At 39.1% G+C, this 43,194-nt stretch carries 42 protein-coding genes and 7 pseudogenes; 10 read left to right on the top strand and 39 right to left on the bottom strand.

Going from position 1 to position 43,194, the window contains the following annotated elements:
* Positions 1-87 precede the first annotated feature (87 nt).
* From GVV58_RS13410 to GVV58_RS13295, 23 genes and pseudogenes are all read right to left on the bottom strand, one after another.
* Positions 88-312 (bottom strand): annotated as a pseudogene (locus tag GVV58_RS13410) (IS6 family transposase); the annotation flags it as partial.
* 284 nt (positions 313-596) lie between these two features.
* Positions 597-1,472: an NAD(P)-dependent oxidoreductase gene (locus tag GVV58_RS13405; protein WP_100355910.1), complete on the bottom strand. Its 876-nt coding sequence runs from the start codon at positions 1,470-1,472 to the stop codon at positions 597-599.
* Between the two features lie 44 nt (positions 1,473-1,516).
* A complete protein-coding gene (locus tag GVV58_RS13400) occupies positions 1,517-2,176 on the bottom strand; it encodes a methionine ABC transporter permease (RefSeq protein WP_100355911.1) in 660 nt (219 codons plus the stop codon).
* Positions 2,157-3,227 (bottom strand): ATP-binding cassette domain-containing protein, encoded by a 1,071-nt coding sequence (locus tag GVV58_RS13395; RefSeq protein WP_159516747.1) that lies wholly within the window; start codon positions 3,225-3,227, stop codon positions 2,157-2,159. The genes GVV58_RS13400 and GVV58_RS13395 overlap by 20 nt, the downstream gene beginning before the upstream one ends.
* A gap of 10 nt (positions 3,228-3,237) precedes the next feature.
* Positions 3,238-4,068 carry a MetQ/NlpA family ABC transporter substrate-binding protein gene (locus GVV58_RS13390; protein ID WP_100355913.1) on the bottom strand — a complete coding sequence of 277 codons (831 nt, stop codon included), beginning with the start codon at positions 4,066-4,068 and terminating at the stop codon, positions 3,238-3,240.
* Between the two features lie 49 nt (positions 4,069-4,117).
* Positions 4,118-5,524: an LLM class flavin-dependent oxidoreductase gene (locus tag GVV58_RS13385; protein ID WP_159516745.1), complete on the bottom strand. Its 1,407-nt coding sequence runs from the start codon at positions 5,522-5,524 to the stop codon at positions 4,118-4,120.
* Positions 5,524-6,741 carry an SfnB family sulfur acquisition oxidoreductase gene (locus GVV58_RS13380; protein WP_159516744.1) on the bottom strand — a complete coding sequence of 406 codons (1,218 nt, stop codon included), beginning with the start codon at positions 6,739-6,741 and terminating at the stop codon, positions 5,524-5,526. Before GVV58_RS13380 ends, GVV58_RS13385 begins: the two co-directional genes overlap by 1 nt.
* 10 nt (positions 6,742-6,751) lie before the next feature.
* The gene (locus tag GVV58_RS13375; RefSeq protein ID WP_159516743.1) at positions 6,752-7,954 is read right to left on the bottom strand and encodes an SfnB family sulfur acquisition oxidoreductase; all 1,203 of its coding nucleotides are present in this window, start codon (positions 7,952-7,954) and stop codon (positions 6,752-6,754) included.
* Between the two features lie 277 nt (positions 7,955-8,231).
* The gene (locus GVV58_RS13370) at positions 8,232-9,350 is read right to left on the bottom strand and encodes a Fic family protein (RefSeq protein WP_074382678.1); all 1,119 of its coding nucleotides are present in this window, start codon (positions 9,348-9,350) and stop codon (positions 8,232-8,234) included.
* A 205-nt stretch (positions 9,351-9,555) separates the two neighbouring features.
* A pseudogene (locus GVV58_RS13365) lies at positions 9,556-9,726 on the bottom strand (ISNCY family transposase); the annotation flags it as partial.
* Positions 9,727-9,885: 159 nt separating this feature from the next.
* Positions 9,886-11,211, bottom strand: a complete 1,326-nt coding sequence (locus GVV58_RS13360) for an ISNCY family transposase (RefSeq protein WP_159516746.1) — start codon at positions 11,209-11,211, stop codon at positions 9,886-9,888.
* A gap of 145 nt (positions 11,212-11,356) precedes the next feature.
* A complete protein-coding gene (locus tag GVV58_RS13355) occupies positions 11,357-11,884 on the bottom strand; it encodes a plasmid pRiA4b ORF-3 family protein (protein ID WP_000537572.1) in 528 nt (175 codons plus the stop codon).
* Positions 11,885-11,992: 108 nt separating this feature from the next.
* Positions 11,993-12,274, bottom strand: coding sequence for an addiction module antidote protein (locus tag GVV58_RS13350; RefSeq protein ID WP_000985610.1), 282 nt, complete (start codon positions 12,272-12,274; stop codon positions 11,993-11,995).
* Positions 12,275-12,577, bottom strand: a complete 303-nt coding sequence (locus tag GVV58_RS13345) for a type II toxin-antitoxin system RelE/ParE family toxin (protein ID WP_000286964.1) — start codon at positions 12,575-12,577, stop codon at positions 12,275-12,277.
* Between the two features lie 105 nt (positions 12,578-12,682).
* Positions 12,683-13,489, bottom strand: a complete 807-nt coding sequence (locus tag GVV58_RS13340; protein ID WP_247166041.1) for a hypothetical protein — start codon at positions 13,487-13,489, stop codon at positions 12,683-12,685.
* A 114-nt stretch (positions 13,490-13,603) separates the two neighbouring features.
* Entirely contained in the window at positions 13,604-13,897 is a 294-nt protein-coding gene (locus GVV58_RS13330) for a type II toxin-antitoxin system RelE/ParE family toxin (protein WP_000221358.1), read from the bottom strand.
* Complete coding sequence (locus GVV58_RS13325) at positions 13,887-14,132, bottom strand: type II toxin-antitoxin system RelB/DinJ family antitoxin (protein WP_000246756.1); 246 nt, start codon at positions 14,130-14,132, stop codon at positions 13,887-13,889. Before GVV58_RS13325 ends, GVV58_RS13330 begins: the two co-directional genes overlap by 11 nt.
* A gap of 108 nt (positions 14,133-14,240) precedes the next feature.
* Positions 14,241-14,603 (bottom strand): hypothetical protein, encoded by a 363-nt coding sequence (locus GVV58_RS13320; RefSeq protein WP_141667067.1) that lies wholly within the window; start codon positions 14,601-14,603, stop codon positions 14,241-14,243.
* 213 nt (positions 14,604-14,816) lie between these two features.
* Entirely contained in the window at positions 14,817-15,134 is a 318-nt protein-coding gene (locus GVV58_RS13315) for a hypothetical protein (protein WP_159516741.1), read from the bottom strand.
* Positions 15,135-15,320: 186 nt separating this feature from the next.
* On the bottom strand, positions 15,321-15,623 hold the full coding sequence (locus GVV58_RS13310) for a helix-turn-helix domain-containing protein (RefSeq protein ID WP_001140620.1): 303 nt from the start codon (positions 15,621-15,623) through the stop codon (positions 15,321-15,323).
* Positions 15,616-15,972 (bottom strand): type II toxin-antitoxin system RelE/ParE family toxin, encoded by a 357-nt coding sequence (locus GVV58_RS13305; RefSeq protein ID WP_159516740.1) that lies wholly within the window; start codon positions 15,970-15,972, stop codon positions 15,616-15,618. The genes GVV58_RS13310 and GVV58_RS13305 overlap by 8 nt, the downstream gene beginning before the upstream one ends.
* A 622-nt stretch (positions 15,973-16,594) precedes the next feature.
* Positions 16,595-17,584 (bottom strand): copper resistance protein B, encoded by a 990-nt coding sequence (locus GVV58_RS13300; RefSeq protein WP_005093385.1) that lies wholly within the window; start codon positions 17,582-17,584, stop codon positions 16,595-16,597.
* The gene (locus GVV58_RS13295) at positions 17,571-19,313 is read right to left on the bottom strand and encodes a multicopper oxidase domain-containing protein (RefSeq protein ID WP_076755023.1); all 1,743 of its coding nucleotides are present in this window, start codon (positions 19,311-19,313) and stop codon (positions 17,571-17,573) included. The genes GVV58_RS13300 and GVV58_RS13295 overlap by 14 nt, the downstream gene beginning before the upstream one ends.
* A gap of 693 nt (positions 19,314-20,006) precedes the next feature.
* Here GVV58_RS13295 and GVV58_RS13290 point away from each other — a divergent pair.
* Positions 20,007-21,329 (top strand): ISNCY family transposase, encoded by a 1,323-nt coding sequence (locus GVV58_RS13290; protein ID WP_159516739.1) that lies wholly within the window; start codon positions 20,007-20,009, stop codon positions 21,327-21,329.
* 442 nt (positions 21,330-21,771) lie between these two features.
* Here the strand turns inward: GVV58_RS13290 and GVV58_RS13285 are convergent, their stop codons facing one another.
* Both GVV58_RS13285 and GVV58_RS13280 read right to left on the bottom strand, forming a co-directional pair.
* A complete protein-coding gene (locus GVV58_RS13285) occupies positions 21,772-22,218 on the bottom strand; it encodes a ribbon-helix-helix protein, CopG family (protein WP_016658834.1) in 447 nt (148 codons plus the stop codon).
* A 163-nt stretch (positions 22,219-22,381) separates the two neighbouring features.
* A pseudogene (locus GVV58_RS13280) lies at positions 22,382-22,609 on the bottom strand (NAD(P)H-dependent oxidoreductase); the annotation flags it as partial.
* On the opposite strand from GVV58_RS13280, the pseudogene GVV58_RS13275 reads away from it, so the two are divergent.
* Positions 22,610-22,799: pseudogene (locus GVV58_RS13275) on the top strand (DDE-type integrase/transposase/recombinase); the annotation flags it as partial.
* 16 nt (positions 22,800-22,815) lie between these two features.
* On the opposite strand, the pseudogene GVV58_RS13270 reads toward GVV58_RS13275, so the two are convergent.
* The 4 genes and pseudogenes from GVV58_RS13270 to GVV58_RS13255 form a co-directional block, all read right to left on the bottom strand.
* A pseudogene (locus GVV58_RS13270) lies at positions 22,816-23,013 on the bottom strand (hypothetical protein); the annotation flags it as partial.
* A 23-nt stretch (positions 23,014-23,036) separates the two neighbouring features.
* The gene (locus GVV58_RS13265) at positions 23,037-23,966 is read right to left on the bottom strand and encodes a copper resistance protein B (protein WP_159516737.1); all 930 of its coding nucleotides are present in this window, start codon (positions 23,964-23,966) and stop codon (positions 23,037-23,039) included.
* The gene (locus GVV58_RS13260; protein ID WP_159516736.1) at positions 23,953-25,716 is read right to left on the bottom strand and encodes a copper resistance system multicopper oxidase; all 1,764 of its coding nucleotides are present in this window, start codon (positions 25,714-25,716) and stop codon (positions 23,953-23,955) included. The genes GVV58_RS13265 and GVV58_RS13260 overlap by 14 nt, the downstream gene beginning before the upstream one ends.
* A gap of 86 nt (positions 25,717-25,802) precedes the next feature.
* On the bottom strand, positions 25,803-26,120 hold the full coding sequence (locus GVV58_RS13255) for a hypothetical protein (protein WP_004755899.1): 318 nt from the start codon (positions 26,118-26,120) through the stop codon (positions 25,803-25,805).
* 148 nt (positions 26,121-26,268) lie between these two features.
* On the opposite strand from GVV58_RS13255, the gene GVV58_RS13250 reads away from it, so the two are divergent.
* Together GVV58_RS13250 and GVV58_RS13245 are read left to right on the top strand one after the other, a co-directional pair.
* Positions 26,269-26,949, top strand: coding sequence for a heavy metal response regulator transcription factor (locus GVV58_RS13250; RefSeq protein WP_004668313.1), 681 nt, complete (start codon positions 26,269-26,271; stop codon positions 26,947-26,949).
* Positions 26,942-28,342, top strand: coding sequence for a heavy metal sensor histidine kinase (locus GVV58_RS13245; protein ID WP_159516735.1), 1,401 nt, complete (start codon positions 26,942-26,944; stop codon positions 28,340-28,342). The genes GVV58_RS13250 and GVV58_RS13245 overlap by 8 nt, the downstream gene beginning before the upstream one ends.
* 38 nt (positions 28,343-28,380) lie before the next feature.
* On the opposite strand, the gene GVV58_RS13240 is transcribed toward GVV58_RS13245, so the two are convergent.
* The 6 genes from GVV58_RS13240 to GVV58_RS13215 all read right to left on the bottom strand — a co-directional run bounded on the left by GVV58_RS13240 (position 28,381) and on the right by GVV58_RS13215 (position 34,271).
* The gene (locus GVV58_RS13240) at positions 28,381-29,664 is read right to left on the bottom strand and encodes an MgtC/SapB family protein (protein ID WP_159516734.1); all 1,284 of its coding nucleotides are present in this window, start codon (positions 29,662-29,664) and stop codon (positions 28,381-28,383) included.
* Entirely contained in the window at positions 29,661-32,036 is a 2,376-nt protein-coding gene (locus tag GVV58_RS13235; RefSeq protein ID WP_159516733.1) for a heavy metal translocating P-type ATPase, read from the bottom strand. The genes GVV58_RS13240 and GVV58_RS13235 overlap by 4 nt, the downstream gene beginning before the upstream one ends.
* 11 nt (positions 32,037-32,047) lie before the next feature.
* Positions 32,048-32,698, bottom strand: coding sequence for an isoprenylcysteine carboxylmethyltransferase family protein (locus tag GVV58_RS13230; protein WP_004663997.1), 651 nt, complete (start codon positions 32,696-32,698; stop codon positions 32,048-32,050).
* Positions 32,699-32,718: 20 nt separating this feature from the next.
* Positions 32,719-32,967: a DUF2933 domain-containing protein gene (locus GVV58_RS13225; RefSeq protein WP_004695740.1), complete on the bottom strand. Its 249-nt coding sequence runs from the start codon at positions 32,965-32,967 to the stop codon at positions 32,719-32,721.
* A gap of 26 nt (positions 32,968-32,993) precedes the next feature.
* Positions 32,994-33,425, bottom strand: coding sequence for a hypothetical protein (locus GVV58_RS13220; protein WP_004695737.1), 432 nt, complete (start codon positions 33,423-33,425; stop codon positions 32,994-32,996).
* A gap of 603 nt (positions 33,426-34,028) precedes the next feature.
* Positions 34,029-34,271 (bottom strand): DUF2789 family protein, encoded by a 243-nt coding sequence (locus GVV58_RS13215; protein ID WP_004281876.1) that lies wholly within the window; start codon positions 34,269-34,271, stop codon positions 34,029-34,031.
* A 351-nt stretch (positions 34,272-34,622) separates the two neighbouring features.
* Here GVV58_RS13215 and GVV58_RS13210 point away from each other — a divergent pair, with 351 nt between their 5' ends.
* From GVV58_RS13210 to GVV58_RS15785, 5 genes are all read left to right on the top strand, one after another.
* A complete protein-coding gene (locus GVV58_RS13210; RefSeq protein ID WP_159516732.1) occupies positions 34,623-35,003 on the top strand; it encodes a copper resistance protein CopC in 381 nt (126 codons plus the stop codon).
* 64 nt (positions 35,004-35,067) lie between these two features.
* Entirely contained in the window at positions 35,068-35,949 is an 882-nt protein-coding gene (locus GVV58_RS13205) for a CopD family protein (protein WP_159516731.1), read from the top strand.
* 463 nt (positions 35,950-36,412) lie between these two features.
* Positions 36,413-36,607 carry a heavy-metal-associated domain-containing protein gene (locus GVV58_RS13200; protein WP_004679365.1) on the top strand — a complete coding sequence of 65 codons (195 nt, stop codon included), beginning with the start codon at positions 36,413-36,415 and terminating at the stop codon, positions 36,605-36,607.
* A 176-nt stretch (positions 36,608-36,783) separates the two neighbouring features.
* On the top strand, positions 36,784-39,261 hold the full coding sequence (locus GVV58_RS13195) for a heavy metal translocating P-type ATPase (RefSeq protein WP_159516730.1): 2,478 nt from the start codon (positions 36,784-36,786) through the stop codon (positions 39,259-39,261).
* Positions 39,262-39,385: 124 nt separating this feature from the next.
* Positions 39,386-39,511, top strand: coding sequence for a YHYH domain-containing protein (locus GVV58_RS15785; protein WP_094148905.1), 126 nt, complete (start codon positions 39,386-39,388; stop codon positions 39,509-39,511).
* Between the two features lie 45 nt (positions 39,512-39,556).
* Here GVV58_RS15785 and GVV58_RS13185 read toward each other — a convergent pair whose 3' ends face one another.
* Entirely contained in the window at positions 39,557-39,823 is a 267-nt protein-coding gene (locus tag GVV58_RS13185) for a metal/formaldehyde-sensitive transcriptional repressor (RefSeq protein WP_159516729.1), read from the bottom strand.
* A 56-nt stretch (positions 39,824-39,879) separates the two neighbouring features.
* Between GVV58_RS13185 and dmeF the strand changes: the two are divergent.
* A pseudogene (gene dmeF / locus GVV58_RS13180) lies at positions 39,880-40,802 on the top strand (CDF family Co(II)/Ni(II) efflux transporter DmeF).
* 306 nt (positions 40,803-41,108) lie between these two features.
* Here the strand turns inward: dmeF and GVV58_RS13175 are convergent.
* From GVV58_RS13175 to GVV58_RS13170, 3 genes and pseudogenes are all read right to left on the bottom strand, one after another.
* Entirely contained in the window at positions 41,109-41,723 is a 615-nt protein-coding gene (locus GVV58_RS13175) for a thiol:disulfide interchange protein DsbA/DsbL (RefSeq protein WP_004281236.1), read from the bottom strand.
* 186 nt (positions 41,724-41,909) lie between these two features.
* Positions 41,910-42,040, bottom strand: a pseudogene (locus tag GVV58_RS15780) (cation transporter); the annotation flags it as partial.
* A 902-nt stretch (positions 42,041-42,942) separates the two neighbouring features.
* Positions 42,943-43,194: DDE-type integrase/transposase/recombinase (locus tag GVV58_RS13170; protein WP_159138935.1), on the bottom strand; the 252-nt coding region annotated here is incomplete at its 5' end.

Here is a 43,194-nt window from a genome sequence, read left to right as displayed (position 1 = left end):
TCCCCACTTGTTTTTAAGTGGGGACTAAATTAAGGCTTATAGGATGAATTCATAAGGTGTGTTCAGCGGACGCTTACCATCCATATGCCATGAATGTAAATCTGTAGGATTACGCCAATACCAGCGTAACCGTTTTTCCATTTCTGGAGCATAACGCTGAACCCAACGATAAATTGTACTGTGATCCACATTTATGCCTCGTTCAGCGAGCATTTCTTGAAGTTCACGATAGCTGATGCCATATTTACAATACCAACGAACAGCCCAAAGAATGATTTCACCTTGAAAGTGCCGACCGTGGAAGGGATTCATCTGCTGTATCTCGAAATAAATAAGATATTTAGCTTATCATGTCAGCCTATTTGCAACAGTGCCACTTAAACGCACACATCAAGAGGATGGAACTTGATGGTCTTGAATGAAGGTAGGAACTCCATGCCACTTATCAATCAAGATTTTTTTATTAGAGCACCCAAATGACAGATAAGAACAGCGCTTGAAAAAAGCTGATTAGAGTCATGTAGAAAGTTAATTCGATTCGGAACCTTATCCTTGGCTGAATATGAATCACCGAAGCCTACGCTTCGGTGTTGATTTTACAGTTGTAGTAATAGCTGCGTTTCTTGCTCTAATGCGCGTACAGCCGCAGAAAAATCGAGTTGTTGAGCTCGGTGTTTTTCAATACGATTAAATTGCTGTTGTATCCCTTGCAAGATCTTTAAATCTAATGTGTGTTGCTGCATCAGATCGAGAGCAATCCCAATATCCTTTTGTAACAAGTCTAAGGCAAAAGTTTTGGGGAATTCGCGGTTCAGTACACGCTGGGCCATAATATTTTGCGAGATACCGCTTTGACCACTTGAGTGATTAATACAGTTTAAAGCACTGTTTAAGTTGACCTGTTGGGCTTTGAGGATCGTCAGCCCTTCCGCCAATGCCCAAAGATGTGTTGCCATTAACGTATTATTGATGGCTTTAACTGCAAAACCTGTCCCGCTTTCGCCCACATATTCAATTAAACCGGCAAAGGCTTGAATAATCGGCTGTGCAAAAGCAAAAGCTTCAGCTTCTCCACCCACCATGACAGTTAAAGTGCCACGTTCTGCACCAATGGTTTGACCTGATACAGGCGCATCTAAATATACAGAGCCGATGCTTTTTAATACTTGTGCTAGTTTTTTAGCAGAGTCAGGTACCCCACTGGTGCAATCGATCCAAATTGAGCCTGACTTTGGTGGGTGCTGGGAAATAAGTGCTTCAATATCCGCACTGGTGGGTAAACACGAAATAATGATATCCGCTTGTACGGCCTGTTCAATCGAAACCGCTTGTGTAGCAAATTGTGCTGCATGTGCTTGTGCTTTTGATTCGGTTCTATTCCAAACGCATACCTCTATACCGAGTTTTGGTAAATGTGATGCCATATGCCAACCCATGGCACCTAAACCGATAAATGAAACACTTTGAATCAAAACGTTATCCTCGTTACTTTTACTAAAGTTATTGTTTGCTGAATTTAAATTTTACGTTTATCGAGATGTTGGGCAAGCATGTCACCGCAGGCTTGCACCAGCATCACAATCACAATCAGTACCACAATCACGGCAAGCATAATTTGCATATCAAAGCGTTGATAACCATAACGATAGGCAATATCACCTAAGCCACCCGCACCAATCGCACCGGCAATCGCGGATGAGTTAATCATGGTCACAATGGTGACGGTAAAACCAGCCACAATGCCAGGCAGTGCTTCAGGTAACAGCACATGCCAAATAATTTGTTTTCGGTTACAGCCAATCGCCTGTGCGGCTTCAATCAAGCCCTGATCGACTTCACGTAAACTGACTTCGGCAATACGGGCAAAAAAAGGGGTTGCAGCAAGGGTTAAAGGCACAACTGCCGCCCAAACCCCATAACTTGTGCCAACAATAAAGCGGGTAATGGGAATTAAAGCGACCATCAAAATTAAGAAAGGAACTGAGCGGCTAATATTGACGATCCAGCCCAAGCTATGATTAATTTTTTTGGAAGGGTAAATCCCATGTTCAGAGGAACAGACCAGAATCACCGCCAAAGGTAAACCAATTAAAAAAGCCAAAAATGCCGAAACACCCACCATCAATAAGGTATCTGTTGTGCCGCTAATCAGAAGATCAATAAGTTGATTTTGCATAGCCGAGAACCTCGATGTTTACAATGTGTTGTTGTAGCTGGCTGGCAAGTGCCGCCAGATCGAGTTGGGTGTTTTCCACCGCCACAATAAAGGAACCGATCAAATGCCCCTGAATACTGTCGACATGGCTTTGATATAAATACACCGGCTGACCAAATGCTGCGGTTAAATCAGTTAAATTCGGTGCATTCACCAATGTAGTTTCATATCGCAGCTTTAAAACGCTGTGTGTAGTGGCTTCCGTTTTTGCAGCAGAAAGTTCAATCGGTAATTCGAGCTGTTCCAGGTTCAGCAACTCTTGGGTAATTTTTTGCTGCGGATTGGAAAACACCGACCACACTTGTCCTGACTCGACAATTTCCCCCTGATCAATCACCACGACTTGATCGCAAATTTCACGGATCACTTGCATTTCATGGGTGATCAGCACAATGGTAATACCTAATTTCTGGTTGATCTCTTTTAACAGCGCAAGCACGACGGAGGTGCTTTCGGGATCTAAAGCAGAGGTGGCTTCATCACAGAGCAGAATTTCAGGATGATGAACCAGAGCACGTGCAATACCGACACGTTGTTTTTGACCGCCGGAAAGTTGTGAGGGGTAGTGCTCCGCTTTATTTTCTAAGCCGACCAGTTGTAAAACTTCAGTGACCCGTGCATCGATTTCAGCAGCAGGATATTTGGCAATTTTAAGCGGCAGGGCAACATTCTCATGTACGGTTTTTGCCGACATCAAATTGAAATGCTGAAAAATCATGCCGATACGTTGGCGCAATTGGATTAATTCTTCATGATTTAAAGTGGCTAAATCTTGCTGATGGATATGAATATGTCCATCAGACATCCCTTCCAGACCATTTAGGGTACGAATTAACGAGGATTTTCCTGCACCACTTTTACCAATAATGCCGAAAATTTTTCCTTTTGGAATGTCTAAATTGATGTCTTTGAGTGCATGTACCTGTTTGCCTTGCACATGATAATATTTATTCAGTTGATGAATTTTGATATGCGGAATGGCAAACTCAACCGATGAACCGAAACTAACCATGGTATTTTCCTTATTTCCAGCCCGGGAACCAAAGTTTAGAACCAAAGTCGGCATCTAAAGCCGCTTTGACTTTTGGTGAATTTTGGTAAATATCGACAAACTTACGCAATTTTCCATCAACATCCTCATAGTCTTCACGCACGGCAAATAAAATCGCAAAACGTTTATCTGTATTTGAGTCGAACAATAAAGCATTTTCAGGATCCGCGGTTTTTGCCAGACGTAAATAATGTGGATAGCCAAATGCAAGATCCGCTTCATCAATGGCACGCGCAGTTTGTGGGCCTTCCACTTCAATGAATTGCAGTTTTTTCGGATTGCTGGCGATGTCTTTTAAGCTGGATAAAAAATTATCAGGTTGTTGCAGGCTAATCAGCTGTGCTTGTTGTAACAGTTGCAAAGCACGACCTTGATTGACTGGGTCATTTGGAATCACCACTTTGGCTTGATCAGGAAGCTCAGCAAAGCTGTTGTATTTTTTTGAATACAGACCGACATGGGTGGCAGCACCGACATCGAAGGCTTTAATTTTAAAATCAGTTTGTTTTTTTGCGTTATTTAAGAAAGGTTGATGCTGGAAGAAGTTGGCATCGATATCACCATGATTCAAGGTAATGTTCGGCGTATTCCAATCTGAAAATTCCACCAATTTAACATTCAGTCCTTGCACCTTGGCTTCTTCTGCCGCGACCTGTAAAGGTTTGGCAAAGGAAGGGCTTAGACCAATCACCAATTCATTGGAAGGGTTTGATTTTTGTTGATTCCAGATGATTAAACCAATCACGATGACCACCGTCACCACACCAATCAGTGTCCATTTTGTTTTTGCTGTTTGTGCCATTGCACACCTCTATATATTTTATTAAATCAGTTTTTATTGAGATTCATTTTTAAGCACGTTGTTTTTGTGCGGTTGCCTGTATGCCATAGCGGAATTGCTGCACAGGATGCTGCTCAGGCAGTCGATCACCGTTTTGGAACAATTTGTGGCGCAAACTGCCATCCTGATAAGCGGTTTTATAACGACCACGCTGTTGCAATTCCGGAATGACATAACGGATAAAATCTTGATGTGATTCAGGCGCAACGGTACGGGTCAGATTAAAACCATCGATGCCGGTGTCATCCAAGTATTGAATCAATTGCTCGGCAACATGGGCACCGCTACCAACAAAAATTGGATAACGTCCACCTAAAATGTGCTGTTTGCCAAGATCATTACGGGTGATGCTTTGCTCTTTAAATTTATTGTTGACCGAGACAATGCTGTTACTTTTTTGGTAAGGAATTGGCTCGTCAGGTGCAAACTGAGATAAATCGATACCGACTGAACTTGAATAATGCGCCAGACCCGCTTCAGGGCTGGCATAGTGAATATAATCCGCCAATTTTTCTTCAGCGAGCGCATCCGTTTCAGCACAAACCACGGTGATACCCACAAACAGTTTGAATGCTTCAGGATTACGGCCTTGTTGTGTGGCCAGCTCACGAATTCTGGCGACTTGGGCTTTCACTTTTTCAGCCGTGTCTGCACCAATAAATAGGGCTTCAGCATGCTGCGTTGCAAAAGCTAAACCACGAGGTGAAGCACCGGCTTGAAATAATACAGGGGTGCGCTGAATAGACGGTGCCACCTGGAACACACCCTGGCTTTGATAAAATTGGCCTTGGTGATGAATTGCATGCACTTTGCGTGGGTCGGTAAAAATACGATTGATCTTATCTTTTTGAATTGCCTCATCTTCCCATGAGCCTTCCCAAAACTGATAGCAGAGTTCTAAGAATTCTTCGGCTTGTTCATAACGCGTATCGTGTTCTTGTAAGCTGTGTTGACCGACCAAGCGTGCGGCACTGTCTAAATAACCGGTGACAATGTTCCAACCCATCCGACCTTGGCTTAAATGGTCGAGACTGGCAAAACGACGGGCAAATTGATAAGGCGACTCATAGCTTAAATTAACGGTAATCCCAAAGCCTAGGTGCTGAGTCACCGCTGCCATGGCAGAAACCAGTGTGGTTGGATCATGGCTGGGTAACTGAATCGATTCTTTTAAGGTCAGGTCTAAATTATTCTGATAGACATCATAGCTACCGGTGATGTCTGCAATAAATAACCCGTCGAATAAACCACCCTCCAGGGTCTTGGCTAAATCAGTCCAATAGCTGAGTTCATTAAAGCGATGGGATTGATCATTAGGATGTGCCCATAAACCATGGTTAATATGCCCGACACAGTTCATGTCAAAGGCATTCAGCAGTATTTTTTTTGCAGGATTTACTGATAAATGATGCGACATTAGAGCGTTCCTCGGCGTGGTGGCAGTACGGCATTCACGGCATAGTTGGCAATAAAGTAATATTTCCAACGGGATGCATCATGCAGGGTGTGTACCCGCGCATTACGCCAAAAACGATCCAAGCCATCTTCACGTTGGCTGCCACGGCTGCCAGCAAGTTCAATCAGTTTTGATGAGACTTTTAAAGTGGTTTCAGTGCTATGCGCACGCACTTTGGCAACATCTAAAGAAGCTTTAGCGATGTTCTCTTGGGTCGGTGAAGGTTTGGCCGCATCAATCGAACGAGCGGCCTGTTTAAGCAGGACTTCACTGGCACGGACATCGGCAATTAAACGACCCAGTTCGAATTTGGTCAGCGGATCATCTGTCGCTACATCGACCTTTGAGTCAATCCAAGGACGTGCTTGGCGTACACGAATTAATGTTTCTTCGAAGGCTGCACGGGCAATGCCGGTTTCAATCGCAGCATGCATCATTTGCGCAAACGGACCAACCAGTGTAGGTGATGAGAATGCCACATCAAATGGGACAATATCTTCTGCATTGACTTGCACTTGATGAAATTTGACTGAGCCACTGCCTGTGGTTTTTTGACCAAAACCAGTCCAGTCATCGGTGATGTCTAGTCCTGGGCTGTCGCGTGGTACAAAGACCAGAAATTCACGGTGGTGTTCATCTTTGACCAATGTTGGAATGCGGTGTGCAAACAAACTACCGGTACAATAAAATTTTTCACCGGAAATGTCATAGCCGTGTTCGGTTTTACGTAATATGGTCTGTTTTTGTGTAGAATTTTTGGTTTTGAACTCTGCAAGCGCATTGCCAAAACGTGCACCTTTTAAAACTTCGCCATAGAACTTTTGTTTTTGTGCAGGTGTACCGGTATTGCGTAACACTTCTAAGGCATAAAAGTGGTTTTGAGGAATCTGTCCGATTGAACCATCCACACCACTCATCAGTGCAATCACTTGCGCAACGGTATAACTGGATACATCAGCGCCGCCGTATTCTTTCGGCACGGTGATGGCCCATAAACCTGATTGGCTATAGGCTTCAATTTCCTCAAACGGCAAAATTCGGTCAGCATCACGTTGAATAGCGTTTTCTTTAAACTGGGCCGCAAGTTTTTTTGCAATCGCTAATGCCTCAGCATCCGAATGAATCACATGAATAGGCTGATTTTGCTGTAGGTAAATATTTTTTTGATACGATGTCATGACGCGATCCTTAAATCCAAGCATGGCGGGCAGGAAGGGTATTGTTGAGGTAATAGTCACCTAGAGCATGTAATTTCCAGCGAATTGGATCATGTAAGGTGTGTACACGTGCATTACGCCAGTGCTGGTCATAATTATGCTGCTGCAAACTTGCGCGGCTGCCACCGAGTTCCAGGAGTTTTTCTGAAATGTGTAATGCCGCATCATTGGCATAGACTTTTGCTTCTGCGACACGAATTGAGGCTAACGCGGCTTGTTGTTCAGTGAACTGGGTAAGTTGATCGAGTTCATCTAAATATTCAGCTGCTTCATCAAGCAATAAAATCGCAGCATCAAGCAGCACAATCGATTTGCCTACTTCTTGCAGGGTGTAATGTTCGAAGCTGGCTTTGTCTAAACCTGAATCAATGATGGGGCGTGCTTGTTTGACTGCAGAAATGGTGTCTGCAAGGGCAGCTTCAGCAATCCCGACATCAATCGCCACTTGCATGAGTTGTGAAAATGCCCCGCGATAATTCGGTTGATTTGCCAATAAACGCTCATCAAAAATGAGTAGGGGATTAACCTCGACATGGTCTAATTTGACCGTGCCACTTGAAGTGGTGCGCTGTCCAAAACCATTCCAGTTATCAATCACTTCAAGACCTGGTTGTGATCGTTCGACTAGCGTGAGCACCACATGTCCTTCCGGATGAATCGCTTTAATTGCCAGCCAGTCAGCAAAACTACTACCGGTTGAATAGAATTTTTCTCCCGTGACAAAGTAATGCTCATTTTCGATCGATAAGCGGGTATTTAGGGTTTTGCTGTCTTTGGTATTGCGCTCAGGGCCACCATTGGCGAGACGCTTGCCATGTAATATTTCGTTAAATACAAATGTTTTTTGTTGTTGTGAACCCATGATATTAATCATGTTCAATAGCGCAATCTGGTTCTGCGGAATTTGCCCTAAGCTTGAATCCGCCTTATTAATAATACGAAACACCTGTGCCAAGCTTTTATTCGACACAAAGGCACCACCGAACTCGCGTGGAATGCGAATTCCTCCTAAGCCTTTTTGACTAAACAAATTCACTTCTGCAAAAGGTAATTCACGATTTTGATCACGCTGGTTACGACCGCTGAGTGCAAAATCAGCAACATGATAAGCTGCATAAATCGCTTCACTATCATGTTCAATGACATGTGTATGCTTGGCAATGAGATAAGACATAAAGACACCTATAAATGAATGTCTTTAAGCTACGTTGAAACATATACGAAAATAAGTAATGAATTTTGAAAAAAATATGAATATAAATGTTAAATAGAAAATGAGCTAAATTTAGTCCTTTTTCCTATAAATTAAATATTTGAAATTTATGAATTTAATTTATAGGAACTTGTATCATGACGCTATATAGCAGTAATTTTGATATTTTCTGAATAAATAAATAAAAGTGAATAAATACGTATATTTAATACAGCATGTTTTTGATTGCTGAGCATCTCTATAACTGCGTATTGATCTGATAGCGTGTATTACGTCCACCACCTTCCAATTTGACGATACATTCTTTCTCAAGCAAGTCTGATAAATGGCGCGTGGCTGTTGCCTTACTGACTTTGGCAACCTTTTGATATTGTGAAGCACTAATACCATGTTCAAAACCATTTTCTCCGCCGTCTAATAAACGATTTAGAACTTTGCGTTGTTCTTCACTCAGCGCTAAATTTGAATATTTATGCCAAAACTGGCTTTTAAACAATGTTCGACTGATCTGCACTAAGGTTTTTTCAAGGCTATCATTCAATGTGTCTAGAAACCAAATCAGCCAATCAGTGATATTAGAATCATTTTTTTGGGTTTGTTCTAATATCTCATAGTAACTTTTACGTTTATTTAATATCGCAGTAGACATTGCATACAAACGGATACTCTGTTCATCCATTTGAGCTAGGGCAAGGTCTGTAAGTATACGTGTAATACGACCATTACCATCATCAAAAGGATGCAGAGTAACAAACCATAAATGGGTAATACCTGCACGTAACAGAGGATCAAGCAATGAATCATTCAGACTCTGATTGAACCACGCTATGAAGGCATTTAAGTGGTCTTCTAAGCCGTTTCTGGGAGGTGCTTCAAAATGTACTTTAGGGTAATCCAATCGACCTGAAACGACCTGCATAGGCTCTGACCCCCTAAGTTGACCAATCCTTAAACGTTGCATTGTCCAGTCTGGATCATTGAAAAGCCAACGATGCCATTGTGCGAGACGCGCAGCCGTCAGTGGTTGTTTAACATCGTTAAGTGCATCTAGCATGATATTGGCCAAACCTTCTGACCGATCTGAGCTTGGATAGGGCTGTTCAAGAGTGACACCCAAGCGTTGAGCTAGAGATGATCGTAATGAAAAAACATTGATGGTTTCATTTTCAATTGCTGATGAAGCAACAAGATTGGCAAGTAGAGTATCTAGAGTGAATTGTTCTTTTGCTAGATCATACTGACTTTGACCCAGAAGAATCCCTATTTTTTGATGTATCTGTCTGGTTTTAGGTAAGATAATCGAATCTTGCCATGTGAAATTTGTCCAGTTTTGGGCTTGCCAAATCCATTGCTGCATTTGCAATCTTTCTCTAAAAATCTCAGATGAGTTGAATATAGCATATATTCGGCTCAAATAATGATTCGAATATACTGCTTAATTAGCTCATTTATTTATCTAGGAGAGTTCTACCTGGGTTCTAAGCATGAGATTTCACATAAGAGATTGATGATTAAATAAATACTCCAAAGGCCCATGAATAGGGCGGTTATTCCGAAGTAGAAAGCCATTGCGATTTTAACCGCTCATCATGGCGATGATGCCGATGATGGTCAGGTTGACCACGACTGGCATGTACCATACCTGAAACACCAGCTTGATTGAGCTGCTGCAATCACCGGGTAATTTGACGGGTGGAACGACTCAGGGTTTCAGCAGCACGAATCTGGGTAATACGATGATCTCGAACTGTTTTAAATCCAGTCCATGATGGTGAAAACCATCATAAACCAGACATTTTTATTGGTGAGAATATAGACACTTTAAATGGGTTCTAACAGACTGTGTTATTCCCAAGTAGAAATGTCCTACCTAATAACCAAATAGAAATGTCCTATATGGACATTTCCAAGTCAAGCACAGGATTCAGATTTCGTTGTTGAATTGCTGTTTTCTGTGCACGTCTGCTTGGCATCTTTTGAGAACGATTGCGTTTGTTTTGTTGTTCCAGTTCTTCATGCTGTTGTTGGATATGATTCAGAACAACACCCAACCGTTTATTCTCAACAATCTCTCGCTGGTTGAGCTGACTTAATTTATCGAAGATGCTGTAATTGATCTTCCGGCCTTCATGCATGATGGCTACAGTACCATCCGGGTATTCTAGAAACTCAAGATATTTACCAATCAGCCTCTGGTTTTCTTCTGTACTCTCCAGGAGATATACACATTTATCATAAGTAATGGTCAGGCTATTGGTGACTCTACGTGGCTCTCGCCAGGTAAAAATATCATCTAATTGCTCAGCTGTTTCGGTGGCAGAGCGGTGTAAGTTCTTAGGATTAAAGGACATCTTTGCAAACTTGAGATTGAACTGCTCAATAAAGCAGGGTAACCACTTATTCGCATCTGCAATCGAACTGATACCTTCCAGGCGCATCTCCTTAATCAGACGGTCCTGAAGGGTTCTGTTGGCCCGTTCCACCCGTCCTTTGGCCTGAGGGGAGTTAGCGAAGATGATATCGATATTGAGGGTACTGAGTACGCGTCCAAACTGGGTAATCTTGCTGTCTTTCTTGCTGCTTTGATTCACCCTAAAGACTGAATGTTTGTCGCTGTAAAACGCTAAAGGCTTACCATGCTGTTCAACATACAAGCGTGTCGAAATCATATAGTCAAAGGCTGATTCTGATTCACAGAAGCGTAAATGCTGCAATTTGCCTGTGGCATCATCGATAAAGACTAGCAGACAGCATTTAGCGGCTCTTCCTTCAAACCAGTCATGGTGTGAGCCATCGATTTGTACCAGTTCACCATAACAATCTCGGTTATATCGAGGCTGATATGGGCGTTTCAGGCGCTTGGAGCGAGGAATCCATAAATCGGCTGCAATCATCCAGCAACGCAGGGTTTCCACTGAAAGATCGAATCCATGAACGGTAGTGAGCTTTTCATGCGCTAAAGTGGGTCCGAAACCATGGAGTTGATCCGAAACAATATTGAGGCACTTGAGTCTGAGTTCTTCAGGAAGTTTGCAGTTGCTGGTTTGGCCACGACCAGCATGGGCTAATGCAGCTGGGCCTTGAGCTTTGTATTTCTGCAGTAAGCGTCTGATCTGACGTTCTGAAATATGAAGTAGCTGAGCAGCCTGGGATTGAGTTATGCGTTGATCGCAGATTTCCTGCAAGACCGACAATCGTTTAAGTTCTTTATCCGACATAGACACCAACATATCAAACCGTCCGCTTCAATAATCGCAAAAGTGCATATTCTAAAAGCGGACATTTTTACTTTGGAGAAACCGGACATTTCTATTTTGGGCTTACAGACTGATTTCGTATAATCAACATTATGTTAAATCAGGTTTAAAACTTAATATCATGTGAATTAAAGTAGGTCGGATCAAACTCTATCTCTCCTATTTCATCCTCGATAATTTGCATGTAATCGTCATATCTTGGATGTTTGGGGTCTTGTAATGCATCTAAAATATCAAGATATCCAAAAATTCCTCCAATATCTTCAAATGGAGCATGATTTTGACCATCTATACAACATGGATATTTTTTATTTAAATCAGGAGATTGTCTGCTTTCTACAGTAATCAAATGTTCCCAACAATCGCCAAAATCATATGTATATATAATTTTTTTACCTACACGTAGAACTTCTTTCAATTTTTGTCTTTTATTGATCTTTTCATGCTTAATAGTCGTGAATTCATGTAAATGGCTATCTTCCCAATCAAAAGCAGATTGAATTGCCTTATGGAGCCTAGATAAAGTAGCTGCCGATGAAATTTGAATAGTTCTCCAGATTTCAGGATCACTACCTAGCAGACTAATTTTTAATTGAAAAACTTCATCAGAAGATTTGAGCTTTACAGTTCCCATAACAGCCTAGTTCTCAAAAAATAGTTTTAGTAAATCTAAAATTAACATAATACACGTTATACGAAGTTGAAAAAGGGAGCTTAAAGCTCCCTTTTTTACTAGTTTTTTTTAAATTGCTAAGCGTAAATTCAGTGCTTTTACGACTTTAATAACAGTATCAAAGCTTGGATTTACATCGCCAGAAAGTGCTTTATAAAGACTTTCTCGACCTAAACCAGTATCTCTTGATAATTGAGCCATTCCTTTAGCTTTAGCAATATTACCTAAAGCTTTTGCAATGAATGCCGCATCACCATTAGATTCATCGATACAGGCTTGTAGGTAAGCTTGCATATCTTCTTCTGTTTTAAGATGTTCAGCACTGTCCCATTTACGAAGTTTGATAGCCATTTACAGCTCCTCCTCTAAATCTTGTGCTAATTGTAGGGCAAGTTTTATATCTTTACTTTGCGTAGACTTGTCTCCGCCTGCTAAAAGAATAACGACCCTTTGCCCTTGCTTACAGTAATAGATCCTGTAGCCAGGTCCAAAGAAGAAACGTAATTCAGAGACACCTTCACCTACTGGTTCAGTATCTCCAAAGTTTCCATCTTCAACCCGATCAATTCGGACTTGTATACGTCTTTTTGCCTGCTGGTCTTTTAACTTAGTAAACCAGTCATCAAAGACTTCAGTGGTATATATTGAGTACATAAGAGTAATGTATCCTATAGGATACATTCATGCAAGAAATAAACTTGAATGTATGGGGCTACAACAGAATTTCGTATAACCGCCATTATGTTAAATAAGTAAAATTTAGTTATTTTTTTGAGATGATGGAGCTGAGTTCCATGTGTCTAATAAGCGCCATATTGCATTATCAATATCTTGCCATTTCTCCCAATTGTTTAAATTAGTTTCCCATTGAACCCATATATCCCCATACTTATTTGATTCATAGTTATTTCCTATTATTTCAATTGATTCTCCATTTTCTGGTCTTCTTCCTCTTGTATTAACTTTAAGAAAGACACCAGAAACATTTGGAATATTCGAATCTGCATAACAAAATAGATATTCATCAGAAAAAATCCTCCGATAACATTCCAAGCCGAATTTTTTAAATTTCGAATCCATCTTGACATATTCCGGAGTAATATTATTAAGAATTACTTTTTTTGTATCAGTATTATTTTCCCTCATCTCTAAACCTAAACCTTTTATTTGTACTCGTACCTGATCTTTATGATCAGGTGCAAAACCATCCGTAGCTTCTATTTTTTCCCTATTGAAAGTTAAATAAAATTCTAATTGTCGATTAGAGTCAGGCATTGGTAAAGTATTTGCTTCCTCTTGAGTTATAGCGGGAAATTTTTCAGGAATATAGTCAATTGGAAACTGCCCTAAATAATGTTCACGTTCAGGGCGATAAAATTCATTATCAAATTGGGCAGGAATATGTTTTCTACGTGGACCAAGCTTTGCTTTTACTATCAAATTTGGATTCTGCTTCCATGTCACTATTTCCCCTTCTTTAGGAATATCTTTTGAAATATCTTTTGATGTACATCCAATAAGTAACAGGACATACGAGGAAATAATCCAATATCTTTTTATTAGCATTATTTATCTCTTATAAATTTATGATTTCAGCAAAATCAGAATAGTTAAATTTCCCTAAAATTAACATAATACACGTTATGCGAAGTTAAAAATGGGAGCTATAAGCTCCCATTTTTAATCTTTAATTCGCTTTTTCGCTTCGTCATAAACTATGCTATCAGCTCGTTTTCCGACGGTAATGAGCAGGATAACTACCTGATCATCTTTAACTTGATAGACAAGTCGGACACCAGCTTTTAATAATTTGATTTTATAGCAACCTGCAAGATCGCCTCTAAGCATGTTCTTTGGAATATGTGGCTGCTCTATGACTTTAGCTAGTTTCTTTTTAAATTGATCTCGTATAGCAACAGGGAGTTTTTCCCATTCTGCTGTAAAGTCCTTGTGACGTAAAAGCTTATAAGTCATCTAATGTGACTTCCTCAAACATCTCTTTAGGATCGTTAATGCGCTTACGGACAAGGGCTAATAATTCTTCATCTTCTTCCGAAAGCAAAGCTTTTTTGACGGGCAGTTTCCCAGTCGTAGCAACATACTCAAGAATACTAGTGAAGAAATCCGTAGGTGCAATACCTTGCTCTTTAAGGATTGAATAAGATTTTTCTTTAAGGGCTTCATCGACCCTGAAGTTAACAGTAGCCATCATATTTCCCAAGTATTTAATGTACTAGGATTAGTGTAATGCAAATTGCATTACAAGTCGACTTCGCATAACAGCCATTATGTTAAATAAAGATATGTCAGTTAAGTGCTATTTAAGTCTTAAGATATCAATTTGACTAATAAAATATTTATTACCATCAACAGTATATTTTAATGAGTAGTAATAACAAATTCTATCGTTAGCATATATTTGATTTAGATCAAATAATTTATCTTGATATCTAGGAATATGGTGGAATTTACTGATACTTCCATCAGTATTTTGAAAAGTAATATAATCTGTTGGCCCACCCCGAGTAGGTCCGGGGATAGATTTGATGCCTAAATATTTACCACATACTTTTATCTTATCAGTCGCTAATATTGATTTTTCAACATCTTTTTTCAGCATATAACTAGAATAAATAAAATAAATTATAAGGATTATTATTAGTATCAAGTATTTTTTCATTCTTTCATCCGTAGATTCAAATACCAAGTGCAACGCATTTTTAGCTATTAATCCTAAAGCTTTCCTAAAATTAACATAATACACGTTATACGAAACTGAAAAATTAATTATATCAACTTGATTTTTATGTATTTTTAAAAATTTAAAGCCTAGACCTGAGTCTAGGCTTTTTTGATTTCGTATAACAGCCTATTATATTAAATAGGTCAATTACTAATGCTCTTTCTTTAAGTAAGGTTGTGGCTCTTTAAATCTAGGATCTATAAGTTTTTTCATTTCTTTTTGTTTTTCTTTTTCAATAGCCTCAATTTTAGTAGCTTCTAAATATTCATCACTTTTAATTTCTTCGGCAAGTAACCCAATATATAAAGCATTAGCTTTTTCTATTGATCCTTCCGATTTAGAGAGGGCCATAGCCCACAGGCCAGGTCGTTTATTGCCAGTTGAGAACTCAGTAAGAGCTAATTCATAGAATATTTGCTCATTTTTTTTATGGAGTATAATCTTTTCCTTAATTTTCTTAAAAATCATTGGATTATTTCCTTAAATATTATCTTAAATATATATTCTCATAGAATATTTTGACATGCTCTAACTGAATCAAAAAATATTTTTTATCGCCTTTTTAAGAGACATTAATTTTAAATTTTTCTAAAATTAACATAATACACCTTATACGAAGTTAAAAATGGGAGCTATAGGCCCCCATTTTTATTGTTAAACATTGAATCCTATATGTTTTCCTGTTGGAAGCTCTACATCAATACGGAGCTTTCCACCCATTGCTTCAACATACTTTTTCATGGTTGAAATCTTTAAATCATTGCCACGATTTTCAATTGCTGAAAGCGATGGCTGTTTTATTCCCAAAGTTTCAGCAAGCTCTTTTTGAGAAATTTCGAGTTCTTCACGAATAAGATGAAGCTGATTTTCTAGCAGTAATTCATCTGCCATTTTTTGAATACGGGCTTGGCTCTCTGGAGAGCGGCTAGCTAACAATTCTTGCAGAGTCTTAGCCATTAGATTTATCTCCTAGGGTGGTGAGATGAAGTTGGTATTGTTCATCTGCAATATCAAGCATGTCTTGGTAAAAACGCTTTTTACCGCCTTTATCAGCAATACATAGAACAATAGCCTGTCGTAAGGGATCAAATGCGAAGAAAGCTCTTAAGGGTCTACCGCGATGTTGAACACGCAGTTCTTTCATATTGGTAAATTTAGACTCATACACAGTATCTACTAAAGGACGGCCTAAACTCGGTCCCTGCTGCTGTAGAACAACCAGGGCAGCTAGGACCTTCTCTTGTGTCGATTCATCTTGCTGTTCAAGCCACTGATTAAATAGATCTGTCGTAATGACTGTCCACATACTACAACCAAAATATAGATTATAGTCTATATTTTAGGGGTATTATGCTTGTTTTGCAAATGAGAAAAGATAGGCAATAAAAAACCCCAGCATCCTGCCGGGGTTTCTCATATTGGGTTGCTAGGTATGACTCCTGTCTTACCTCACGCTCCTGGTGCGATCTTTCTTATTCTTGTTGTTTGGAACATCCTGTTCTCTATGACTTCATCATAGGAAAATTCACCTATCCTGGATAGCCGCAAAGGGCCGAGTTTTATGTGAGCCAAAGCGTACAAAATAGCCTAAATTTCATCCACAGTAATTGGGATAGTTTTCGCCCTGGAAGAGCTGAGAACATTGGGAAAATGCCAAAATTGAGCATTTTTTAGACGATTTTATTGGCGAAAGATTACAAATCTGCTTAAAAAACACACGAGTTGTTAAAACGTGTGTTTTTTAATCTTGAAGGTTGTGTGTTTTTTGTCTTAAACCTTTGATAAATAATATTATTTAAAATCGCATTTCGTATAACGCCCATTATGTTAAATGGGAGGGAGGGAGCAAAATAAGTTAACATTTTGCTTCCGGCCACATTAAGCTAGAGTTTTATTTAAATAAAGCTATTTAGTAATCATTAAATTAATTAAAATCTAAATCTAACACCAGCTCCATATAACCAACCTTTCTCAGAGTTTGATTCTATTTGCCACGACGTTTCATCATTACCTTTTGAATACTCATAGGCAATGTCGATATACGGCATGATCTTTTTACTGATTTCATAGCGAGTTTCAAGCCCTGCGGTTGCACTGCTTAAACCAGTTTTTTTCGCATATTTAGAGTCATCACTAAAGATCGCATCCAACTCTAAATAAGTTTGAATAATCAACTTTTGCGTAATCAGAAAATCACGTTCCGTTTCTAGACTAAAACCCGCATAACTGTCTTCTCCTGCATAGAGATAAGCATCAGTTTCAAAGAAATATGGTGCCATACCATGTAAGCCAATCACTGCATCAACATTTTCTTCGGTGTCTTTGCGATGATCATCGAGTTCAACTTTTTCACTGCGATAACGTGCACCAATCTGTGCATCCCAAAAGTCTGAAATCATACGGCTATATAAAAGTTTGGCATCATAATGTGCATCATGCGATTCTTCTTTATCGGCATGAACTTTAATAAAAACCTTATTTTCATCTGTGCCAATACGGGTTTCAAACTCTGACTTTAAACCGCCTGTGCCATCTTCATTGACAAACCACTTATTATCCACCGTCGTAATCGCATAAATTTGCGCACCGTGTTCTGAGCGATGATCATAATGCGAACTCTGCTGAGTATTCGCATCTGGTACATGATGTAAATGATTAACCGTAGATGTTGCCTGATGTTGTGCATGATTCATCTGACCATGGTTCATTTTCCCCATCATCTGCATGTGTTGTGCATGCTCTTGTGCAGAATGTTGTGAATGATTCATCTCAGACATGGCTTGATGATTCATTGATGGCATATTTTTCCCATTATTCTGAGTAGTTGAATGATGCCCTTCGTGCGCCACACTTAAGGTCGTTAAACTCAATACCGCAACAGAAAAAATCGCTTTCAATACAAAATTAGTGATGTGCATGTTCAGCTCCTTTTTGCTCAGTTACTTGTTGAGTTTGAGTCGAATTTGTACCTTGAATTGGCATTGTAGATACTTGTTCATCGCTAACATTCGCCACGATTAACTTGTTCATCATCCCCGCACTCATGTGATACAACAAATGACAATGGATTGCCCATTCACCCAATTCATCCGCAGTTAATAAAGCCGTAACTGTTTTACCCGGTGGTACGATCAATGTGTGTTTATTTGGCATATCTACCGACTCTTGACCATTCTCCAACTGCATAAACATACCGTGTAAATGCATCGGGTGCGCCATCATACTGTCATTAATAAATTTGATACGGATACGCTCGCCATATTTCACTTTTAACGGCTCAGCATCACTAAATTTTTTACCGTTAATGGTCCAAATATAACGTTCCATAGTACCGCCCAAACGCACGACCAATTCACTGCTGGCTTCACGAGTATCTTTTTGCGGCTCTAATGATTTTAAATCGCTATATTGCAAGGCTTTATTACCTGCAGGTGTAGAGGCATTTGCCCAACCATAAACCACTTGATCATTTTTTTGCGGTTTTACTGCGCTATGCTGTGAATGATCCGTGCCTTTCATATCGCCATGGTTCATTTTCGAATGATCCATTCCTGAATGATCACCACCACCATGTCCCATATCTTCCATAGTCAAAAGCGAGCGTGGACGTGGCTGAGGCATATGAATGCCGTGTGTCACAGGATTTAGTTCATTGTGTAGCGTACCAATCGCATAACCTGAACGGTCAATTGACTCAGCTTCAATTTGATAATGTCCACCTTTTGGCTCCACAATCACATCATAAGTTTCAGCCGTACCAATACGGAATTCATCTACAGAAATGGGTTTCACAGGCTGACCATCAGCACTAACCACAGTCATTTTCAAGTTAGGAATACGGACATCGTAGAAAGACATCGCAGATGCATTCACAAAACGTAGGCGAATTTTTTCATTCGGTTTAAACATTCCTGTCCAATTTTGTTCAGGTGTTTTGCCATTAATGAGGAAGGTATAACCTGTAACATCCGACATGTCGGTTTTTAGCATACGCATCTGATTCCACATTTTGCGGTCAGACCATGTCGCTTTTATGCCATCACGTTTAACCTGCTTCCAAACATCACCCAAGGTTTCACGCTGATCTTGATAATATTCAGCTGAAATTTTAAGATCTTTCTGAATTTGATCACTGGTTTTTTCATGAAAATCTGACAACATCACCACATAGTCACGTTCAGCTTTTTCATGTGCTGCCAATGGTGTTTTACCTTTTGGATAAATCACAAAAGAACCATATAAGCCGTCTTGTTCCTGTCCTTTAGAATGAGCGTGATACCAATAAGTCCCGCTTTGGCGAATCTTGAATTTATAAACATACTCGCTTTGAGGCTTAATACCGTTAAAACCATTAAATCCTGGTACACCATCCATAATGCCCGGCAACAACAGTCCGTGCCAATGAATAGAAGAATCTTGGTTTTTTAAATTATTTTTCACGCGAATGATGGCTTCATCACCCTCTTCAAACTCAAGCAAAGGCGCAGGAAATTGACCATTTACGGTAATGCGCTTTACAGGCTTTCCAGTTGGGCTGACCACTGCTTCATCAATAACAAGCTGATATTCACGCACTTCGGCAAAAACCAAAGGCGACGATGCAAAACAAATACCTGCTAATAGGTACGAACTAATTTTATGAGACATAACTTAACCTTAATTTTTGAAAAATAAATAAATTTTAAAAAAAAATTGGTTAAGTTTTAGGAGGACGTGAAATTTCTTGCCAATACCCATTTAGATATTGGTTGAGGTAATAAAAATTAGGCTGATCTATAGAATAGAAGGTATCTAGGGGATCTAGCGAGCTTTGCAAAGAATGAAGACATGAGATCTGTGTCTGGCAGGATAAGCTAGAACATTCCTGACACTTTTTGTGATCTATATTCTGATTAATAGCTAAATGATTATGGCAATCGGTATTCGTCTGTACTTCGTGATTAATACCATGTTGAGTGACTTGCTGTGCTTGATCTAAACAATGATCTTGGCTCATTTCAGTTTGCATATTGATATGCATTATCTTTACTGATGCAACAGACACACTACTCCATCCTATGGCAAAAACCATAAGAAAACAAAACCAAAGTTTTTTGGAGAGATGAGTCAACACGAATGCTATCTAGGAATAGAATTTAATCCAATATATCTTAACGGAATTTCAACTATTTACAACTCAATATAATTTAGTAGTTTCTCTAAAATTAACATAATACACCTTATACGAAACGTGTTTGTTAGAACCCATTTAAAGTGTCTATATTCTCACCAATAAAAATGTCTGGTTTATGATGGTTTTTATCACCATGGACTGGATATAAAATATAGACGCTGATCACTATGTCTGACAAAGAAATTCAACGTCTTGCAGTTCTGCAAGACGTTCGAGATCATCGTATTACCCAAGTCCGTGCTGCTGAAATCCTGAATCTTTCCACCCGTCAAATTACCCGGTTATTGCAGAAGCTCAATCAAGATGGTGTTTCAGGCATGACGCATGCCAGTCGTGGTCAACCGGGTCATCGTCGCCATGACGTTCTGTTAAAATCAGAATGTCTTTCCATTATTTCTGAACATCTGCTGGGCTTTGGACCTACCTTGGCGCATGAGAAGCTCAGCAGCATGTTTGACCTGAATATCCCGGTAGAAACGGTTCGGCGCTGGATGACTGCAAATGACCTTTGGATTCCGCGATCCAAACGTCTAAAACGCCCATACCAGCCACGCTATAACCGTGATTGCTTAGGTGAGCTGATCCAGATTGATGGCTCATATCATGACTGGTTTGAAGGAAGAGCCACCAAATGCTGTTTGCTGGTTTATATCGATGATGCTACCGGCAAGCTGTTGCATCTACGCTTTTGTGAGGCTGAAACGACCTTTGACTATATGCTTTCAACCCGAGCCTACATTGAGCAATACGGCAAGCCCTTGGCCTTTTATAGCGATAAACACTCGGTATTTAGAGTCAACCAGAAATCCAGGCAAGACAGCCAGATCACGCAATTTGGGCGGATTCTGAATGAGTTAAACATTGATATTATCTTCGCCAATTCACCCCAGGCCAAAGGTCGCGTAGAGCGAGCGAATAGAACCCTTCAGGACCGTTTGATCAAGGAGATGCGCCTGGAAGGCATCTGTTCGATTGCAGAAGCAAATGCCTGGTTGCCCTGCTTTATTGAGCAGTTCAATCAGAAGTTCGCCAAATGTGCGCGAAACTCAAAGAACCTGCATCGACCATTAACCGAATCTGATCTTGAACTGGATGATATTTTTACCTGGCAGGAACCGCGTAAGGTCACCAAGAATCTGACTCTGACCTATGACAAGTGTATTTATATGCTTGAACCGACAGAGCTGAATCATAAGCTTGCTGGGCAATACATTTCATTTCTGGAGTACCCGGATGGAACTATCGCCATCATGTATGAGGGACGGAAGATCTATTATAGCGTCTTCAATAAACTGGCTGGACTACAGCAAAATGCAGTGGTTGAGAATAAAAGATTAGGTTCGGTTCTGGCCCATATCCAGCAACAGCATGAAGCATTGGAAAAACAGAATAAACGTTCCCGCCTCAAGAAAAGTATGCCGAGTCGTAAAGCTCAGAAAGCTGTTATTGAACAAAGAAATTTAAATCCTGTGCTTGACTCTTGTGGTTAAAAACAGGACATTTTAAATGGTTTATCGCATAGACATTTTAATTGGTGAATAACAACACTTGTATATTAATATCAATAACTTAAAAATTTCACACTGATCACAAAATGCCCAAAAATCCGATTTTGAAACAAGTCGGCTTAAAAATGATCAATTTTGGCATTTTCCGAATGTTATCAACTCTTCCAGGGTAAAAACTATCCCCAATTTCTGTGGATGAAATTTAGGCTATTTTGTAGGCCTAGGCTTACGTGAATCTCGGCCCTTTGCTGCTATGCGGCATACTGGAATTTTCATATTATTGAATGGTCAGGAACAGGAAGTTCCATATAATAAAAAATAAGCACCAGGATGGCGCTATATAAGACATGCAAGAGCACAAAGACCTAATGTTCCAATAAAAAACCCCGGCAGGATGCCGGGGTTTTTTATTTGTATAAGCTATTTAAATAATAGCTTGTTCTTTTAAATGAGATAGTGCAGCAAGAATATATGATGAGTTGAAGGTTACATCGGTATAGGTTGATGGAGATCGACTTCCAGTTTCCTTAAAAATCTTATAAAAATTATCAACTTCATCAGTGCTTAAAGGGCGAATATTATCTTTGTTATTGTGAACAAATAATTTTCCGTCCTCACTAAACATAATAAATTTAGATTTTCTAGATTCAGTTTCTAAATTAACTGGTGTAGAAAAAAATTTAACGAGAGTTTCATATAGATTAATATTCATGTAACTTAACCCTTTGTTTTCATGTATATATTTTTTCGATAAGCTCTCAATACTCATAGAAATAGCTTCTCTGGCTAAAAATGATTTCGTTCTTTGACTCTTTTCAGCCAGTTGATCTAACTGTTTTTCTAATTCTACAGGTAATCGAAGCATCAACATTATAAACAACCCAATCTAAATGTATATCAATTAGAGTATATCATTAAGATGGTAGTTTCAAATTTTTTGAACCGCTCTTTCTCTGATTTCAGGGGTATATTTTAATTTTGTCATCGGGATAGTCTCTCAGAATATTGACTCTCCGACAAACCCGGTACGGTTCAGACTGTGATCCACCACTGACTTGCATCAAGGCAAGGGTTTTACCTTGGGTAGCACGGATTGCTCCTCCTGCAAGTGGAATCCAGTCTATTTGTGATTTAAAAATGGAACTCATAGAACCATGACGTTCAGGTGAACACCAGACCATACCTTCAGACCATGCAAGAAGCTCATGCAGTTCTTTTACTTTTGGATGCTCAGTATCCGCATCTTCTGGCAAAGGAAGGCCCCACAAGTGATAGATACAGATAAAGCACACATATGGAGGTGCTTTGTCACGGTTAAAATGGGAAAGAAAATGTCCACCAGATCTTGAGCACAGGCAGGTTAAGTATAAAAATAACGTGATCGAATGTAATCATGGCAAGCTAAAGCGGATCATTAGGGCCACTTTAGGATTCAAATCGATGAAGACGGCTATGTCACATGCATCTATTCAGATGGCATTAAACACCGATGATGTACAGACGAAGTAGTAGCAGCCGATCCTACTAAAAGAATAGCAAACGATAAAAACAGCGATAAGCATGTTTTTAACCACTGCATAAAAATAGACCAAAAATTAAGCTTTTTTAGTTTTACAGATTCGAAAATAAATAGTAATAATTCATGAATAGTAGCCGAAGCTACCATTCATGAATCCAAATCATACTATTTTAAAAAACTAATTCGATGCCTGCACCATATTTCCATCCCTTTTCAGACTCTGTTGCCTCTTGCATAGAAGTGGCTTTCTGTCCTTTTTCATATTGGTAAGCAACATCAATGAAAGGTTTAATTCGCTTAGTAATCTCATATCGGGTTTTGATACCAGTTTTTAGTTCTGATAAACCTGATTTTGCAGCATAGTTAGAATCATCGCTAAATATTACATCTGCTTCGATATAAGGTTGAGTAATAAGTTTCTGAGTTAAAAGCAAATCACGTTCTAATTCAAAACTTGCTCCCCAAAAATTATTCTCACCGCCATAAAGATATGCTTGTGTTTCAAAGAAATAAGGAGCTAGACCTAATATACCAATAACCCCATCCACTCGATCGCTGCTGCTGTTATTTTTATCTTCACTATATCTTACCCCAGCTTGTACATCCCAAAATGGGGCTACGTTACGGCTATAAAGTGCTGATACAGCATATTTTGGATCATTACTTTCTGACTTTTCCGAATTGGCTTCAATAAATAGACGATTTTCATCTGTACCAATCAAAGTTTCAAACTTTGTTCCTAACCCACCTTTACCGTCTTCATCAACCATCCATTCATTTTCGAGTTTTGTAGTTTGATAAACTTGACCACCATGTTCTTTAAGATGATTATTATGGGAGGAATCAGCTGGTTCCAAATTCTTCCGCATAATTTGAATACTTTTGTTTCCCTTGTTAATATTTCTTTTTGAAAAATACTTTGGATAAACATTTTGCGGGGAATAGCTTAACCCACCAGATTCCTGCAATAGTACCTTCATACTTTCTGGCATATTGCTATCTTCTACTGGTTGAGTGTTCTTTGCAAAGGTCAGATTTGATAATCCAAATAGCGCAATCATCAAAGTTGTTTTTGAAAACAAATTATTAGTGATGTGCATGTGGATTTACTCCCTTCTCATTTACTTGGGACTGAGGAACAGTCTTTGTAGAATTACCATCTTCCACTTGAGCTACAATGAGTTTATTCATCATTCCTGCACTCATATGGTAAAGCAGGTGACAATGAATAGCCCACTCACCTAACTCATCAGCTGTGAGTAGAGTGGTTATCGTTTTCCCAGGTGGAACAATTACCGTATGTTTGTTTGGCATATTGCTTGGATCCTGACCATTCTCAAGCTGCATAAACATGCCATGTAAGTGCATTGGGTGAGCCATCATACTGTCATTGACAAATTTTAAGCGAATACGTTCACCATACTTCACCACTAGTGGGTCGGCTTCATTAAATTTTTTACCATTTATTGTCCAAATATAACGCTCCATGTTTCCACCAAGACGGATCTCTATTTCACGTTCAGCTGCACGAGTGTCTTTTTGAGGATCTAACGATTGCAAATCACTATATTGCAATGCTTTATTACCTTCAGGTGTTGAAGCATTTGCCCATCCAAATACGGTATTATCATTCTTGTCTGAAGCCGCCTTAACAGTAGCGCTATTCATCGGCATATCATGATTCATATCTTTCATTGAAGACATATCATGATCCATACCTTTCATAGAAGACATATCGTGATTCATGCCTTTCATAGAAGACATATCATGATTCATTCCCATATCTTCCATAGTCAATAAAGAACGAGGACGAGGCTTAGGCATCTCAATTTGTTTTACAGGTGAGGTATTTTCATCATGTAAGGTTCCAACCGAAAATCCAGTACGATCAATAGATTCAGCTTCGATTTGATAATGGGCTTGTTTCGGTTCAACAATGACATCATAAGTTTCAGCAGTACCTATACGGAACTCATCTACAGGAACAGGTTTTACAGGTTGACCATCGGCACTTACCACTGTCATTTTTAAATTTGGAATTCGTACATCAAAAAATGACATTGCAGAAGCATTAATAAATCGAAGGCGAACTTTTTCTCCAGCTTTAAAATTACCGGTCCAGTTTTGCTGAGGTGTTTTGCCATTCATTAAAAATGTATAGCCTGTGACATCAGACATATCTGTTTTCAACATCCGCATCTGATTCCACATAGAGCGGTCTTGCCAAGTTGCCTTTAATCCATCACGTTTAACTTGTTTCATGACATCAAATACCGTTTCTCGACGGTTCTGATAGTAATCTGCTTCTTTTTTAAGATTCTTTGTGATTTGATCACTTGTTGAATTATGAAAATCAGAAAGCAAAACCACATAATCTCTATCAGTTTTTTCAGATGATGTTAAGGGGGTTTTATTTTTCGGATAAATAACTAAAGCACCATATAGGCCGTCTTGCTCTTGCCCTTTACTATGGGAGTGATACCAATAAGTACCATTTTGACGAACCTTGAATTTATATTCATACGTTTTATTAGGGGCGATGCCTTCGAACTGGTTGAACCCTGGTACACCATCCATGATTCCGGGTAATATCAATCCATGCCAATGAATTGAAGAGTCCTGATTTTTTAGCTTATTATGAACACGAATAACGGCATCATCTCCCTCTTCAAATTCAAGAAGAGGGGCAACGAATTTACCATTAACGGTAATTCTCTTTAGCGGTTTTCCTGTAATATTTACAGTCTGTTCCGCGATCGTTAAATCATATTCTTTAACTGCCGCCATTACCCAAGTTGATGAAAATAAACCAACTCCAATTAAGAGTACATGACTTAACTTATTTGACATTCTATCTCACCGTTAAAAAGACCAGATTAGAGTATTAAGGCAATCCTTATCGTTAGCTCCAATACTCCTTTCCTGCTTTTATAAAATTATTTATTTGATGTATTGGACATATTCATTTTTGAATGATCCATTTTCGAATGGTCCATATTCATCATGGAATGATCCATTTTCGACATATCAGAGGAATTTGCCGCTTGCTGTTGGCTAGGTTCTTGCTGAACCTTATTATCCTTGTTCATCTTACAAGGTTTAGAACACGGCTCTTGTGCTTTTTTTGCAGTTGTCACAGCATTAGATTTCGAATTTGATAGATCTTTTGCATCATTTGCCCAAGATTGAGTACCAGCAATTAAAGTTCCAGCACACATTAAAATTGTTAGACTACGACGCACTACAGTTTTCATAAGTTTCTCTAAAAGTTAATTTCTTGCTACTACAATAAAGTGAAGCACTGAACATCTGAGTGACTTGAAAATGACATTTTTGTAATCTATTTCAATCTCGGGTTTTATAAAGTTATTATAGGTTTAATGAATGACTTAGGATTCTGAGATGAGAATATTATTGGTTGAAGATGAACAAAAAACTGGTGACTATCTCAAGCAAGGTTTATCCGAAGCTGGCTATATTACCGACTGGGTTACAGATGGGTTAACGGGTAAACATCAAGCTCTTTCTGAAGAGTATGACTTAATTATTTTAGACGTGATGTTACCTGGACTAAATGGTTGGAATATTATCAATGATATTCGTAGCAGCGGTAAAACAATGCCCATTCTATTTTTAACAGCCAGAGATCAGATAGAAGATCGAGTAAAAGGTCTAGAGTTAGGCGCTGATGATTATTTAATAAAGCCTTTTGCTTTTGCAGAGCTTCTTGCTCGAATCAAAACTCTCCTTAGACGAGGGCAGCAAAGAGAGGATAGTAATATTATTAAGATTGCTGATTTAGAACTTGATTTGAGAAAACGTCGGGTAACGCGAGCGGGTCAACGCATTGATCTGACGGCAAAAGAATTCGCGCTTATGGAACTTTTTATGCGTAGACGAGGTGAAATTTTACCAAGAGCGCTGATTGCTTCTCAAATTTGGGATATGAATTTTGATAGTGATACGAATGTCGTTGAAGTCGCTATTAAACGATTAAGAAGTAAAGTTGACAGTAACTTTACTCCCAAATTAATTCAGAATATTCGAGGAATGGGGTATGTACTAGAGGTAGAGGATGAATAATAATTTATTCAGAGCGATCAGTTTCCGGATCGGTATCATTTTCTCATTATCTACTATTTTCATTCTAATTATTATGGGTTTGTTCATAAATAAATTAGTAATGCATCATTTTGAAACTCAAGACCGTACCCAATTAGAAGGTAAAATCCAGCTTATTCAGAATCTTCTCCAACAGCATCCTAAAAATTCTCCAGAACTTAATTTCTATTTAAGAGATGCGTTAGTTGGACACCATGATCTTATGGTCCAAATAGAACGACCGACAGGTCAAGTTTTATTTAGTTCTGCATCCTCAATCATTAATACTCAAAATTTAATCAAGTCAGCAAATAATTCATGGATTAAATGGCAAGTTCAAAATAAGACCTATCGTGGCATGATCTACACTACAGGTATAAATAGAAATTCTGAAATACAATCTGTACGAATTATTGTTGGGATCGATACATCAGAACATCTACATTTTCTAAAAGATTTTAAGCGTCAACTTTTGTATATTGGTTTGGCTGGTACAATTTGTTTAATGTTTTTAGGTTGGTTTGCAACCTGGAGAGGTTTAAGACCCGTGCAAAAAATGGCTAAGGTCGCAGAAGGAATTTCTGCTCAACATCTTTCAGAACGTTTAGAAGTTGAGCATACACCAACCGAACTAAAATCATTGGCAATCGCCTTCAATGCTATGCTGGACAGACTAGAGTCAGCTTTAGAAAAACTTTCCGATTTTTCATCTGATTTAGCACATGAAATTAGAACACCGATTAATAATTTAATGACCCAAACTCAAGTATGTCTCGCCCGTAACCGAGATATTGGTACTTATCAAGAAATACTATTTTCTAATTTAGAAGAATTTGAACGTTTGGCTCGAATGGTGTCCGATATGCTTTTCTTGGCAAAAGCAGAACATGGCTTAAATTTACAGAACTTACAGAATATTGACCTCGTTAAAGAAGTTACCGCTTTATTTGATTTCTATGACGCTCTCGCTGCCGAAAAAAATATGACACTTCAACAAACAGGATCTGGCAATGTAAAAGGTGATCCTGCTATGTTACGTCGCGCACTCAGCAATCTATTGTCTAATGCAGTTAAATATGGAAACAAGAATTCTACAATACGGATAAAACTTCAACAGAATTTAGATAACACAATATTTTCAATTGAAAATGAAGGCCCTGAAATCTCTCCTGAACAACTATCCAGATTATTTGATCGTTTTTATCGAACAGATGCGTCTAGGCAAAGAACAGAAGAAGGAACCGGCTTAGGGCTTGCCATAACAAAATCTATTCTTGATATGCTTGGGGCGACCATCCAGGCTGAATCCCTCAATGGTCGAATCATTTTTACCATTGTTTTTCAAAGTGAATCCATGCAAGGGGAATCGTTTTAACTCATTTTTTGAACATCCTCCATTTACCCGAGTTGACCTTACATAAAGCTCAAACTGAGAGCCAGAGCTACGCCAGCACCTATCATGGCAATTGTGTAGCCAATTATGATGGCTCGGCCAAACTGTGCCCCCCCTGTCATCCATGCAATTGTCGCTTTGCTTAACATGTTGCTCAGTGTGGCCAGCCCTAGCGCGACAGCAGCCACATTTGTTGTTAAGCCTTCAGTACTATGCAGGCGGGCAAGTGAGACTAAAATAGCATCTACGTCTGCTAGCCCGGAAATAGTCGATAGTACGAAGATGCCGCTGGTGCCCAACCATTGTTTTGCTGCCGGAACCAAGACTGCCATGACAGAAAGGAAAGCAGCGAAGCTGAATGCTGTCCCAAGATCAAAAGGAGCCATTGCTTCTATTGTTCGATCGTTGTTTTCAGCGCTGGTAATTTGGCGTTGTCTCCACAGTGCCATACCCAGCAAAAGGATTCCCGCAATCATCATTGCACCACCAAAAGTGCTTAGAAGTGCGGGTTCAATGACGCCTATCAGTACAGCCATACGAAAAAACATGATGCCACAGGCAGCCAATGTTCCAGAAATAGCAGCACTGACCATGACGGGGTGCTGGCGTGTATAGCGTGCCAGTGCGACAGTTGCAGCTGTAGAAGATGCCAAACCACCCAATAGACCTGTCCAGAGTATGCCTCTTTTTGAACCGGTGAGCCGCATGGCAAAATGACCTGCCAGAGAGAGTCCGGCAATCAGGATCACTGCCCACCATAACTGGTAAGGATTTAATGCAGCAAAAGGTCCCATACCCGTATTGGGTAAGTAAGGTAATATAACGACAGAAAGTACCAGTAACTGTAGAGATGCGGTTAATTCACGATGTTCGATCAAGCGTAACCAACCATGTAAGGTTGGCTTGAGATCCAAAAATACAGCCACGATGACAGCCGCTGTTAATGCTAAAGTAACATTACCATGGGATGCATATGCACCTAGAACTAATGTCAACAGCATCGCGATCGTCGTGGTAGCGCTTAAATTACCGGAAATTTTTGCGGTACGCGCGTAGGATACCGTAAGTAAAAGGGAAAGCCCTAATACGGCTGCGACTAGTGGCCAAGGCCCAAAGTTTGGCTGTAGATGACCCAGCACTCCTCCGAGTAATCCTGTCAATGTGAAGGTACGTAGGCCTGCTACTCGGCTGCCTTCTGGCAGTTCACGATCATTCCATCCTCGTTCTAAACCAATGAGCAGGCCGATGGCAAGTGCTGCAACTAGGCCTGATACATCTGGTGGAAGAAAAGGACTCTCTATCATAGCTTTTTATGTCGCAGGCGAAGGGCATTCGTGATCACTGAAGCGGAGCTAAAACTCATGGCCAAGGCCGCAATCATGGGTGACAACAACCAACCTGTAAATGGGTAGAGTACGCCAGCTGCTATTGGGATACCCAAGGCATTGTAAAGGAAAGCAAACATGAGGTTCTGTTTCATGTTGCTGACAGTAGCTTCCGAGAGTGAACGGGCAACCGAGATACCGCGTAAATCTCCCTTGACCAGGGTAACTTGAGCACTATTCATTGCGACATCAGTCCCGGTACCCATAGCGATACCGACATCAGCCTTGGCTAGTGCAGGTGCATCATTGATTCCATCGCCGGCCATTGCCACGATGCGACCTTGCTTCTGCAATTTGCTGACAAGTTCGAGTTTATCTGCGGGTTTGACTTCACCATGTATCTCATCGATTCCCAGACGTGCTCCGACTGAACGGGCAGTGGTGAGACCATCTCCTGTTGCCATTACGATACGTAGTCCAGCTTCCTTCAGGGTGGTAAGAGCTTCAGGAGTACTTTTTTTGATGGGATCAGATACTGCAAGCAGGCCGGCCAATTCACCATTGATGGCTAGATGCATGACACTTGCCCCTTCCGAACGCAGCTCTTCGGCTTGCGGAATCAGAGATTGTACGGAGATACCCAATTGTTCCATCAGTGCCGTGTTGCCCAAAGCTAACTGACGATCGCCCACTTGACCTCGAACACCGATCCCAGAGCCTGATTCAAAATTGTCTGGTGTTTCAAGAGACAGGCCACGTTCGTGTGCTGCATTTACAATCGCATCAGCTAGCGGATGTTCACTGCCTTGATCCAGGCTAGCGGCCAGACGTAATACTTCAGATTCCTCGAACCCTGCTGCAGCTACTACACGGTCGAATGCAGGGCGTCCTTCAGTCAACGTACCTGTTTTATCGATGATTAGTGTGTCAATCTTGCGCAGATTCTCAATGGCCGCCGCATCACGGAATAGCACACCATGGGTGGCACCTTGACCCGTCGCAACCATGATAGACATTGGGGTTGCCAAGCCCAGTGCGCAAGGACAGGCAATAATCAGTACTGCCACAGCATTGATTAATGCATAAACCCAGCTCGACTCTTCTGGGCCGAACAGTCCCCATCCAAAGAAGGTAAGTAAGGCAATAGCCACTACAGCCATTACGAACCAACCTGCTACCTGATCAGCCATACGTTGCATGGGTGCTCTCGAGCGTTGAGCTTGCGCCACCATCTGTACGATCTGAGCCAACATGGTGCTTGAACCAATTTTCTCTGAACGCATGATCAATGAACCATTGGTATTCAGGGTAGCTCCAATGACTTTGTCGCCGACGCGTTTAGTGATTGGTAAAGGTTCGCCTGTCAGCATTGATTCATCTACTGAACTGCTTCCTTCAGTGACTACACCATCCACAGGAACTTTTTCACCTGGGCGAATTCTGAGTAAATCTCCTACATGGACATGAGTCAGAGGAACATCTTCCTCAGTTCCATCGGGCAGGATTCGGCGAGCTGTTTTAGGAGCAAGTCCGAGGAGTGACTTAATTGCAGCAGAAGTTTGCGAACGTGCTTTTAATTCCAGTATTTGCCCCAGTAGGGTCAAAGAAATGATGACCGCTGAAGCTTCAAAGTAAACAGCGACACGACCCATGGAGATAAATGAGTCTGGAAAGATTTGTGGTGCAATGGTCGCAACCACACTGTAAATAAAAGCAGCCCCTGTACCTAGACCGATCAGGGTCCACATGTTTGGGCTGCGATTCACAACCGATTGCCAACCACGGGAAAAAAATGGCCAACCTGCCCACAGTACAATCGGGAGTGACAACACTAATTCAATCCAGCTCTGAACTGCCATGTCGAACAGGTTCAGTTGATGGCCAAACATTGCCAAAAAAGTCACGACTATGGTGAGTGGCAGTGTCCACCAGAAGCGTCGACGGAAATCACGTAACTCAGGATTCTCATCTTCCTCTAACTCGGGAATGAGTGGTTCCAGTGTCATTCCGCATTTAGGACAGTTTCCAGGATGATCCTGTCTAATTTCTGGATGCATTGGGCAAGTATAGATGGTCGTGCCTGTTGTGCTTGCATCATTAACGGATTGAGTAGTCTGATGATGCTGTGTATGTGCATCGGCAGTCGTCGTTGCGGGTTTAGCGATATATTGCACCGGGCTGCTATGAAACTTTGATTGACATTTATCACTGCAAAAAAAGTAAGTTTTCCCCTTAAATTCCTCATGGTATTTCGATTCTTCAGTGACGGTCATACCACAGACTGGGTCTTTCAGTACGTCTGTTGTAGCCTGTGCCATATGGTCCTGGTTATGATTTTTTTGATCTGACATAAATAATTCTCTTATGGAAAAGTGGTTTTATGGCCGAATTTTGGAATAAATCTCGGAGTCTGTTGAGCATAGCTGTCATAGACAGCGCCAAACTGTTTACTCATTTCAGCCTCTTCCTTAATTGCCAAGCGGCTGTACATTAAGAGTAGGATTGGAAACATAATCAGTGTCAGTAAAGTTGGCCATTGCAATAAAAAACCCAGCAAGATCATCACAAAAGCCACGTATTGTGGGTGACGTATACGTGCATAAGGGCCTGTGATCGCTAAAGAATGCTGACGTTGCGCGTTGTACAGCACGTGCCATGACGTTGATAACAGGTAAAATCCATAGCCCAAGAAAACGTAACTGGCGATATGCAAAATGCCAAAATGTGGATCACCTTTTTCACCTAATAGCGTTGACCACAAGTGACCTGCATTATGAGAAAGTAAGTCAAGTTGAGGGAAGCGAGTTTGAAGCCAACCAGATAACAGGTAAATGGTTAAAGGAAAACCATACATTTCGACAAATAGAGCAATGATAAAAGCCGAAAAGGCCCCAAATGTACGCCAATCGCGCGCAGTGGAAGGTCTAAAAAAACTGAAAGCGAACATGATAAAAACTGCTGAGTTAATGATAACCAGCGTCCATAAACCATAAGCCGATTCCGCATGATTCATGATGGATCTCCTGATAAGAGCTATTTTTTGTTATCAGATATATCGGATTTTTTTTGCTGCGAGTGGTTATGCCCATGACCACCATGCATAAAAATATGCATCAGTGGACACGCTAAAAGGAATAAATAAGGCAAAGCACCGATAACGTGGGCTAAATGTTCCGTTAATAGAAAATAAGCTGCGATACCACCCAGCACGATTAGACCAATGGCATAACGTGTAGACCAGAAGTTAGGTACTGAATTATTTTCTTGGTGTTGGTGATTCATGGTGCTTTCCCCTAATTCATGGGTAACTATTTAGTTGCTGACGGAGGCATACAGTCCATCATCATCTGCATCATGGATTGCATCATGTCCATACGTTTTTCCATCATCTGCTGACGGTCAGCCATATTTGCATTCATGCTTTGGCTGCCCATCTGTTTCATCATACTCATACCTCCTTGCATGAGTTTCATGTGCTCAGCCATAAGTTTCTGACGTTCTTGTGGGGTTTTTGCAGCCATCATCTTCTCATGCATGGCTTGCATCGCCTTCATGTGTTGATCCATTGCAGCCATTTTATCTGTAGCAGTGGTGCTGGTAACTGTTTGCTTAATTGTTACTGCAGATGGTGCTGTTTTTTCAGGGTGGTGATCTTTGTGTTCATCGGATTGCTGTGCAAATGTATTCAATGACGCGGCTGCGATACATAAGCCCAAAAAAATGTTTTTGAATTTCATCATAATTTTTTCCTTTAAATAATTTGGAAGTAAAAGCTATGTTTTAGTACTGAACAGAGTCTAGGAATTTGACTACTAAACTGATGAAATTTTTGGTTATTCTCTGTCTCTCTTAAAAATTTTAGCACTATTAATTAATTATTTTTAAAAATGACAAAAATGTAATTTTGAGATCTTCTCGAAATATATAGTCTATGCTGAGATGACAAAAATTTTATTTAATATTAATCTTTTAAAACTATTAAAGTTGTTATGATTTTATGTGCTTAAAAAAATAAAAATGAAATGATTAGATGACTCCAAGGCTAGTTAGAGACACATTCTTAATGTAATTTACACTGTTATTCCTTTAAAGAAAAAATACAGTTGATCAAAATAGTTTTTTATAGAAAAAAGGGTGGATAATTTAATTATTAAACTTATTGGTATATTTATTAGATAGAAGGTAAAGAAGATTATTTTTAATATTAGGGTTTATAATCCAAATTTCAGAGTAAGGAATCTACTACTTATATAATAGAGATTCCATCTCCAAAACAGTACTACTGTATGAATGAGTTGTATTCAATGCAGGGAAGAATGTAGATCCTTAATACTAACGGAAAATTATTTTACTGAATTTTCATGTAAAGACTCATTTAATTGATCAATCACTGTCGTCCATTCACCATCAGAGTGTAGTTTTTCTTCTAAAAAATGACGTTGAGCATCAGTCCAAAAAATTGCTTGTGTTAAAAAAACATCTCCAGCTAGCTGATGGCTCTCTATGAATTTTGCAATTGCTTCTTCAGTAGAAGCTAAACCAAGCTGTTCAAATAATTTGGTCATTCTTGGACGTGTTTGAGTCATGTGCTTAGCCCACAAATTTATATTAGATCAAATTAAACATAACATGTTTATATTTAAACTAAAATATAAAAAATTAAATAGCTACTATTTTCTTAGACAAAATGATTACTACATTTCATAAATCAACCACCTACATAATTTGTTTGTTAAATGATCATTATTTTTCAATAAGATTATTTTAATAGTTAAAGATTTTAAATTTTAAAAATGACAAAAATGTAATTTTGAAGTCATCGCTCTGTTTCTGTCTCTCACTAATAATTGAAATATAAGAGGAGATGATGTGGTCTCATTAAATATAGATTTTATAAAGTCATCTCTAATGAACTAACGAATCAAGAGGAAACGTAAATGAAATTATTTCAAAATAAAATGACTGCTCTACGTAATGTTGTAGTAGCTGCAACGATGATTGTGGCTACTACAACTACGTTCGCTCATGTGAGTTTAGTGAGTGCGATTCCTGCGGAAAATGCATCTGTCCTTAGTCAACCAAAGAACTTGACCCTTAACTTTGGTGCAGAGGTTATGTTGATGAATATTAAGTTACTGGATGCTCAGCGAAGAGATGTTCCTTTAAAATATGAAGTTACGCATGACTTAAAGAAATCCTTTGATGTCGCTCTTCCGAAACTGAAAAAAGGTAAATATACCGTTGTCTGGACAACAATGGGGAAAGATGGCCACAACATGAATGGTGAATATAGTTTCACTATCAAATCAACTAAATAAGAATTGATTACCTTTCAACATGTCAGTGAGGTGCTGGCATGTTGTTCTAGAATGGACAAAAATAATGATTTCTGAATATTGGATGTGGGCCACTTGGTTAACTAAGGTTATTTTATATTTAAGTTTAGCTTTTGTCGTTGGTGGAGCCTTTTGCTATTTTTTACTTAGACAATATCTTGAACTAAAAGAATCGATTCTTAAATATATTACAATTGGCGCTGGATTAGGCCTAATTTCCAGTACCTTGGGATTTTTTATTCTGATTGGTAGTTTTGCCAATACTGGTATTACAGGGATGGTGGACCCCACGTATATTAATATATTGGTTAATACTCCGACGGGGTATATATACGTTCTTCGTTCTATTAGTTTTGCTCTTTTACTTCTTCTCATGGTGGTTAAAGTTAACAGGAACAAAGGTCAGTTTTCTATAATTGAAAGTTCAATATTTTGTATTTTACTTATCCCGATTATTTTTAGTTTTTCCCAGCTCGGACATGTCGCTAATTTAACCTTACTTGCTCAAATTTTATTATCAATCCATATTCTAGTTATGTCGTTATGGATGGGGTCTTTATATCCGTTATGGAAAACCAGCCGGGAAATAAGTGGTTTACCTTTAAAAGATCGCATGCATGTATTTGGACGTATTGCTGCTTTCATTGTTGGGATATTAATCGCCTGTGGCGCTAGTGTAGCTCTTCTTTTAATTAAAGATTTTAATACCTTAATCAATACTGCATATGGCTATGGTTTCATGGTTAAAATGTTTTTTGTTATAGGTATTCTACTTTTAGCTGCCTTCAACAAATGGTATTTCACCCCGCATCTTCAACATCCTAAATTTGCTAAACACCTTAGTCATGCCATTTTATTTGAGATGTTATTAGGTCTATCAATTCTATTAACAACAGGCTATATAACCACTGTCGTGGGTATTGAATAAGAGAATTTCAAAATAAGGTTATTGAGGAAATTTAACATTAGTACTTTTATCTTTTGTAGCTGAGCAATAAAGTTTCTACTGGACTGCCAGCTTACGACAATCAGAACAGTAAAATCGCATCATAAGGCATTTATATATTAAAGGTAGTCACCGGTTTTTAGCTTCAATCCATAAGAGTCTCATCTATTCAGTTCACTACTATTGATTGAAATAACTATCTTATAAATTTCAAAGTGATCGTAGATGACAAAAATGTCATTTTTAAGTCACGTTAATGTTGGTTAAGTACTTTTACTGTAGTCATTAGAACGCTATGCTTTAGAATACTCTGATGAAAACTATGGATGTAAACAGACCAAGTTACAGCAAGTAACTGATTCAGAGAAAGGCTGGTTGTATGGTGAAAGTTTAGAGTTACTGTTCTAATGGTTTAAACAAATGTTTTGTTAAAAAGGAGCAACATATGAAATTTCACATCGCTAATATGACTTGTGGTGGTTGTGCACGAGGCATTACTACTGCAATTAAAGAGCTCGACTCGAATGCATCACTCGATATTGATTTACAAAACCGTATCGTTGAAATCAACACAACGGTTAGTCAGGATAAAGTCATTGCCACTCTCGGTGATCGTGGATTTACAGCTGAGCCTGCTTAATCTCTGTTAGAGTAAAGTGGTAATCCCTTATCACTTTACTTACTCTTGTTTTTCTCATCGTACAGATAAAATCTGTACTTGCTTGCAATAAAAGTGCTGCCTGAATTCCCAATTATCTTGGTTCGAGCTGATCTTCGCATATAGAACTCAGCATATCTAAATGATAGAGATCGTATATGAGTACCGAAATGACTGATACGCCACACTACAGTGAAACATTAGAGATTGAGGGGATGACATGTGCTTCTTGTGTAGGCCGTGTGGAAAAAGCTTTAAAATCTGTTGAGGGTGTTGAATCGGCTCATGTAAATCTGGCTACCGAAAAAGCAGTCATTTATGCGCATCAACCACTTGATCGCGCTACTTTAATTAAAGCCGTAGAAAAAGCAGGCTACGAAGTGGAAGTATTGCAACCGATAGAGCTTACGATAGAGGGTATGTCATGTGCTTCTTGTGTAGGTCGAGTAGAAAAGGCTTTAAAATCTGTTGAAGGAGTTGAGTCGGCTCATGTAAATCTGGCTACTGAAAAAGCGACTATTCAGGCAAGCTCATCTGTCACTCGTGACTCGTTAATTCAGGCTGTCACCAAAGCAGGGTTTGAAGCAAAGTCAGTTCATCAAACTACGGAAAGCTTTCAAGATAAAAAGAATATTGAATTAGAAAAACTTAAAAAAGATTTAATTTTGTCAGTCTTATTGACTCTACCCGTTTTTATTTTAGAAATGGGATCACACCTGATTCCCGCCTTTCATACGTTTATGATGGATAACATTGGCCAACAAAATAGCTGGTTAATGCAATTTTTCTTGACCACAGTAGCATTAATTTTTCCAGGCCGACGCTTCTTCAAAAAGGGCATCCCAAGTTTATTCCGCTTAGCACCAGACATGAATTCCTTGGTGGCTGTAGGAACATTGGCTGCTTATCTTTATTCAGTGGTTGCTACTTTCTTTCCAAGTGTCCTGCCACAAGGCACGGTCAATGTTTATTATGAAGCTGCAGCGGTTATTATCACTTTAATTCTATTAGGTAGATTTTTTGAAGCCAAGGCAAAAGGCCGAACGTCTTTAGCAATTCAACATCTAGTTGGAATGCAGCCTAAAGTTGCCAGAATACAGCTCAATAATCAGGTGATAGAAGTTCCGATTGCCGAAGTTCAAACAGGAACGATTGTAGAGATTAGACCAGGCGAGCGTATCCCTGTCGATGGTGAAGTTATTCACGGCCAAAGTTTTATTGATGAATCCATGATTACTGGCGAGCCTATGCCCGTTGAAAAAACGATAGGCTCTACTGTGGTAGGAGGAACAATTAACCAAAGTGGCAGCTTAAATATCAAAGCCACCTCTGTTGGTAGTTCATCAGTGCTTTCTCAAATCATCCGAATGGTTGAACAGGCACAGGGTTCCAAGCTGCCTATTCAGGCATTGGTTGATAAAATTACCATGTGGTTTGTACCTGTAGTAATGGGTCTCTCTCTTTTAACTTTTATTACTTGGTTTATCTTCGGCCCTGAGCCAGCCCTAACGTTTAGCTTAGTTAATGCAGTTGCGGTACTCATTATTGCATGTCCTTGTGCAATGGGACTTGCAACGCCTACATCAATCATGGTGGGAACTGGGCGTGGTGCTGAAATGGGTGTTTTATTCCGTAAAGGGGAAGCTTTGCAGCTGCTCAAAGAAACTAAAGTGGTTGCTGTTGATAAAACAGGGACCCTGACTGAAGGGAAACCAATTTTAACCGATCTGCATGTCTTAGAAGGGTTTGAATACAATGCCGTACTTTCACTTATGGCAGCCGTTGAATCAAAGTCTGAGCATCCTATTGCTCGAGCAATTGTACAAGCCGCTATAGATAAGGAATTAATCCTGTCTCCTGTTGCTGATTTCAAGTCAGTCACGGGCTATGGAATAGAAGCAACGGTGTCTGAACATTTGGTTCATATTGGTGCAGATCGATATATGGAAAAACTAGGTTTGAATCCTAATGTTTTTTCTCAATTTTTGGATCGTTTGGGAGAAGAAGGAAAAACCCCTCTCTATGTTGCGATTGACCAGAAACTTGCTGCCATTATTGCTGTAGCAGATCCAATTAAAGAATCAACATTTGCTGCAATTGAAGCGTTACATCAGTTAGGTTTAAAGGTTGCCATGATTACAGGTGATAACCGTCATACAGCTCAAGCGATTGCAAAAAAACTAGGTATTGATGAGGTTATTGCAGAAGTCTTACCAGAAGGTAAAATAGAGGCCGTTAAAAAATTAAAAAATCAATATGGTAAACTCGCATATGTTGGAGATGGCATTAATGATGCCCCTGCACTTGCAGAAGCAGATATTGGTTTAGCAATAGGTACAGGTACAGACGTAGCTATTGAAGCTGCTGATGTGGTTTTGATGTCTGGCAACCTGAAAGGAGTGCCAAATGCTATCGCTTTAAGCAAAGCGACTATAACCAATATTCGTGAAAATTTATTTTGGGCATTTGTTTACAATGCAGCTCTGATTCCTATTGCAGCAGGTGTACTTTATCCGCAATTTGGACTGCTACTTTCTCCTGTATTTGCTGCTGGTGCAATGGCTCTCTCGTCAATATTTGTACTAGGAAATGCTTTACGATTAAAACGTTTTAAAGCCCCCCTTGCAATTATTTAACCATTTTTTATATACATTTAAAGTTTTGTTGGCTTTACTTTATATATTTGGAAATAGTCTAAGCCATGTTGGCTTTTATTAAATATCATACAGTTGATATTCTAATTATTTGAGAGGGATTAAGATGAAAAGAATTTTATTAATATGCTTTATAGGCATGTCATTTACCTATGCGAATGCTCATTCTGGGGGAACGAACTCACAGGGTTGTCATACCAACAGTAAAACTGGTGATTACCACTGTCATTAATAGGTGCGCACACAGTTTTTTTATTTAAAAGACTGTGCTTTAAAGTTATAAGTAGCGTTTAACTAAAGCTAAAAATTCATTCAGTTCTTTTTCCTTTATTTTCTCAGTATCACCGAGTACATGTTCTCTAAGATGAAGTTCTATTAACTCATTCATTAAGCCATTTATCGCACCTTTAATTGCTGCAACTAGCTGTAATACCTCAATACAAGAATTTTCAGAATTTAAAATATTCTGTTCAAGGGCATTAGTTTGACCTTGAATTCGTCTAATCCGATTTAAAATTTTTTTGTTCTGATTTAAGTGAGACATACTATTCAACCTCAAGAACATATACTATGGGGGAGTATTAATTGTGGTGCAATAAAATGTAATATCTAAATAATGTTAAAAGTGACCATTCGCATCAATTTGACGAAGGAAATCCTTTAGCACAAAAGAAAATTTTAATCGCAACCATCCTCACTGGTGTAATGATGGTGTTTGAAATTTTTGGAGGATGGTTCTTTAATTCCATGGCTTTATTGGCTGATGGATGGCATATGAGTTCTCATATGTTGGCATTGGGCTTAGCTTATTTTGCCTATAAAATGGCTCGAAAATATGCTCGTGATCAGAGATTCTGTTTCGGTACATGGAAGATAGAAATCTTAGCTGGATATTCGAGTGCCATTTTATTGATGGTTGTTGCTGTATTCATGGGTGTTCAATCGATAGAACGTTTATTCAATCCTGTGAATATTCACTACAACGAGGCAATTTCAATTGCGATTGTTGGCTTGATCGTTAATTTTATTTGTGCCTGGTTACTACGTGAAAATGGTCACCACCACCATCATCACTCTCATGATGACCATGACTTAAACCAGAAAGCCGCTTTTCTTCATGTAGTAGCAGATGCAGTAACTTCTGTATTAGCGATTATTGCACTTTTCGCAGGGAAGTATTTTGGATGGGATTTTTAGATGCAATTCTAGGGATCGTAGGTGCAGTGCTTGTAGCACAATGGTCTTGGGGATTGATTAGAGAAACAGGTAAAACATTGCTTGATGCAGAGATGGAACATCCTGTAGTAAAGGAGATTCAGGAAGTTGTAGAGGAATTAGATAACCAAATTACGATTACTGATCTGCATGTCTGGAAAGTAGGTAGAAGTAAATTTTCATGTATTTTATCCCTAAATACAGTTAATGACTCCTTAACAGCAGAGGTAGTTCGTAAAGCTTTGTCAATTCATGAAGAGATTGTTCATATTTCTGTTGAAATTAACAAGAATTTCCATGTTGTTTAAATTAATATTTATTCCTTTTAAACTTTATCAGTCTATTTATGTAAATCTTAGATTAGAATTTGTTTGTTGTAGAGCGTCGGGGCGCCTCGGCAATTCTGCGTGTTGAAATAGAAAGGAAAATTCATTACTTTAAAGCGCAAAGCGTGTTGCAGATGCAGCTCTTATTCCGAGGAATTTTACACTGGTATCGCCCGCCGATAGAAACACCAGATCCGGCAGTCAGGACGTAAATAACCATTCCTCCAGTTTAAATAAAAAAACCTGCAGATTCGATGCAGGTTTTTTTTAGAGATAATCAATCGCGTCTTATTTGGCTTTACGCTCTTTCTCGATCAGGTAATTCACCACCTGAATGACTTTGGCATCATTACCCTGCACAATATATTTACCATTCACGGTCACTGCCGGAACACCACTTAACTGATACTGAGCAGCCAGATTTTTGGCTTGGGCAATTTTCGAAGTGATCGGGAAAGATTTATAAGTGCTGTTAAATTTCGCTTCAGGAATACCATAGCGGGTATAGAACTTGGCCAATTGCGCCTGTTCTAAAATTGGACGTTGCTTATCATGAATATCATGGAATAATTGTAAATGTGCTTTTTGACGCACACCCAATGCTTCAGACACATAATAAGCACGCGCTGCCTGCTCCCAGAGTGGATTCATTGCAGCCGGCGTACGTACAAAACGTACATCTTTTGGTAATTTTTTCAACCAGCCCTGCATATGTGGTTCAAGCGCGAAACAGTGACCACAGCCGTACCAGAAGAATTCACGTACCTCAATTCTGCCCGGTTTTTCGACTTTGACTGGTTTTGCAACCACCTGATAGTCCTGACCTGCCACAAAATTGGCCATAGCATTGCCTGAAAAGGCCAAAACAGATGCGGCAACAGCTCCTAAAAGGAATTTTTTCATTGGGATTATCGTCCTCTAAATCATTATGCTTAGTGTATGGGTTCACTATAAATCAATTATGCCGGTTCCGTTTTCATGCTGCGAACTTTTGTGCTATCAGAACCGCTACATTAAAGTATGCGACTGATTTTAAGTCAGTTAATATGGCCATTCGACCGCTATGTGTTTTTAGATAATCACAAAAGTTAAACTTTGAGTAATAAAAACGGTTATAATTTCTACGATTAAAACGTAGTGGTCAAACCTACAGTAAATATTAGCTTCTTACTATTCTCTTCAGTAACAGCCGCGTGGCTCTGAGAATGATCTTCTGACATACAATAGTTTCCTTATTCTATTTACGATTAGCTGAGAGACTTGAGTAAGCCTCAATATTTCTGCTAAAAATTGCTTACTATAATTGGTCAAGAAGCTTTCTTTTCATTTATCCACCGGGACAATATTGGTAATAAAACCAACATAAGAAGGGTTGATGAGATAATTCCTCCAATAACCACATTTGCTAGTGGGCACTTTACTTTTTTCTCCAATTCCAATGCCTCCCTAACTAATTAGAGAGTTTTAAGCATTATTACATGAATCTTTCCAGTACTATTGTTGCAAATATACTAAGTTGCATATTTATTCCTGCCTATGTATAGGAGCATATGTAACCCTAAAGTTTAAAATAGTCTTTTCGGATTATTTAAAAATTTGAAAATGGTAAAGAATAAATTAAAAACAATAAATATATTTATCATTCGATTTAAAAAAATTAATTAATCTTAGTTACACCATACTAAAAATAACTAATTTTTAGTTTTCCTAGTTATATGTGCTTCATTATAATTTTGAATTAATTCTCTTCACACCCTTTGCTTTTTTCATTGTTAATTATTTCTAAATTTTTCTCTAAGAAACGAAGTCCCCCATCAGCAAAACTACTGGTTGAAAAAACTATAGTAAAAATAACTAAAACAATCTTCATATATATATTATTGAATCTAATCATATCTTGGACCAAAAAATAATTTCTTCATATACTAATTCCTAGATATATACACCTAAATGACAACCAAATTACAAATTTGTAATTTTGTTAAGGTTTGTCCTAAAAAAAATAAATTAATACTATTTTAACAAAGATAAGTTGTTGCTGAAAAATTTGAATTGTAAGGGATTTAATTAGGCACTGTTGCAAATAGAGATTTGAGTCGATGATGTTCCCTTTAAAAAGTACTTAGAGACCGAAAACCCTGTTGATTAGACACACTTCACCCTGAGGCTGACCATAATAAAATGACGATGCTTGTCCTTTACGTAGTGCACGCATGACTTCAATACCTTTAATTGTGGCATAAGCCGTCTTCATAGATTTGAATCCTAATGTGGCCCTGATGATCCGCTTTAGCTTGCCATGATCACATTCAATCACGTTATTTTTATACTTAATCTGCCTGTGCTCAAGGTCTGGTGGACATTTACCTTCCCG

The sequence above is a fragment of the Acinetobacter sp. 18QD2AZ41W genome (assembly GCF_009829025.1).
GTDB classification, from domain to species: domain Bacteria; phylum Pseudomonadota; class Gammaproteobacteria; order Pseudomonadales; family Moraxellaceae; genus Acinetobacter; species Acinetobacter pseudolwoffii.
Note: the sequence above shows the minus strand (reverse complement) of the source record. Positions and strands in the feature narration are given on the sequence as shown.

Coding starts and splice junctions, on each gene's coding strand:
- GVV58_RS13400 (WP_100355911.1), bottom strand. CDS start 2,176: ATGCAAAATCAACTTATTGATCTTCTGATTAGCGGCACAACAGATACC.
- GVV58_RS13395 (WP_159516747.1), bottom strand. CDS start 3,227: ATGGTTAGTTTCGGTTCATCGGTTGAGTTTGCCATTCCGCATATCAAA.
- GVV58_RS13390 (WP_100355913.1), bottom strand. CDS start 4,068: ATGGCACAAACAGCAAAAACAAAATGGACACTGATTGGTGTGGTGACG.
- GVV58_RS13385 (WP_159516745.1), bottom strand. CDS start 5,524: ATGTCGCATCATTTATCAGTAAATCCTGCAAAAAAAATACTGCTGAAT.
- GVV58_RS13380 (WP_159516744.1), bottom strand. CDS start 6,741: ATGACATCGTATCAAAAAAATATTTACCTACAGCAAAATCAGCCTATT.
- GVV58_RS13375 (WP_159516743.1), bottom strand. CDS start 7,954: ATGTCTTATCTCATTGCCAAGCATACACATGTCATTGAACATGATAGT.
- GVV58_RS13370 (WP_074382678.1), bottom strand. CDS start 9,350: ATGCAGCAATGGATTTGGCAAGCCCAAAACTGGACAAATTTCACATGG.
- GVV58_RS13360 (WP_159516746.1), bottom strand. CDS start 11,211: ATGTCGGATAAAGAACTTAAACGATTGTCGGTCTTGCAGGAAATCTGC.
- GVV58_RS13355 (WP_000537572.1), bottom strand. CDS start 11,884: ATGGGAACTGTAAAGCTCAAATCTTCTGATGAAGTTTTTCAATTAAAA.
- GVV58_RS13350 (WP_000985610.1), bottom strand. CDS start 12,274: ATGGCTATCAAACTTCGTAAATGGGACAGTGCTGAACATCTTAAAACA.
- GVV58_RS13345 (WP_000286964.1), bottom strand. CDS start 12,577: ATGTACTCAATATATACCACTGAAGTCTTTGATGACTGGTTTACTAAG.
- GVV58_RS13340 (WP_247166041.1), bottom strand. CDS start 13,489: ATGCTAATAAAAAGATATTGGATTATTTCCTCGTATGTCCTGTTACTT.
- GVV58_RS13330 (WP_000221358.1), bottom strand. CDS start 13,897: ATGACTTATAAGCTTTTACGTCACAAGGACTTTACAGCAGAATGGGAA.
- GVV58_RS13325 (WP_000246756.1), bottom strand. CDS start 14,132: ATGGCTACTGTTAACTTCAGGGTCGATGAAGCCCTTAAAGAAAAATCT.
- GVV58_RS13320 (WP_141667067.1), bottom strand. CDS start 14,603: ATGAAAAAATACTTGATACTAATAATAATCCTTATAATTTATTTTATT.
- GVV58_RS13315 (WP_159516741.1), bottom strand. CDS start 15,134: ATGATTTTTAAGAAAATTAAGGAAAAGATTATACTCCATAAAAAAAAT.
- GVV58_RS13310 (WP_001140620.1), bottom strand. CDS start 15,623: ATGGCTAAGACTCTGCAAGAATTGTTAGCTAGCCGCTCTCCAGAGAGC.
- GVV58_RS13305 (WP_159516740.1), bottom strand. CDS start 15,972: ATGTGGACAGTCATTACGACAGATCTATTTAATCAGTGGCTTGAACAG.
- GVV58_RS13300 (WP_005093385.1), bottom strand. CDS start 17,584: ATGCACATCACTAATTTTGTATTGAAAGCGATTTTTTCTGTTGCGGTA.
- GVV58_RS13295 (WP_076755023.1), bottom strand. CDS start 19,313: ATGTCTCATAAAATTAGTTCGTACCTATTAGCAGGTATTTGTTTTGCA.
- GVV58_RS13290 (WP_159516739.1), top strand. CDS start 20,007: ATGTCTGACAAAGAAATTCAACGTCTTGCAGTTCTGCAAGACGTTCGA.
- GVV58_RS13285 (WP_016658834.1), bottom strand. CDS start 22,218: ATGTTGATGCTTCGATTACCTGTAGAATTAGAAAAACAGTTAGATCAA.
- GVV58_RS13265 (WP_159516737.1), bottom strand. CDS start 23,966: ATGCACATCACTAATAATTTGTTTTCAAAAACAACTTTGATGATTGCG.
- GVV58_RS13260 (WP_159516736.1), bottom strand. CDS start 25,716: ATGTCAAATAAGTTAAGTCATGTACTCTTAATTGGAGTTGGTTTATTT.
- GVV58_RS13255 (WP_004755899.1), bottom strand. CDS start 26,120: ATGAAAACTGTAGTGCGTCGTAGTCTAACAATTTTAATGTGTGCTGGA.
- GVV58_RS13250 (WP_004668313.1), top strand. CDS start 26,269: ATGAGAATATTATTGGTTGAAGATGAACAAAAAACTGGTGACTATCTC.
- GVV58_RS13245 (WP_159516735.1), top strand. CDS start 26,942: ATGAATAATAATTTATTCAGAGCGATCAGTTTCCGGATCGGTATCATT.
- GVV58_RS13240 (WP_159516734.1), bottom strand. CDS start 29,664: ATGATAGAGAGTCCTTTTCTTCCACCAGATGTATCAGGCCTAGTTGCA.
- GVV58_RS13235 (WP_159516733.1), bottom strand. CDS start 32,036: ATGTCAGATCAAAAAAATCATAACCAGGACCATATGGCACAGGCTACA.
- GVV58_RS13230 (WP_004663997.1), bottom strand. CDS start 32,698: ATGAATCATGCGGAATCGGCTTATGGTTTATGGACGCTGGTTATCATT.
- GVV58_RS13225 (WP_004695740.1), bottom strand. CDS start 32,967: ATGAATCACCAACACCAAGAAAATAATTCAGTACCTAACTTCTGGTCT.
- GVV58_RS13220 (WP_004695737.1), bottom strand. CDS start 33,425: ATGATGAAATTCAAAAACATTTTTTTGGGCTTATGTATCGCAGCCGCG.
- GVV58_RS13215 (WP_004281876.1), bottom strand. CDS start 34,271: ATGACTCAAACACGTCCAAGAATGACCAAATTATTTGAACAGCTTGGT.
- GVV58_RS13210 (WP_159516732.1), top strand. CDS start 34,623: ATGAAATTATTTCAAAATAAAATGACTGCTCTACGTAATGTTGTAGTA.
- GVV58_RS13205 (WP_159516731.1), top strand. CDS start 35,068: ATGATTTCTGAATATTGGATGTGGGCCACTTGGTTAACTAAGGTTATT.
- GVV58_RS13200 (WP_004679365.1), top strand. CDS start 36,413: ATGAAATTTCACATCGCTAATATGACTTGTGGTGGTTGTGCACGAGGC.
- GVV58_RS13195 (WP_159516730.1), top strand. CDS start 36,784: ATGAGTACCGAAATGACTGATACGCCACACTACAGTGAAACATTAGAG.
- GVV58_RS15785 (WP_094148905.1), top strand. CDS start 39,386: ATGAAAAGAATTTTATTAATATGCTTTATAGGCATGTCATTTACCTAT.
- GVV58_RS13185 (WP_159516729.1), bottom strand. CDS start 39,823: ATGTCTCACTTAAATCAGAACAAAAAAATTTTAAATCGGATTAGACGA.
- GVV58_RS13175 (WP_004281236.1), bottom strand. CDS start 41,723: ATGAAAAAATTCCTTTTAGGAGCTGTTGCCGCATCTGTTTTGGCCTTT.